The organism is Frigoribacterium sp. NPDC087798 (assembly GCF_044742985.1).
Lineage (GTDB): Bacteria > Actinomycetota > Actinomycetes > Actinomycetales > Microbacteriaceae > Frigoribacterium.
The window spans coordinates 112,086-169,407 of the sequence record NZ_JBIUVP010000002.1 but is presented as its reverse complement, the minus strand read 5'-3'; the positions used below and the strand labels follow the sequence as shown (position 1 = coordinate 169,407).

The window sequence follows — 57,322 nt, the reverse complement described above, 5'->3', positions numbered from 1 at the left end:
TGGCTGACCGGTCCGGCCGACCTCGTCGACCGCATCGTCGCCGTCAAGCAGTACCTGACCTTCGTGAACGGCTCGGTCTTCCAGCCCGCGATCGCCGTCGGACTCGGACTTCCCGACGCCTACTTCGACGGGATCGCTCGCACGCTGGCCCACAAGCGAGACGTGCTGTCGGACGGGCTGCGTCGGGCCGGCTTCGCGGTGCGCGCGAGCCGCGGCTCGTACTTCGTGGTCGCCGACGCCGCTCCGTTGGGGTTCGACGACGCGGCCGAGCTCTGCCGGCGCCTCCCGGAATCGGTCGGAGTCGTCGGGTTGCCGATCAGCGCCTTCTGCCACCCCGCGCTCGCCGTCGAGCAGTCGTCCCTCGTCCGCTTCGCCTTCTGCAAGCGCGTCGAGGTGCTCGAGCAGGCCGCGGCCCGACTCGCGTCACTCTCGGTCTGAGCGCTCCGAGGAGGTCTCGCCGGCCCCCACGCGGCGCGGGACCACGTCGTACCGACGCAGGGCCAGGGACGGGTTCAGGCGCCGCACGGCGGCGATCCGGTCGGCCGAGACCCTGGCCACTGCCATGACGTCGACCTCGTCCCCGACCGAGGCGACGGCCACGCCCGTCGGGTCGACGATCGTGCTGCAGCCCACGCCGATCGGCGGTGCGTGGTCCGCGGCGGCGACGTACACGGTGTTCTCGAGCGCACGAGCGGTCAGGAGGGTCGTCCAGTGGTGCTGCTTGAGCGGCCCGCGCACCCATTCGGCCGGCATCAGGACGACGTCGGCCCCGGCGTCGACGAGCGTCCGCGTGACCTCGGGGAACCGCAGGTCGTAGCAGGTCTGCAGACCGAAGACGAGCCCGCCGACCTCGAAGGTCGCGGCGACGGCCAACGGGCCCGGCACGATCCACCGGGACTCCTTCCCGCCGAACGCGTCGTAGAGGTGCTGCTTCGAGTAGCGGGCGACGACGCCCCGACCGGGCGCCACGGCCACGAGCAGGTTCTCGAACCGGGCCGGGTCGGGCGAGACGGCGACGAGGCCGGCGACGACCACGACGCCGAGCCGGTCGGCCAGCGCGGTCAGGTGGCGCACGAAGGGCCCGTCCGTGGGTTCCGCGGCCTCGAGGTACGCCGGGCCCAGGTCGGGGGAAAAATACGACGAGTACTCGGGGAAGACCACCACCTGTGCTCCGCGGCGGACCGCCTCCTCGGTGAGGTCCGTGATGGTCCGCCGGTTGCGCGCCGGGTCGTCGCCGGGCGCGGTCTGCACGACCGCGACGACGACCTCGGGCGTCCTGCCGGTGGTCATCGCGCCCACCGCCCCGCCACCTGGGCGGCGGCCTCGCCCACCCAGTAGGAGGCGCGGGTCGTGGACTCGGCGACGCCCCCGGCCATCTGCGTGGTCGAGACGACGTCGACGAAGCCGTCCGCAGGCGCGTCGACCGCACCGGCGACGAGGACGACCGGTACTCCGACGGCGTCGGCCATCCGACGCACGAGCGACACGGTCTTCCCGGCGGCGGTCTGACCGTCGAACGATCCTTCTCCCGTGACGACGACGTCACCGTGGGCCAGGGCCTCGGCGAGACGGACCGTCTCGGCGACGGCGACCGCTCCGGGTTGCAGACGGGCACCCCAGGCGAGCAGACCGAAACCCGTTCCTCCTGCGGCCCCGGCCCCGGGCGTCGTGGGATCGACGTCGACGAGGCTCGCGAAACGCTCGAGCCCCTGCTCGAGTGCGAGGACGTCGTCGACGGAGGCACCTTTCTGCGGCCCGAACACGGCCGCGGCACCGTCGGGACCGAGCAGGGGGCTGTCGACGTCGACCAACAGCGTGACGCCGTCGGGCGGGAGGGCGATGAGACCCGACAGATCGACTCGGGCGGCTGTCGTGAGGCCGTGGTTGCCCGAGGCGACGGGCTCCCCCAGGGAATCCACGATGCGGGCACCGAGGATCGTCAGAGCGCCCGCTCCCCCGTCCGTCGACGCGCTGCCTCCGAGGCCGACGACGAGCCGGGTGGCTCCGGCGTCGACGGCCGCACGGATGACGCCACCCAGGCCGCGGGTGTTCGCGTCGTGCGGCGCAGGCGAGCTCAGCAGGCCGAGCCCGCAGGACGAGGCGAGCTCGACGACGGCCGTGCCGTCGGGCAGCGTGAGCCAGGGGGCGTCGACCCGGCGGCCGTCAGGGCCCTCCACGACGCTCTCGTGGCGGACGCTCCCGGGGCACGCCCGCTCGAACGCGTCGAGGGTGCCCTCGCCACCGTCCGCCAAGGGCAGGGTGACGACGACGTCGTCCGGCCGTGATCGTGACCAGCCGGCGGCGAGTGCTGCCGCCACCTCTGGTGCGCCGAGGGTTCCCTTGAACGAATCGGGCGCGATGACCACCCGGAGTCTCGACATGCCTCAACCTTGGCATGATCGGCGGCCGGGGCACAGACCCGATCACGCGCACGGGGACATGAAGAAGGCCCCGGTCATTCGACCGGGGCCTTCTTCGTTCTTGTTGCGGGGGCAGGATTTGAACCTACGACCTCTGGGTTATGAGCCCAGCGAGCTACCGAACTGCTCCACCCCGCGGCACAAGAAATGACTCTAGCACGCCGTTCGGCCCCCGTCCAATCGGGCCACCGGAAGAGGCACCCACGACGCCTGATCGACGACGAACCCCCCTCCCGGCATGCCGGAAGGGGGGTCGACGTCACACCGGTCGGGCCTACTGACCGCTGGCGGCGACCGCGTCCTCGAGGGCGGTCTGGAGGCGCGTGTCGGCTTCCGCCGCCGCGACCAGGTCGTTGTCGGCGTAGGCCGCGGCACGGTCGGTCAGGGCCTGCTGAGCGTCGGCCAGGGCCTGGTCGAGCGCCGCGTTGTCGGTACCCGACCCGGTGCCGCCGGTGTCGGGGGTCGCCGTGCCACCGTCGGTCGCTCCGTCGCCGGTGCCGGTGCCGGTGCCGTCGGTCCCGTCACCCGTGGTCGGAACGCCGTTGTCTCCGGCGGTCGCACCCGAGTTGCCACCGAACAGCGAGTCGAGGGCGCCGTCGAGGGTGTCCTCGAAGGCGATCTTGTCTCCGAACGAGACCAGGATGCGCTGCAGGACCGGGTACGACGTCTCGGAGTTCGACTTCACGTAGATCGGCTGGACGTAGAGCAGACCACCGCCGACCGGCAGGGTCAGCAGGTTGCCTCGGACGACGCTCGTATCACCCCGGGTGAGGAGAGCGAGCTGGTTGGCCACGGCCGTGTCGGTGTTGAAGTTGTTCTGCACCTGTCCGGGACCGGGCAGCGTGTCGGTGCGCGGCAGGGCCAGGAGCGTCAGCTTGCCGTAGTCCGACGAGATCTCGCCCGGCGTCGAACCGGCATCGGCATTCGCCGCGAGATAGCCCGTCAGGACGTTCCGGGCGTTCTCACCCGACTGTTGCGGGATGTACGTCGAGTAGATCGAGAACGCAGGGTCTTGATCGGGCAGCTGCAGCGTCAGGTAGTACGGAGGCTGCAACGGCGGGTTCTGGGCGTTGCTCGTCGGCTCGTTGGGCGTGACCCACGCGTCGTCGCTCGAGTAGAACGAGTCGGCGTCCGTCACGTGGTACGTGCCGAGGATCGCCCGCTGCACCTTGAACATGTCCTGCGGGTAGCGGACGTGCTGGAGCAGTTCGGCCGACATGTCGCTCAGCGGCGACAGCGTGGAGGGGAAGATCTTGTCGTAGGTCTGCAGGATGGGGTCGCTGGTGTCCCACGCGTAGAGCTTGACCGAGCCGTCGTACGCGTCGACAGTGGCCTTCACCGAGTTGCGGATGTAGTTGATGTTGTTCGAGGCGTACACCGGGCGGTCGTTGTACGTGTCGGCGATCGCGTCGGACAACGCCTGCGGCTTCGAGTACGGGTACTCGTTGGTCGTGGTGTAGCCGTCGACGATCCAGACGACCTTGCCGTCGACGACGGAGGGGTACGGCGCGCTGTCGATGGTGAGGTAGGGAGCGACCTTCTGGACGCGCTCGGTGGGGTCACGGTCGTAGAGGATCTGCGACTGGTCGTTCACCGCGTCGGACAGGAAGATCTGCTCGGACTGGAACTTGATGGCGTAGATGAGCTTCTTGAAGACGTTGTCGAGCTTGGGCCCACCGTCGCCCTCGAAGGTCGTCGTCTCGTTGGTGCCGTTGTCGTTGCTGCCCGACGGGTAGTCGAGCTCGATGTCGTTGCCGCCGTCGCCACCCACGATCGAGTAGGTGGGCGACTCCTGGCCGAAGTAGATTCGCGGTTCGTAGTCGCCGGCGTCGCCCAGGGCGCCCGTCACCGGGATGCCGGACTCGAGGAAGACCGGCTGGCCGTCCGCCGACCGCTGGTTGCCGTAGGCCGCCACCACGCCGTAGCCGTGCGTGTAGACGAAGGTCGTGTTGTAGGGGGTCGCCGAGTTGCCGAGCTGGGAGGTGTTCAGCTCGCGCACGGCGATGACGGTGTCCTGCACGTTGCCGTCGATGGTGTACCGGTCGACCGCGAGCTGCTCGGGGAAGCTGTAGTACTGGCGGTACTGCTGCAGCTGGGCGAAGGCGTCGGTCACGAGTGCGGGGTCGATGATGCGGATGTTCGCGGTGGTGACGGCGTCACCGGCCAGGGCGCCGGCCTCGGCGTCGGACTTCGCATCGTAGGTCTGCTCTTCGACGTCGGCCACGCCGTACGCCTCACGCGTCGCCTGGATGTTGCGCTCGATGTACGGCGACTCGACCGTCCGCTCGCTGGGCTCGACCGTGAAGCGCTGGACGATCCAGGGGTAGATGCCCCCGACGATGATGCTGATGATGATGAGCGCGGCCGTACCGATGACCGGGAGGCGCCAGCGGCCGACGATCGCGGTCACGATGAACAGGACGGCCACGACCACCGCGATGCCGGCCAGGATCTGCTTGCCGGGGATGCCCGCGTTGACGTCGGTGTACGTGGCACCCGTGAGGAGCTTGTTCGTTCCGTCGGACAGGGTCGCGTACTGGTCGAGCCAGAGGCTCACGCCCTGGAGGAGCAGGTAGACGGCGGCCGTGACGGCCAACTGGATGCGCGCGACCTTCGAGATGCGCACCTCGCGACCGGTGAAGCGCAGGGCACCGTAGAGGTAGCTGGTCGCGACGGCGGCGATGCCGGCGATGAGCACGACGGCCGAGGCGAAGCCGACCACGGCCTGGTAGAGCGGCAGCTCGAAGACGTAGAACCCGATGTCGAGCCCGAACTGCGCGTCGGTCTGACCGAAGGGGGTGCGGTTGATCCACTCGAGGACGGTCTGCCACTGCGTCGACGTGGCGATGCCGGCGAAGAGGCCGAGGACGGCGGGGACGCCGATGACGACGGCCCGACGCAGGGGCTCGATGACCTGCTGGTAGCGGTCGAGCTGGGAGTTCAACTTGGCGTACACCGGCCGGAACCGGAAGGCCACCTCGATGCTGACGTACACCGGCACCGCCATGGCCACGAAGCCCACCGCGAACATCACGAGGCGGGAGATCCACTGTGTCGTGAGCACTCCCGTGAACCCGAGCTGCTGGTACCAGAGGTAGTCGGTCAGCAGCGACGAGAAGATGAAGAAGGCGATGACCAGGGCGGCGAGGACGGCCACCGTGACCAGGACGGGCAATCGGGGCGAGCGTCGTGCGGTTCGCGACGATGCGGGTGACGTCAAGGGTGGACTCCTGGCTGACGGGGACGTGGACGGCCATCCTACGTGTCGAGCCTGGCCGACTCAGCGTCCCCTTCTCAGCTTTGCGCGGGCTGCACGAACGCTATCGACCGGCCGTGCAGGTGGCCAGGGACGACGTGTCGCCGCCGTCCGCGACCGTCTCGAGCGCCGTGACCGCATCGTCCAACGTGGCGACCGAGTAGACGTCCAGCCCGGAGGGCACGTTCCCGACGACCTCGGAGCAGTTCGTGGACGGCGCCAGGAAGACGGTCGCCCCGGCGTCGCGAGCACCGTAGAGCTTCTGTCGGATGCCGCCGATGGCACCCACCTCGCCCGAGGCCGTGATCGTGCCCGTGCCGGCGACCTTCGCGCCGCCGGTGAGCTCCCCCGGTGTCGTCTTGTCGATGATGCCGAGCGCGAACATCATGCCGGCACTCGGTCCGCCGACCTGGTCGAGCTTGAGCGTGACGTCGAAGGGATACGTGTAGTCCACGCTGACCCCGACCCCGAGGAGCGGCGTGCCGTCGACTTCTTGCGGGGTCACCTGCTCGGTCATGCTCGTCCCCGCGCGTTCGAGGACCACCTCCGCCGGCGTCGACGCCCCGTTCGCCGCCACCAGGCCGCGGAGGACGTCCACGTCCGCATCGGTGGCGAGACTGGTGCCGTTGACGCTGACCAGGACGTCTCCCTCGCGCAGGACGCCCTCGGCAGGGCTCCCCTGGGAGACCTGGCTGACGGTCACGGCGCTGGGGACGGCGTACCCCTCGTGGATCAGCGCCGCGGCGATCGCGGACTTCTGGGAGTTCTGCATGTCGACGGCGTTCTGTTCGTCGACCTGGTCGTTCGACACCCCCGACGGGTACACGGCCTCGACCGGGATGACCGAACGGCTACGGTCCGCCCACGCGCGGACGACGTCGACCCAGCCCGGCCGGACGTCCTGGTTGCCCTGCACGCTCACGGTCAGCAGGTCGAGGGTGCCCGCGGTGGGGTAGGTCTCGTGGCCCGACACGGTGATCAGGGGTTGGGACGAACCCTCGTACTCGGCACTGCCCAGGGTGTCGAACACGGGGCCGGGCTGTTCGATCAGGTAGGGCCCCGGGAGGAGGCTCAGGACCACGGCCGAGACGACGGCGACACCCAGGAGGGGCCAGCCGAACCTGCTCGCTCGGCGTGCTGACGAGGGGGCGGTGCGCGGGGGCGTGAAGAAGGCCACGGAGGGTCCTTTCGGGATCGGCCGGGGAGGCGCGGGTCGCGTTCGCCACGAGCGGAGCGACGCCCCCGGAGCGGTGGCCGAATCCCAGGATCTTCGTGCGGCCAGCAGCTAGCGTAGTCAGCATGACCGATGATTCGCCGCGCGGGCCTGAGGACGAGTTCCGTGACATGTTGCGGCAGTTCCTGTCCGGCGGTTCCGAGATCGATCCGTCGCAGCTCGCCGGGGCCGCCGGGCTGCCCGACGACCCGGCCTTCGTGGCGCGACTCATGAGTCAGCTGCAGAACGCCGTCAACAGCAGCGGTGACGGCATCGACTGGTCGATCGCCACCGAACAGGCGACCGCCGTGGGCGCCCAGAGCGCCGTCGTGCCGACCGCGGCCGAGACCGCCGCCCTCGAGCAGGCGTTCCACGTCGCCGCACTGTGGCTCGACGACGTCACGTTCGTGGCCGAGCTCACCGCCACGCCGCGTCTCGTGACCCGCGCCGAGTGGGCCCGTCTCACCATGCCCGTGTGGAGCCAGCTCGCCGAGCCCGTGGCCACGTCGATCGCGGACTCCCTGACCGGCGTGCTCAGCGAGCAGGCTCCCGAAGAGATGCGCTCGATGCTCGCCGGGGCCAGCCAGGTCATGCGCAGCGTCGGTGGCACGCTCTTCGCCATGCAGCTCGGACAGGTCGTCGGCCAGCTCTCGACCGAGGTCGTGTCCGGCGGCGACGTCGGCATCCCGCTCCTCGACGAACAGCAGGCGGCGCTGCTCCCCCAGAACGTGGCCGCCTTCGGCGAGGGCCTCGACATCGAGGCCGACCAGGTCCAGCTCTACCTGGCGGTCCGCGAACTCGCGCACGCCCGCCTGTTCCGGCACGCCCGATGGCTGCGCCTGCACCTCATCTCGTCCATCCGCGAGTTCGCCCAGGGCATCCGCATCGACACCTCCCGGCTCGAAGAACTCGCGGTGGACTTCGATCCCTCGAACCCCGGCGACCTGCAGGAGGCCATGAAGAGCGGGGCCCTCATCCCCCCGAAGACCGACGAGCAGCTCGCCGCCCTCGCCCAGCTCGAGACCACCCTGGCCCTGATCGAGGGCTGGGTCGACGTGGTGACCGCCCACGCCACGGCGCGCCTCCCGAAGTCCGCGGCGATCGCCGAGACGGTCCGCCGCCGCCGGGCCGCCGGCGGGCCTGCCGAGTCGGCCTTCTCCACCCTGGTCGGCCTCGAACTGCGGCCGCGGCGCCTCCGCGAGGCGGCCATCCTCTGGCAGACCGTGACCGACGCCGTCGGTGCCGAGCGCCGAGACGACCTCTGGTCGCACCCGGACATCGTGCCCACCAGCGCCGACGTCGACGACCCGCAGGCCCTCGTGGCCCGCCTGACGTCGGACGAGCCCACCTTCGACGACGTCGACCAGGCGATCCAGGACCTGCTCGACGACACGACCGACGACCGCCCCCGCGAGGGGGACGACGGCTCGGCGACCGAGCCCGGCGAGTCCGGGCCCGACCAGGACGCCCCCCGATCCTGACGGACACCGTCACCGGGGCCCGGGCGGACCTGTGGACAACTCCTCATCCGCCCCGGCCCCACGACATGATCGGACGATGCCCCTCGTCCTCGATCCCCGCATCCCCGTCGTCTGGCGCGATCCGTCGACCCTCCAGGTCGGCGTCGACCGCCCCACGCTCGTCCTGCGTCCGGTCAGCAGGCTCGACGAGCGGGTGGTCGCGGCCCTCGCCGCGGGGCACGGCGCAGGGGGCCTGCCCACCCTCGTCGCCCACCTCGGCCTGGATCGCGCCGCGGTCGAAGCCTCCGTCGAGCGCCTGCGACCCGCGCTGGGCGGCGACACCCGGTCGGTCGTCCCGCCGACCGTCGTCGTCGGCGGGCCGGGCCCCGTCGCCGATGCCGTCGCGCGCCTCCTCGGCTCCTGCGGTGCCGACGTCCGACGGGCCGACGCCGACCTGGCTCCGCCGCGGCACGCCACGGGCGTCCTGGTCGGCGGGCACGTGCTCGACCCCCGGGTCGTCCGAGAGTGGGTGAGGTCCGATCTGACGCACCTCGTCGTACGAGTGGGCGATCGTCACACGCGGATCGGCCCCGTGACGGTGCCCGGTTCGACGGCCTGCGCCCGGTGTCTCGACCTCCACGCCGGCGAGGCCGACCGTGCCTGGCCCGCGATCGCCGGTCAGCTGAGCGCCCGTCCCCTCACCGCGCCTCCGCTGCTGTCCGTCCATGAGGTCGCCACGAGAGCCGCCCGCCGGCTGTGGTCCCGTCTGACCGGCGCGGACGGCGCCCCCGAGGACTCCGAGGTCGAGTCGATCTCGATCGCCGACGGGCTGGTCACTCGCGCGGACGTGCCGCCGCACCCGGAGTGCGGGTGCGCAGCTCTTCCACGAACCGGCTCACCCGCCGTTCGCCGCCGCGCCCCTGCCCCGAGCGACTCCACGACAACCGGAGCCGCTCACGCGCCCTCGTGACGCCGACGTACAAGAGGCGGCGCTCCTCGTCGATCGCCGCGTCGTCCTTCGCGTAGCTGATCGGGACGAGGCCCTCGCTGAGGCCGATCAGGTAGACGCTGCGCCATTCGAGGCCCTTCGCGGAGTGCAACGTCGCCAGGGTGACCGCGGCCATGGTCGGCTCGTGCTGACCGGCCTGGCGGGCGAAGAGCTCGTCGACGAACTGGCGGAGGGTCGTCCCGGGGGGTGATGCCTCGGCCAGGCCCATGATCGTGTTCAAGGACTCCCAGCGGTCGCGGATCGCGCCTCTCTGGTCGGGTGCGTCCTGGGTCCAGCCGAGCGACCGGAGGACGTCGCTGACGGTCTTGAAGAGCGGCTCGCCCACGATGCTCACCGCCGCGCCCTTCATCATCATCAGGGCCTCTTTCACCTCGCGGAGCTCGAAGAAGCGCGTCGCGCCGTGGATGCGGGTCGACACGCCGACGTCGGCGAGTGCGCGCTCGATCGCCGCCGCCTGGACGTTGACCCGGTACAGCACCGCGATCTCCTCCGGCGCGATTCCCGACCGGATCTCGTCGGCGATGGTCTCGGCGATGCCCCTGGCCTCGGCCGAATCGCTGGCGTACTCGGTCACGGGCGGCACCGGGCCCGTCGTCTCGACGGCCGGGTGGAGGTGCAGGGCACCCGGCCGGCCCCGCATGAGTTGGTTCGCCGTGTCGACGATCTGCCGCGACGAGCGGTAGTTCTGCTCGAGACGGACGACCGTGGCGTCGTCGTACCGTGAACCGAACCCGAGCAGGTAGTCCGAGGACGCACCCGCGAACGAGTAGATGGTCTGACTGGCGTCGCCGACCACGCAGAGGTCGTTCCGGCCGCCCAGCCACAGGTCGAGCAGGTCCTGCTGGAGGGGCGAGACGTCCTGGTACTCGTCGACGACGAAGAAGCGGTACTGCTCGTGCACCTGTTGGGCCACCCGCGGCTCGAGCTCGAGCATGCCGACCGTCGCGAGCAGGACGTCCTCGAAGTCGAGCTGTCGCCGTTCGTCCTTGACGGCTTCGTAGGCACGGTGCAGGTCGACGGCTTTCTCGACGCTGATGGCCGGCGGCAACGACCTGCTCGACAACGCCTCGGCGTAGTCCTCGAGGGTGAGCCGAGAGACCTTCCGCCACTCGATCTCGGCCGCGAGGTCGCGCAACGCCGCCGTGTCGATCTTGAGCCTCAGGGACTCGGCGGCGTGGGCGAGCGCCTTGGCCTTGCTGTCGAGGAGCCGCGGCATCTGACCACCCATGGTCTGCGGCCAGAAGTACGACAGCTGGGACAGGGCCGAGGCGTGGAAGGTCCGTGCAGAGACTCCCCCGGCGCCCAGGTGACGCAGACGGCCGCGCAGTTCGGCGGCCGCGCGTGAGGTGAAGGTGAGCGCCATGACGCGGTTGGGGGCGTACACGCCGGTGGCGACCCCGTAGGCGATGCGATGGGTGATGGCACGGGTCTTGCCCGTACCGGCACCCGCGAGGAGGCACACGGGGCCGAGCAGTTTCGACGCCGCACGGCGCTGCTGTTCGTCGAGCCCCGCGATCAGGTCGGCGGCCTCGGTCACTGGTCGATCTCGCCGCCGAACCAGTCCTCGATGATCGCCCGGGCGATGGACGTCCGTCCGGGCAGGACGATCTCGCCCAGGCCGGCGACCAGGTCGTCACGACTGAACCAGCGCAGGTCGAGGATCTCGGCCCCGTCAGGCGTGAGCGTCCCCGGGTCGTCGGCGTCGACCTCGGCCCGGAAGCCGAGCATGAGGCTCGCCGGGAACGGCCACGGTTGCGAGCCCACGTATCGAGGCGACACGACGTTGATGCCGGACTCCTCGAAGATCTCGCGCTGCACCGCGTGCTCGAGGGACTCGCCGGGCTCGACGAAGCCGGCGAGCAACGAGTACCGGTTCTGCTCCCACAGGGCGTTCGAGCCGAGCAGGAGTCGGTCGTCCGCGTCGGTGACGCCGACGATGATCGCAGGGTCGGTCCGGGGGAAGACCTCGTGGCCGTCGTCCGGGTCGCGACGGACCCAGCCCGCCTTGTCGGTGACCAGGCGGCGGCCGGTGCGCGGCGAGAACCGGTGCGAGTCGTGCCAGTTCGCCACGGCGACGGCCTCGACGGCGAGGCCCGCGTCCCGGTCACTCAACGCCGTTCCCGAGACGCGAGGACTGCCCCAGGCGGAGTCGTCGGACGAGAGCGACCGCGCGCGCTCGTCGTCGAGCAGCGCAGCGAGGAGGGGTGTGCCCACCGGCTCGACGGCGGAGGGGTCCTTCGAGACCCCGAGGTAGACGTAGTCGTCGGCGGCCGGCACCGCGGCAGCCGGCAGGAGCGCGAGGGAATCCGGGGAGGCCATCAACGTCCGCCCCCGCCAGACCGGGAGCACACGGGTCACCTCCGACGCGAGCAGTTCGTCGACGACTCCGTCACGCCCACGGGTGAGGTAGTCCCGGTCGACCTGGTGTCGGGACAGCGGGAGCCGGGACGTGAGAGGCGAAGACATCGGACGACCAATCATCGCGAGTTGACAGCGTGGCGCACGGCAGGGCATCGCGTGCGGCGGCCTACCCTGAGGGCATGGCCAGATCTCATCTCACTCTAGCCGCGCTGGCCACGGCCGCCGTCGCGGACCTGGACGTCACGCGCGCGTCACGCCACGGCAGCGAGACGGGTGGCGACTTCGACTCCGCACTCGTCGACGGCCGTGGCGGAGAGCACTGCATCGTCCGCGTCCCTCGCTCGCAACGGGCCGAGGCCGAGCAGTCGGCCGACCTCGTCGCCCTCCGTGCCCTGAGCGCAGGGGTCCGAGGGCGGCTCTCGTTCGACGTGCCGGCCTACCGGGGTCAGGCCCCGATCGGCCGCACTCGCGGCATCGTCTACGACGTGGTCCCCGGCGAGCACCTGTCGATCTCGCGACTGACCGCCACCAGCGACCTCCCGACGGCACTCGGCCGTGCCGTGGCGGCGATCCACTCGCTGCCGACGAGCTTCGTGACCGACGCCGGCCTGATCAGTCACACGCCGTTCGAGGCCATGCGCTCGTCGGCGGCCTTGGTCGATCGTGCGGCCTCGACCCGCCTCCTGCCGGCCGCGCTGCTCGAGCGCTGGGAAGCCGCGATCCAGGACTCGGTGCTGTGGCAGTTCCAGCCCACGGTCGTCAACGGCTCCCTCGACGCCGGTTCGGTGCTCGTCCTCGGCGACACGGTCAGCGGCGTGCTCGGCTGGCACGACCTCCAGGTCGGTGACCCCGCCCGTGACCTCGCCTGGTTGCTGGGTGCCCCGAGCTCGACGGCGGTCGACACGGCGTTCGACGCCTACAACACCGCACGCGGCACGAGCGACCACCAGCTGCGGCACCGGGCGACCCTCTACCGCGAACTCGACCTGGCGAAGTGGCTGCTGCACGGCACCGGCACCAAGAACACGTCGGTGGTCGACGACGCCGTCGAGATGATGACGAAGCTGGTCGACTCCTTGCCCGGTGACCGACGGGCCGGCATCGGCTCGGGCTCGACCGCGGCCTTGGACGTCGACGGGGTCGAGGACCTGCTCGAGGCCACCGAGCGCCGTCACGTCTGAGTCGACGCCTCTACCCGCTGCCAGAGTTCGACGAGCTCGTCGCGGTCGGCCACGTGCCGGGGCCGAAGCACCACGTCGTCGGCGACGAAGTAGAAGACCGCGTCGATCGTGTCCGCCGGGACATCCCTGAACCGGGCGTAGGCCTCGCGGTAGAGCGCCAGCTGGAGCTGCTTGAGCGCGAGGTCGGCGTCGTCGGTGGGCGCCTTGCCCGTCTTCCAGTCGACGACCTCGAACCGGCCGTCGCGTTCGAAGACGGCATCGATCTTGCAGATGACGGTGCGACTGCCGAGGGGGAGGTGGATCTCGAGCTCGACGTCCGTCGGTTCGAGAGATGCCCAGGCCGAGCGCTCGAAGGTCGTCACCAACTGCTCGAACCGCCTCGCGTCGTCGGGATCGATCGGCCCCGACCCGGGTGAGCCGACCCGCTCGTCGTCGAGGTCGCTCTCGTCGCCCCAGGCGTCGAGGGTCTCGGCACGACCCGTCGGCCGGAAGCGCTCTTCGACCCATTCGTGGAACAGCGTGCCGAGGCGGGTCGCCCGATAGGGCCGTTCGGGCAGGGGACGACGAAGCGCGGCGGCGACCGCGGCGGGGTCGTCGACGTAGTCCTTGAACCTCGAGGCCGGGATGCGCTGGGGAAGGGGGACCGCCCCGGCGCCCGCTCGCGCGGCGTCGCGCTCGAGCAGCAGCAGGTCGATGTCGGACGACCATCTCGACGCGGGGCCTGGCTGCTGCGTGCCGGCGGGCTCGTCTCGTGAGAGCCGGTCGACGGCCGTGGTGACCCGTGCAGCGGCGTCCTCGACCACCGCGCGGCGTTGCCCCAAGGGGTCGAGCGGCCAGCTGAGCTCTCGGGACGCGGCGGCCAGGGGGTTCTCGTCGTCGTCGGGTCGTTCGGGGAGGTCACCGGTCGGCACGAGCCCGCGCTCGGCCAATTCGACGACGAACCGGCTGGCAGGGCGGGGGCGGACGGCACTCGTCCAGAAGGAGCCGCTCACGAGCAGGGCGTCACGGGCCCGGGTGAGTGCGACGTAGGCCAGCCGCCGTTCCTCGGCCTGGTGCCGGACGACCAACTCGTCCTTGAACGCCTTCAGCGCTTGGTCGAACTCCTTCTGGTCGGCCACGCCCCGCCAGCCGAGCACGGGCAGCTCGGCGGCATCGCCGCGGAACTCGTACGGCAACTCGCCGAAACCGAGCCACCCCACGCCTTCGCGGGAGGTGCCGGGCAACTCGCCCTCGACGAGTCGTGGCACCGCGACGACGTCCCACTCGAGCCCCTTGGAGCCGTGGATGGTCAGGAGTTGGACGGTGCCCCGCTCGGCCTGCTCGGACCGCGGACCCATGTCGTCACGCCGCTCGGCTGCTGCCAGCCACGACAGGAAGCCCCCGAGGCCGGCGTTCTCGTCGGTCGCCACGTACCCCGCCAGTTCGTCCTCGAAGGCTTGCAGCCACGCGCCCCCCGACGGCGCGCCGGTGGCCGCCGCCACCTCGACGTCGAGCAGCATCTCGTGCTCGACCAGCGTGACCAGGTCGACGAGATCGAGACCGGTGCGGGCCCGGAGGAAGGCGAGCTGCGAGCCCAGCCGCCTCAGGCGGACGAGCCCCTCGTCACTGAACTCGGAGAGCTGCCGATGCGTGACGGGCGCCGTGGCCACGAAGTCGAGGGCGTCGACGATCGACCCGTGCTCACCCGCGGCGACCGACGCCCGGAACCCGGCGGCGACCTCGTCGTCGAGGCGCTGTTGGGCGTGGTCGTGCGAGAAGAGCCACGAGGCGACGTCGCGCAACCGGGCGATGTCTCGAACGCCGATCCGCCATCGGGCACCGGCCATCAGACGGATGGCCTCGGAACCGGCCGACGGGTCGTGCAGCACCCGAAGGCAGGACACGAGGTCGACGACCTCGGGCCGCTGCAGGAGACCGCCGACGCCGAGCACGTGGTACCTGACGCCGCGAGCCGCGAGGGCCTCGACGAAGACGGGCATGGTCTTCTTCGAGCGGAAGAGCAACGCCGCCGTTCGGCCGGCGGGCTCGCCGTCGACGATCGTGGGCACGGCCAGCTCGCTCTGCAGCCAGGCCGCGACCTGGTCGGCCTCGCCCGGCAGCGTCTGGTCGAAGAGCAGTTCGACGCGCCCCTCGGGCGCACCCGGCCGGGCTCGCAGCTCGCCCACGACCGCCCCGGAGGACCGCGCGAGTTCGGCCACGACGGTGTTCGCGGCGTCGAGCACTCGTGACGCGTTGCGCCAGCTGGTCGAGAGGCTGAACACCGCATCGGGCCGGGCTCCGAAATCCACCGGGAACCGTCCGAGGTTCGCGGCGCTGGCACCCCGGAACCCGTAGATGGACTGGTGGGGGTCCCCGACCGCCATCACCCCGGTGCCCTCGAAGAGGCGGGACAACAAGGTGGTCTGCACGACGCTGGTGTCCTGGTACTCGTCGAGCAACACGACGCGGTAGCGGTCGCGCAACTCGGCCACGACGTTCGGCGCCGTGTCGCACACCTCGAGGGCCAGGGCCACCTGGTCGGAGTACTCGACGAGGCCTCGACGGGCCTTCTCGTCGGCGAAGGCCACGGCGAGGTCGAGCAGCGGCGGGAGCGCCGACACCGCGCCGACGGCGTCGACGACCGACTTGTAGGCGCTGCCCTTGGTCGACGGAAGACTTGCGAGGTCGAGGAACCGGTCGGCCAGGTGTGCCACGGGCTCGGGCCCGGTGACGTTCTCGCTGAGGGCGTGGCTCAGGCGGAGGACGGCCTCGGTGATGCCGTCGACGCTTCGACCGAGCCCGGCGAGGCGCTCGTCGTGGCTGCCCACGACGAGTGAGCGTGCCAGCTGCCAGGCGGACGCATCGCCGAGCACCTGCGACTCGCTCTCTCGACCGACCCGCAGGGCGTTGTCGCGGAAGATCGCGTTGGCGAACGCGTTGTAGGTCGAGACGGTGGGCACGTCGAAGGGATCGGCCTCGTCGCCGAGCAGTCCGACGGCGGCGAGCTGGCCGATGCGCCGCTCGATCCGCTCACCGAGTTCGCCGGCGGCCTTGCGGGTGAAGGTCAGGCCGAGCACCTGCGAGACGCCGACGAGACGGTTGGCCAGCAGCCACACCACGCGGTTGGCCATGGTCTCGGTCTTGCCGCTGCCGGCGCCCGCGACGACCAGGGCGGGTTCGAGAGGGGCCTCGATGACGGCTTGCTGCTCGGGGGTCGGCGTGGGAAGCCCGAGCGCCTCGGAGATCTCGGCTGCTCTGAGCCGGGACGAGGAGGCGCGCGTCGTGCCGTCGACGCCACGACCGTCCACCCCGTCACGCGTGCCCGCGGCGCCACCCCCGTCGGCGGCGCGGCCTCCGGCCGTCACGAGCCGCTCACCTCGCCCACCACGTGGATGCGGCACGATCCGCCGTGCCGCCCTTCGCAGTGGTCGTCGAGGCGGGCCACGAACACCCGGCCCGCCATGTGCTCGGCCGCGTCGACGACCCGGGCACGGAAGGCCGCGAGTCGGTCGTCGTCGAACGCCCCCTGGGCGGGCTCCCGGTAGAGCTTGCCCCGGACGCCCGACGACACGATCACGAGCTTCGCCCCGCCGGGAGGTGTGCCCTCGGGCACGGCCTCGACGGCACCGTCGGCGAGGGCGACCTGGTAGCTGCCCAGCTGGGGGTGTTCGGCGACGGCCTGGGGCGACGTCGGGGCCGACCGGCCCGTCTTGAGGTCGACGATCACGGCGGCGCCCTCGCGGGTGCGCTCCACCCTGTCGATGGACCCGCGCAGACGTGCCGGCCCGATGTCGAGGCTGAAGGTGGACTCGGCGCCGAGCAGGCTCCCGCCCGACGCCTCGAAGTCCCGCAGGTAGGAGGAGAGGCTCTCGGTCATGTCGCGCGCCCGGCGTATCTCGGCCTCAGCGATCCAGGCCGACTCGAACTCGAGCTCGGGCCAGCGCCCCTCGACCGACTGCCAGAGCGAGTCGACGTCGGTGCCCTCGGCGTGCTCCATCACGTCGTGCAGCACCGTGCCGAGACCCATCGCCGCGTTGGGAGGGGACCCGCCGAACCGGTCGACGAACCAGTGCAGGGGGCACTCCTCGAACGACCCGAGTTGCGACGGCGAGACCGGCACGTGGGCCTCGGGAGCCTCCAGGTCGATGAGCGGCTCGACGGTGCTGGGGTCGAGCAACCCGTACCAGTCGTCCGGCGACGCCCCCGCCACGCCTTCGCCGGCGAGTCGGGCCAACGCCTCGACCGCGTCGTCGGCCCGTGGTCCGTGAGGCGCCGAGACGAGCACGTGACGGAGGTGCCCCACGAGTCCTCGAAGCGACAGGGGGTGCCCGGCGGGTGCCTCGGGGCAGCCGTCGGGCAGCAGCCGGAAGAACGGCGAGGGCCCCTCGTCGTCGTTCGAGGTGCAGGAGAGCACGACCTGTCGGGTGGCCCGCGACACGGTGAGGGCGAACATGCGTAGTTCGTCGGACAGAACCGTGGCCCGCGCGTCGGAGGGGACTGCCGGCTCGTCGTCGTGGTCGTGGTCGTGGTCGTCCATCGGACCGCCGCGGAGCAGGCCGCGCTCGGCGAGGTCGACCAGCTCGTCGGGGGCGAGCAGCCCGCCCCGGACCCGGAGGTTCGGCCACACGCCGTCCTGCAGCCGAGCGGCGACGACCACGTCGACCTCGATGCCCACGGCGTTCGACGGCGAGCACACCAACACGGTCTCGGCCGTCGCCTGCGGCGAGAGGGTGTCCTCGGGCACCTCGGCCCCGAGCAGCGAGTCGAGGAAGGCACCGGCGGGTGCCTCGGGGGTGCGTTCGACGAAGCGCTTGGCGGCCGTGAACAGGGCGACGACACCGTCGAGGTGACGGTCCGCCTCGGCGGCCACGATGCCGCGACCGTCGCTCTGGGCCGACCACTCGGCCGCGAGTCCGCTGCGCTCCCAGAGGCCCCAGAGCACCTCTTCGATGCTGGCGCCGGTCGCGGCTGCACGACGGGCCGCGTCGAGACTGGTCGAGAAACGCCCGGCTCGGGCCGCGAACCTCGAGTCGATCGTGACGAATCGACCGGCCCCCTCGAGCGCCTCGACGAGCAGGTCGTCGGCCGAGCGGACGCCGCCCGTGCCGAGCTCGTCGGCTCGCAGGGCGAGCCTCAGGCGTCGGAGCGACAACGCGTCGAAGCCGGCGAGCGGCCCCAGCAGCAGCTCGGTCGCGAGCTCGACGGTGAGCTCGTCGCGACCGACGGCGACGGCGGCGGCGAGCAACAGGTGGCGGGCCGCGTGTTCGTCGCGCACGGCGCGTCCGGCGACGGAGGTGCGGGTCGGGACCTCGGCGAGCTGCAGCCCCCGGGCGACTCCGGCCACCTGCCCACCGCTGCGGACGACCACCATCATGCGCGACCACGGCACCCTGCGGACCAGGTGGTGCTCGCGCAGCAGGCGGGCCACCGACGCCACTTCGTGGCTCGGGCTGTCGGCCCGGACGGTCACGATCGGGACCGCCACCGGGTCCGCCGCTCCCCCGGCCTCGGAGGGCTCGATCGCCGGAGCCGCCACCGCGGCGTGCTGGCGACCGGCGCCGGCCGTCCCGATGCGCGAGGTGACCCGCTGCACGAGATCGCGCAACGGAGGCTGGTGCCGGTGGGCCGTGGAGAGGTACAGGGTCTCGACGTCGGACAGGCCGAGCCGAGGGCCGAGACGACCGAGCACGTCGGGCGTGCCCCCGCGGAACGCGCTGGTGGACAGGTCGGGGTCGCCGAACGCGACCACGGCGACACCCCGCCGCGTCAGGGCGCGGAGCAGCGCCAGGGTCGACTCGGTCGCTTCTTGCGCGTCGTCGACGAGGACGACCCTCAGCCCCTCGACGACCGGGGAGGTCTCGCCGCGGTCGAGGGCGGCGACGGCGTAGTCGACCAGGTCCGCCGAGTCGAGGTGCCGCCCCCGTGCGGCGTCGAGGACGCTCAGGTACTCGTCGCGGAAGTCGGCCACCGCCGCCCATTCGGGCCGGTCGGCCCTCTCGGCGGCTCGTCGGAGCCCCTCGGACCCGATGCGGTGCTCGGTCGACCGCATGAGGACTTCGCGCAGTTCGGTGCGGAAGCCGCGGAGTCGACGAACGGTCGGGCCGAGCCCCTCGGGCCAGGACGGGCCCGTGCCGTCGACCTCGTGCCCCTCGAGGAGGGAACGGACGATGCTGTCCTGGTCGCCGCCCGTCAGCAGGGTCGGCGTGGGCAGGCCGACGAGCCGCGCCGCATGGCCGACCACGTCGAATGCCAGGGACGAGACGGTGCGGGCCAGGGGCCCCGGGGTCGGCACGGTGAGCCTCGACGCGATGACGTCACGGAGCGTCGTCGCCGTCGAGCGCGTCGGTGCGAGCACCATGACGGCGGCCGGACCCCAACCGCGCCTTTCGACGCGGTCGACCACGAACTCGACGAGCGTGCGGGTCTTGCCCGAGCCCGGGGCACCCAGGACCGCGGCCGACCGCCCGTCGGCCAGGTCGAGCACGGCCCGCTGCGAGTCGTCGAGCACCGGCGGCACCGAGGCTCGGGCCGGACTCGAGAGGGGCGGTGAGACGGTCGAGGCCATGTCCCGACGCTACCGGCTGGCACCGACATCGAGGTCGGTCGCGTGGACCGTCGACGGCCCGACGGGCCACCCCGTGTGCGCCGACAGAGAACGTGCAGAGCCGGGACGGCGAGGTCGGATATCGTGACCTCGTGGACATTCGCATCGGCATCACCAACAGCCCCCGTGAGATCAGCTTCGAGACGGCCCAGACCGCCGACGAGGTCGAGAAGGTCGTCGGCGACGCGCTCGACGGCGGCAAGTCGTACGTCACCCTCGCCGACTCCAAGGGCAAGACCTACCTGGTCCCCACCGCATCGCTCGCCTACGTCGAGGTCGGCAGCGAAGAGAGCCGCAAGGTCGGGTTCGTCAGCTAGTCGTGGAACTCCTCTTCGTCGTCCTGGGTGGCGCCATCCTCGGGTTCGTCCTCCACTACGCGCTGCCCGACGGCGACACCCGCGGCGTCCTGCTCGCGCCCGCGTCCGGCGCCGTCGTGGCAGCGATCGTGTGGGAGGTCCTGACCTGGGCCGGATGGCCCGCCGACGGCGGATGGATCTGGGTGGCAGCACTCGTCCTCCCCGCCGTCGTCGCGTTCGTGGTCTGCCGTGTCGCGGCGGCCCGCCGCCGGGCTCACGACAGCGAGCACTTCGCCCGCCTGGTGCGCTCCGCCTCCTGACGCCGCGCCTCCGCCAGGCCCTCCATGCATGGCCGGTCGCCCAGGGCGGCCACGCCAGTTCGCCCGAGACGCTCCCGCCAGCCGGAGGGCTACCAGCGGTGAGCGCTCAGGCGGTGAGTCCGAGCGCGTCCATGCGGCGCGTGTGGGCGGCGATGAGTTCCGTGAAGACGGGTTCGAGACGCTCGTCGTCGGCGGACACGTGCGACGCGGACACCGCGGCGCGAGCGACCAACAGGGTGTCTCCCACCAACCTGCGCCCCCAGAGGGCCAGCCGTGACGCGAGCCGCGGGTCGGCCTCGATGGCCGCGGAGAGTTCTCGCACCACGAGCGGTGCGTCGTCGTGGGCTTCGAGCACCGCCACGATCCGCTTGTGGTGGTCCGCCGGCAGTCCGGCCGCCAACCGCACGAAGACGTCGTTGAGCAGGCCGGCCGCGACGTAGTCCGCGACGATCGCCTCGTACCAGTCCGTGCCTCCGGTCCGGGCCCGGAACTCGTCGATGGCGGCGATGTGGGGCTCCATCGACTCGGTGGCGTCGTGGCCCGACCGTTCGATCTCGGCCACCAGGCCGCGGTGTCGGGCCAAGGTCGTCTCGGCGATGCGGCCGGTGGTTTCTTTCGCGCGGACGTCGGGGGCGAAGGCCGACGAGCGGCCCAGCGTCTCGAAGAGCGCGAGTTCGAGGTAGGCCGCGTGCCCCAGGAAGACCAACAAGTCGGGGGTGAACTGGTCGAGCTCGACCCGGGCCGCGGGGGTCGGCTTCGCCGCGGGCCGCGGCCACTGCAGGGACGGGACGCCGCGTTTCGCACCTCGACCGGGCCAGGACACCACGCCCACATCTTATGGGGTCCGAGGGGCCGCCCGTCGCGACGGGCTAAACTCGACGCATCCCCCTATATGAGACAGGGCAACACTTTGACATTCACTGACCTCGCGATCGACCCCGACATGGTCGACGCTCTGGCGTCGAAGGGGATCCTCGAACCTTTCCCCATCCAGACGCAGACCATCCCCCTCGCCCTCGCCGGGCAGGACATCATCGGCCAGGCCAAGACGGGCACCGGCAAGACCTTCGGCTTCGGCCTCCCGATCATCCAGCGCATCGGCCTCGACCCGGCCCCCGGCGTCAAGGTGCTCGTCGTCGTCCCGACCCGCGAACTCTGCGTCCAGGTGGCCGACGACCTCGAGCTCGCCACCTCGAACCGGGCGACCAAGATCGTCAGCATCTACGGCGGCAAGGCCTACGAGGGCCAGGTCGAGCAACTCAAGGCCGGCGCGCAGATCGTCGTGGGCACCCCCGGGCGCCTCCTCGACCTCGCCGGCCAGCGCCTCCTGAACCTCAAAGAGGTGCAAGAGGTCGTGCTGGACGAAGCCGACAAGATGCTCGACCTGGGCTTCCTCAGCGACATCGAGAAGATCTTCCAGCAGGTGCCGGCCACCCGTCACACCATGCTGTTCTCGGCGACCATGCCCGGCCCGATCGTGGCCTTGGCACGCCGGTTCATGTCGAAGCCGATCCACATCCGCGCGACCGACCCCGACGAGGGCCTCACGCAGGCGAACATCAAGCACGTCGTCTACCGGGCCCACTCGCTCGACAAGGACGAGGTGATCGCGCGCATCCTCCAGGCCGAGGGTCGTGGCAAGACCGTCGTCTTCACCCGGACCAAGCGCGCGGCCGCCAAGCTCGTCGAAGAGCTGAACGACCGCGGCTTCAACGCGGCGGCCGTCCACGGTGACCTCAACCAGGAGCAGCGCGAGCGCGCGATGGCCGCGTTCAAGGCGGGCAAGAAGGACATCCTGATCGCGACCGACGTCGCGGCCCGAGGCATCGACGTGAACGACGTCACGCACGTGATCAACCACACCGTGCCCGACGACCACGACACCTACCTGCACCGCGCCGGCCGTACCGGCCGCGCCGGCAAGACCGGCATCGCCGTGACGTTCGTCGACTGGGACGACCTGCACAAGTGGGCCCTGATCAACCGGGCCCTCGACATGGGCCAGCCCGAGCCGGTCGAGACCTACTCGTCGAGCCCGCACCTCTTCGCCGACCTCGACATCCCCGCCGGGACGAAGGGACGCCTGCGCGCGAGCTCCTTGTCGGCGGTCAAGGCGGGTTCGGTCGGCTCGCGCGAGCGCACCGGCGGCCCCCAGGGCGATCGTGACAGGGGTCGCGGTCGCGGTCGTGGCGACGCTCCCGTGCGGGCCTCCGGTGAGCCCTCGACCACGGGCCGCGGCGCCGCGCAGGCACCCGACGCGACGGCTCCGGCCGGCGAGGGCACGGGTGAGGCCCCGCGCAAGCGCAGCCGCAACCGTCGCCGTCGTCCCGCCGGCGACTCGTCGTCACAGCCGCAGGGCTGACGACCGATCCAGCACGAGACCCCCTCGACCGTCCGCGGCGAGGGGGTATCGTGCGTCCGGCACGTCATCGCCCGGCACGTCGCCGTCCGGCACGTCGCCGTGCGGACGAGGCGGCGCGGGCCGGTTCAGCCCCGGACGGGCACCCACCCGGTCGCCGCGTCGACGATCCGGTCGAGTTGTCCGGGAGCCGTGGTGTTCTCGCCCAACCGGTTGGGCTTGCCGTCGCCGTGGTAGTCGCTCGACCCGGTCACGATGAGGTCGTACCGTCGGGCGAGCTCGAGCAGTCGCGCCTTGCCGGCCGAGGTGTTCTCGCGGTGGTCGATCTCGACGCCGAGCAGCCCGGCGTCGACGAGGGCCTCGAAGCCCTCGCTGGAGACGTTCGGCTCGCGACCCCGCGTCGCCGGGTGGGCGATGACGGGGACGCCCCCGGCCTCCCGGATCAGGCGGACGCCGATCAGGGGGCTGGGTGCCTCGTGCGGCTCGTAGTACCCGGACCGCCAGTGCAGGATGCCCGCGAAGGCGGCGCTGCGGTCGGGCGCGTAGCCCTTGGCGACGAGGGCGTCGGCGATGTGCGGCCGTCCCAGGGTCGCCCCCGAGCTGGCCTGGGCGAGGACGTCACCCCAGGTCAGGTCGTAGTCGGCGGCGATGCGTTCGACGATGCGCTCGGCCCGGTGCAGACGGCTGTCGCGCAGGCGGGCCGTCTCGGCGACGAGGCCCGGGTGGGCGGGGTCGAAGAGGTAGCCGAGCATGTGGACGCTGTTCAGTCCGAGCCGGGTGCTGAGCTCCATGCCGGGGAGGAGGGTGAGACCGGTGCCGGCGACGGCGGCCGTGGCCTCGGACCACCCGGCCGTGCTGTCGTGGTCGGTCAGGGCGACGGTGTCGAGCCCCGCGCGCACGGCCGACGCGACCAGCGCGGCGGGCGCCTCGGTGCCGTCCGACACGCTCGAGTGAGTGTGCAGGTCGACCAGGCGCGTGGGCATCCCCCCATCGTAGGCGGCGCGCATCCGAGCCGTCCGTGCGGCGCCCGACGTGCGGTCGGGGGTTCCCCTAGGCTCCAGGGGCCATGATCCGTCGTCTCGTCGCCCTCGTCTTCGTCCTCGCCGTCGCCGCGGTGCTCCTGGCCGCCCTCTGGCCCCAGGCCGTCGGGCTGCAGCGCGTCTTCCCGGTCGGTCAGGTGGTGTCGTTCCGCCTCGTCGCCGGGGCCGTCGCGATCGTCCTGGTGGTGCTGCTGCTCGTGCTGGGCCTGGTCGCACGGCCGATCCGGTCGCTCACGGCGAGCGCGGCCGTGCTGCTGCTCGTGTTCGGCGTCCTCTCGGCGGGCGTCGTGACGGCTCGCGGCCTGGGCCGCACCGACTTCGTCGAGAAGACGCCCACCGACGTCACCGTGCTGTCGTGGAACACCCTCGGCGCGGCGACCGGGGCCGACGCCGTCGTCGCCCTCGCGACCGAGGTCGGTGCCGACGTGATCGCCCTGCCCGAGACCCGCCAGGAGGTCGGCGTGGCCGTCGCCGAGGCCATGGCCGCCGCCGGCAAGCCCATGTGGGTGCACACGGTGGCCTACGACCAGATCGCGAGCGGCCGCTCGACGACCCTCCTGATCAGTGCCGCGCTGGGCGACTACCAGGTCGCGATCGGTGACGACGGCACCACCGACGCACGGACGACGCCCGTCCTCCCGACGGTCGTCGCGACACCCGTGTCGGGCGAGGGCCCCACGATCGTCGCCGCCCATCCCGTGTCGCCGACGCCCGAGCACATGGGGCAGTGGCGTGCCGGCCTGGGGTACCTCGCCGACGTCTGCCGGTCGGGGAACGTGATCATGGCGGGTGACTTCAACGCCACCCTCGACCACATGGCCGGGCTCGGCACCGACGGTGGAGCGCTCGGCGCCTGCCGCGATGCCGCCGAGGCGACCGCGAACGCCGGCGTCGGGACCTGGCCGACCGACGTCCCTCCCCTCCTCGGTGCGCCGATCGACCACGTCATGGCCACCGAGCAGTGGCTGCCGACCGGCTTCCGGGTCGTGACCGAGCTCGACGACGCCGGCAGCGACCACCGGGCGGTCGTCGCCCAGCTCAGTCGCACGGGAGCCTGAGCCCGCCGACTGGGCGTCCGGCCCGTTTGGCGGGACAATGGTGGGCATGGCAGATCAGAAGGCGCCGCGCGCGACCACCAACCGCTCCACCACCCCCGGGTCGGACACGTTCAAGGACTACATCTCGTCGCAGTGGGCCGACCGCCCCGACGTCCTCCCCGAGCCGCGTGAGCAGGCGCCGTTCGCCGCCGACCGTCGCGAGCGGCTGTCCGCGCTGCACCCGGGCACCCGCCTGGTCGTGCCGGCCGGCTCCGCCAAGGTCCGGTCCAACGACTGCGACTACCCCTTCCGTGCGCACTCGGCGTTCTCGCACCTGACGGGCTGGGGTTCCGACACCGTGCCCGGCTCGGTGCTCGTGCTCGAGCCCACGGCCGAGGGCCACGACGCCACCCTGTACCTGCGGGCGAGCGCCGGGCGCGACTCGGACGAGTTCTACGCCAACCCCGAGATCGGCGAGTTCTGGATCGGCCCGCGCCCCTCGTTGACGCAGGTCGCCGCCGACCTGGGTCTCGCCACGCGTGACCTGGCCGACTTCGAGGCCGTGGTCGGCACCATCGACGCCGGCACCCTCGTCGTCCGCGAAGCCGACCCCGACCTGACCCGCCGTCTCGACGCCGTCGTCGAGGCCGCCGCCGAGCAGTCCCCCGTCTCGGCGGGGACGACGGCCGTCGTGACCTCCGACGACGACCGCCCCCGCGAGCGGGCGACCTCCGCCGACCTGGCCCGTGACCTGAGCGAGCTGCGTCTCGTCAAGGACGCGTACGAGGTCGCGCAGATGCGCCAGGCCGTGACGGTGACGGGCAAGGGGTTCACCGACGTGATCGCCGACTTCGACGACATCGTCGCGCACCCGCGCGGCGAGCGGCTCGTCGAGGGCACCTTCAACCGTCGGGCCCGCGCCGACGGCAACACGGTCGGCTACGACACGATCGCCGCGTCGGGCGACCACGCCTGCGTCCTGCACTGGACCCGCAACGACGGCGTCGTCCGCGACGGAGACCTCATCCTCATCGATGCGGGCATCGAACTCGACAGCCTCTACACGGCCGACATCACCCGCACGCTGCCCGTCTCGGGCCGGTTCACCGACGTGCAACGTCTCGTGTACGAAGCCGTGCTCGAGGCGGCCGACGCGGCGTTCGCGATCGTGCGTCCGGGCATCGCGTTCCGCGAGATCCACGCGACGGCCATGAAGGTCATCGCCGAACGGACGGCCGAATGGGGCTTCCTGCCGGTGTCCGCCGAGGAGTCGCTGCAGCCCGACCACCAGTACCACCGTCGCTACATGGTGCACGGCACGAGCCACCACCTCGGCATCGACGTGCACGACTGCGCCGCCGCCCGCCGCGACCTCTACCTCGACGGCGTGCTCGAGCCCGGCATGGTGTTCACCATCGAACCCGGCCTGTACTTCCAGCCCGACGACCTCACCGTGCCCGAGGAGTTCCGCGGCATCGGCGTGCGCATCGAGGACGACATCCTCGTGACCGCCGACGGGGCCGAGAACCTCTCGGTGGGCATCCCCCGCACGGTCGCCGACGTCGAGGCGTGGATCTCCCGCGACTGAGGTCCGACACCGAAGGGCCCCGGGTGCGTCGCACCCGGGGCCCTTCGCCCGTTCACACCCCGATCAGCGAGGCAGGGTCATCGACCGTCGGACGACGAGTCGCCGTCCGGGGCCGACGTGTCGTCGGTCTCGGACGGTGTCCCGTCACGTCGCCGGCCGGTGACGATGGCCACGACCACACCGGCGGCGGCCAGCACGACGATCGCGACCGCGATGCCGATGACGAGTCCGGCGTTCACCGAGCCCGACTCGGGCGCAGCCGACGGCGTCGCCACGGTGTCGTCACCCGGGGTCGCCATGGTCGTCATCTCGGGTTCGGACGAGGCCGAGGGCGAGGCCGCCTCGGTCTCGTCACCGGTGGGGGCGCCGGCACCGCCAGCCGCGCCTCCTGCGCTGCCGCAGCTCGGACGGGTCGGCGAGCCCGCCCCCTCCGCGGTGCCCGCGGCGGGGGCGTAGGTGAACGGGACGGCGTCCGAGACGGTGTGGCCGTCGGCCGAGACGGCCTGGTAGGTCATCGTGTAGGCGCCGGGCGACCCGAGCGCGACACCGGTCGTCAGCGTCGGTCCCGAGGTCGTCGAGCAGCCGTCCTCGTAGTGCAGACCGGCGGCGTCCGTCACCTCGAGCACGTTCGAGCTGCCGGTGCCCGAGAGGTCGAGGATCACGTCGTTGAACGTGATCGACACGGTCGCCGGGGACGAGTCGACGGTCGAGCCCGCGGCCGGCGTGCTGCTCACGACGTAGTCGTGGGCAGCGGCCGATCCCGCCGGTACGAGGGCGAGGGCACCGACCGCGGTACCCAGCCCGGCCGTCACGAGGACGCCGAGGAGGCGCGGTGTCCGCGAGCGTGCGGCCGTCACGCGTCCACCCCGCCGTTCGTCGAGGTGCGGGACGCGGTCGCCCGGGGCCGACGGGTCAGCGCGACGACCGAGACGACGAGCGCCAGCGCACCCAGGGCGAGACCGCCGATGCCCAGGCCGATCGAGAGCGGTCCGACCGCACCGTCGCCGGAGCCCGACGCCGAGTCGCCGGAGGTGCCGACACCCGCGGTCGTCGCGTCGTCGTCCGTCGCGTGGCCGGCGTGCTCGTCGGCCGGCGGCGCGTCGTTGACGTAGAGGGTCGGTGCGGGGTGCTCGGGCTCTTCTCCCGAGGCGGGAGTCGCGTCGGCCCAGTCGACCACCGTGCCGTCCGAGTAGCGCTGGTGGGCCGGCAGCGCGATCGACCCGGTGTCGGGCACCGCACCGGCCGAGATGACGAACTGCTGGAACTGTCCGGGTGCGATCTGCGTGTCGCCCTCGGCCGTCCAGGTCACCTGCGTCGGCGCCTCGGTGATCGTCGTGCCGTCGAGCTCGACCGGCTCGGGCAACGTGCTGGTGGTGACCTCGGTGGTCCACCCCGGGAGGGGCTCGTACGACACCGAGGTGAACGGGGTGTCGGTGGGCAGGTCGACGACGAGCCCGACGGTGCCCGCGGTCGCCGACTCGTTCGGCACCTTGAAGGTCAACGTCTCGTACGACCCGGCCTCGGCCTGACCGGGCTCGACGTGGACATGGGCCGAGGCCGCGAGGGGCGCGGCCAACGCGAGCAGGGCGGCGGCGCCGAGGGCCGCTGCCGAACGGGCGACGACGGCGGACGACCGGGGACGGCGGGACGCGACGGAAATGGGGTCGGTGCTGTGGTTCATGGATCTTGTCCTCTCGATCGCGAGCGCGATCGGTCTGCGGTGCATGACGATGGGGCCCGACGGCGCGACGGGCGCGTCCGACGGGGTTACCGACGACGGAGGTCGAGGGTGTGCGGGGTCAGGCAGGGCAGGGCGGACCGCGACGGGGTCGGGCCGTGAGGTGTCGTCGGCCGGGCGGGCGCGGACGGACGCCGACCGGAGTCGGCGGGCGCCGGACGACGGGCGCCTCGGGCCGGTGCCCGGCGGTCAGGAGGCGCGCGACGGCCAGACCGCGGACGGCCAGTCGGACGAGGGCCCACGCGGCGCCCTCACCACGCCGCAGGGCGGCGATCGTGACCACGGCCGCGAGCGCGTGGGCCAGCCACATGGCGGGGCCCCCCATGACCATGGCCTGGCCGACGCCACCACCGGACGCGGCGCCGTCGGCGATCGTCGAGATCACGAGTGCGGAGTGGTGCCCGCCCGTCGCCGAGGTGCCCCCGCCGTCCGAGGCTCCGAGGGAGAACAGCAGGTGGAACGCGACCTGGCTGAGCGCGACCGCGACGGCGAGCCGCACGGTCGAGAGGTGCACGCCCGCCAGGGCGATCGAGACGGGTACGGCCACGGCCAGGGCGAGGACGACGCCGAGCAGGCCGGGCTCCATGCCACCGCCGGCCACGTGGGAGAAGGCCGCGACCAGGGTCGAGGCACCGGCGGTCAGCCAACCACGCGCGAAGCGCTCGGCCCGGGTGGCCGTCGTGGAGGGGTCGCGGGGTGCCATGTCGACACCAGGGTACGTCAGCGGCGCGGGGTCTCGGGACGCGCGAGGATCTCGTGCGCCCGCCCGGAGACCTCGGGGTCGACCACGATCTGGTAGTTCGACGCGAGCACCTGGTGCGTCGAGGTGAAGTCACGGCGGCGGCGGGTGATCGCGAAGCTGACGATGCCGTAGAGCATGCCGAAACCGGCTCCGAGCAGGGCGGCCGCCCCGACGGTGGCCGCGGTGGCGGTCTCGGTCGCGAAGACGAGCATGACGAGCCCGAAGAAGACGCCGAGCCAGAGTCCGGTCACGGCCCCGGCCAGCGCGGCGCGCCCGTAGCTCAGGCGACCGGTGACCCGTTCGACGGTCTTGAGGTCGTTGCCGATGATCGCCAGCCGCTTGATCGGGAACTCGGCCTGTGACAGCCGGTCGACCACGCGCTGCGCCTCGGGATACGTGTCGTAGGTGCCGAGGACGTCGCCCCGCGGCAGGGTGGGCACCATCGGCGGGCGGCGGCCCACGGGGCCCGGGTTCGTCATCCCTGCATTAAACACGGTGCCCCTGCCGGGCACCCGTCGGCGGCGACCCCGCGAGCGACTAAATTGGACGCGTGAGTGCAACCAGAGTCTTCGTCGCCCGGCTGGCCGGTTGCTCCGTCTTCGACCCCGCGGGCGACAAGGTCGGCAAGGTGCGCGACGTGCTGGTGGTCTACCGCCGCACCGGGGCGCCGCGCGTGGTGGGCCTCGTCGTCGAGGTCCCCGGCAAGCGCCGGGTCTTCGTGGGGATCGGACGCGTCACGAGCATCGGCTCGGGCCAGATCATCACGAACGGCGTCATCACGCTCCGCCGCTTCGAGCAGCGTGGCGGCGAGACACGGGTCATCGCCGACCTGCTCGGTCGTCGCGTGTCGTTCCGGCACGGTGGCGGCCACGCCACCATCGAGGACGTGGCGATCGACGAGGTGAGCGAGGGCGACTGGGAGGTCGGCCAGCTCTTCCTGCGCAAGCCCAAGACGTCGCCGTCGCCGTTCGTCAAGGCGCCGACGGCGTTCGCGGCGTGGGACGACGTCGTCGAGGAGGCCGGACCGGGCGAGGCGCAGAGCGCCGAGCACCTGATCGCCGCGTACTCCGACCTCGTGCCCGCGGACCTCGCGAACACCCTGCTCGACCTCACGCCCGAGCGGCGGCTCGAGGTCGCCGGCGAACTGTCCGACGACCGCCTCGCTGACGTGCTCGAAGAGCTGCCCGAGGCCGAGCAGGTCGAGATCTTCACGGGCCTCGACGACCACCGTGCGGCGAGCGTCCTCGACCAGATGCAGCCCGACGACGCGGCCGACCTCATCGCCCAGCTGCCCGACGAACGCACCGAGCAGCTGCTCACGCTGATGGAGCCCGACGAGGCCGACGACGTGCGCATGCTGCTCAGCTACGACTCCGACACCGCCGGCGGACTGATGACGACCGAGCCCGTCATCGTCTCGGCCGACGCCACGGTCGCCGAGGGCCTCGCCCTGATCCGTCGTCACGAACTGGCCCCGGCGCTCGGCGCGGCGGTCTGCGTCGTCCTGCCACCCTACGAACCGCCCACCGGCCGGTTCCTCGGCATGGTGCACTTCCAGCGGATGCTCCGTTACCCGCCGAACGAGCGCCTGGGGACGATCCTCGACCAGACCACCGAACCGGTCCGCGTCGACGCCACGGCCCTCGAGGTCACGCGGGTCATGGCGACCTACAACCTCGTCTCGGTCCCCGTCGTCGACTCGGCGCACCGCCTCGTCGGCGTCGTCACCATCGACGACGTCCTCGACCACGTCCTGCCCGACGACTGGCGCAGTCAGGACCCCGACCAACCGCTGACCCCGAGCCGACCGCGCGGCCGCGCCCGTCGCCCCGCGATCGGCCAGAGCACGAGGAGCGACGATGGCCCGCGATAACCGCAACGACGTCCGCCTCGACGCCCCCAAGGGTCTGCGCCCCCGCGTGCTGCCCGGGCGCAAGCGGGTCAGCAGCGACCGCTTCGGTCGGGCGACCGAGTCCATCGCCCGGGGCATGGGCACGCCCTACTTCCTGATCGCCCTCACCCTGTTCTGCGTCGTCTGGATGATCTACAACACGGTCGCCCCGATCGACATCCGCTTCGACAGCGCCGCCATCGGCTTCACGGCCCTGACGCTGATCCTGTCGCTGCAGGCGTCGTACGCCGCTCCCCTCATCCTGCTCGCGCAGAACCGGCAGGACGACCGCGACCGCGTGCAGTTCGAACAGGACCGTCAGCGCGCCGAACGCAACCTGGCCGACACCGAGTACCTGGCCCGCGAGGTCGTCGCGCTCCGGATCGCGATCCGCGACATGGCCAGCAAGGACTTCATCCGGGCCGAGCTCCGTTCGCTGCTCGACGAGCTCGACCGGCGCGACGATGACGAGAGCCCCGCGGTCGAGCCGACCCGCACCTCCTCGTCGTCACGACGCGACGCCCGGCGCGACGGCCACCACCGTGGCTGAGCCGGTGGCCGCCACCCGCCCCGCGACGCCGGACGACGTCCGTCGCGCGCTCGCGCGGGTGCTCGACCCCGAGATCCGCAAGCCCGTCACCGAACTCGACATGATCGGTGACGTCGTCGTCGACGCAGGAGGTGCGGCGACGGTGGCCGTCAAGCTCACGATCGTGGGGTGCCCGGCAGCCGACACGATCGAACGCGACGTCCGCATGGCCACGGGCTCGGTGACCGGCGTCACCGACGTCACCGTCGACGTGACCGTCATGACCAAGGACGAACGACACGCCCTCACCGAGAAGCTGCGGGCGGGCCGGGCGGCGCGCGGCATGCAGTTCGGCCCCGACACGCTGACCCGCGTGTACGCCGTCACGAGCGGCAAGGGCGGGGTGGGGAAGTCCACCGTGACCGCCAACCTCGCGGTCGCCCTCGCGGCCCGGGGCCTCGCCGTCGGCATCGTCGACGCCGACGTGTACGGCTTCAGCATCCCCGGACTCCTCGGCCTCGTCGGCCCCGACGGCGCCTCGGTGAAGCCCACCCGCGTCGACGACATGATCCTGCCGCCCGTCGCCCACGGCGTGAAGGTCATCTCGATCGGCATGTTCGTCGACGACGCCTCGACCGCCGTCGCCTGGCGCGGGCCGATGCTGCACCGGACGATCCAGCAGTTCCTGACCGACGTGTACTTCGGCGACCTCGACGTGTTGTTGCTCGACCTGCCGCCCGGGACGGGCGACGTCGCCATCTCGGTGGGGCAGTTGCTGCCGCACGCCGAGGTGCTGGTCGTCACGACGCCTCAACCGGCCGCCGCCGACGTCGCGGAGCGCAGCGGGCTCGTGGCACGCCAGACGGGTCAGCGGTTGCTCGGGGTCGTCGAGAACATGGCGGGTCTGCCCCAGGCCGACGGCAGCGTCCTCGAGCTCTTCGGCTCCGGTGGTGGCGTCGAGACCGCCCGCCGGTTGTCGTCCGGTCAAGAGGCCGAGGTGCCGTTGCTCGCCAGCGTGCCGCTCAGTCTGGGCCTGCGCCAGGGGGGCGACGACGGCGTACCGGTCGTGCTCGCCGCTCCCGACGATCCTGCGGCCACGGCCATCGACGAGCTGGCGGGCCGACTGGCGGTGCGGGCCCGGGGGTTGGCCGGCCGGAAGCTCGGACTCAGCGTCACCTGACCGGGGTCGAGCACCCCGGACGTGCAGAAAGGGCACCTCGCGTGGCGAGGTGCCCTTTCGTCACAGCGTCTCGCCCGAGGGGCGGCGACGTGCTCGTGCCGCACCCCAGCACGGAGGCGGCACACGCGGTGACGGCACGCTCAGGAGGGAGACGCGCCGACCACCGCGAAGCGGACTAGGACCAGCGGTTGTAGGTCTTGGTCGGGATGGCGCGGAAACCGTCTCGGGCGACCGAGACGAGCGAGCCGGCGATTCCGACGACTGCGGCGATGGCGAGGACGATGATTCCGGTGAGCATGGGGGACTCTTTTCTGGCGCGGTTCGACGCGCGATTCTGCGTGGTGGGATGGATTCGCCACCGAGCCCGGGACCAGGTCGACCGGAGCTCGGGAGCGCTACGACGCGCTCCGGGGACTCCTCAATGATGCGCCCGGAGAAGCGGTAGATCAATCTCACGTTTCTACCGAAACAGCGTAGATTTGCTACATGGATGTCAAGCGTCTCGAACTGCTCCGCGAACTCGCCGAACGAGGCAGCGTGGCCGCCGTCGCCCGGGCCACCCACCGCACCCCGAGTGCCGTCTCGCAGCAGCTCAAGGTTCTCGAGCGCGAGGCCGGCGTGGCGTTGACCGAGCGGGTGGGACGCGGCATCGTGCTCACCGGCTCCGGGCGCGTGCTGGCCCAGACGGCCACCGACGTCGCCGTGGCACTGGAACGAGCCCAGGCGGTCTGGGACGACTTCGTCGCCACCCCCCAGGGCGAGGTCACGCTGGCCACCTTCCCCACGGGCGGACAGATGCTGCTGCCGGGGCTGCTGCGCACGGTGGCCGAGACCCCCGGCCTGGTGGTCGTCGCGAGCGACCACGACCCGTCGATCCGCGAGTTCCCCGAACTGGCCGCCGACCACGACGTCGTCGTCGCGCACTCGTCCGACGACAAGCCGTGGCCCGGTCGCGGACTCGTCACCGTCCCCCTGTTGACCGAGCCCCTCGACATCGCCCTGCCCGCCGACCACCGTCTCGCCGGTCGCGCCTCGCTCGCACCCGGCGACCTCGAGGGCGAGAACTGGATCGGCGTCCCGCACGACTTCCCGTTCGAGTGGGTCTACCGCGAGATCGAGCGCGTGACCGGCAGCCCCGTCCGCGTCGCCCAGCGCTTCAGCGACACCAAGGTGACCGAGTCGCTCGTCGGGGCCGGCCTCGGCATCGCCGTGCTGCCGCGCTTCACCGCCAAGGACGCCCGGGACGACATGGTGCTCGTGCCGCTCGAGAGCATCCGGGCCGTGCGCTGGGTGTCCGCCGTGATGCGGCGCGACCGGGCCGAGCGTCCCTCGGTGCGACGGGTCGTCGACGCGCTCAGGGCCGAGGCCTCACGCGTGGCGGCACTGCACGGAGGCGTCTGACCACCACGCCGCCCGCGGGCCGCGTGGCGACCGAGTGAGGGGCTGGGGGCGAGGAGCCACGGGACGGCAGACCACGAGGCGGGCGACGAGGTCAGGAGGCGCGGTGCCGCAGGCGGGTCAGGTCGCCTCGGAGTCGTACGGCGGCACCTCGCCCGTCGCGAGCGGCACCACCTGTGCGGGGGAACGACCCCCCGGCAACCCTGCGGACACAGCCGCGGCGGCGGCACCGGCCGTCGCCATGCTCGGCGCCGAGGGCTTGGGGGCGGCATCCGTGCCGTCGAGCAACGCGTCGCGGATGATGCGCCGCGGGTCGTACTGACGGGGGTCGAGCTTCTGCCACTCGACGTCGTCGAACTCGGGGCCCATCTCGTCGCGCATGCGCGTCTTCGCACCGTTGGCCATGTCACGCACCGTCCGCACGAGCTGGGCGAGCTTCGCCGCGTAGCCGGGCAGTCGTTCGGGACCGAGCAGGAAGACCGCGAGCACACCGATGATGAGCAGCTTGTCGAACGTCAGACCGAACATGGACACGCAAGCAGACTAACCGGTGACGACTCGGGGAACCCCCTAGAGTTGGCCTTTCGAGGAGTGGGTGTGTCGCAGATAGAGTCAAGTTGGAAGTTCGCGGAAGAACTCGTCACCGAGAGCGACGCGATCGCCGAGGCTCGACAGCATTCGCTGGAGGTCGGGGTCGAGGCCGTCTCGCCGGCGGTCGGCGCCCAGCTCGCGGTCGTCGCCGCCGCCTCGAACGCCTCGTCGATCATCGAGGTCGGGACGGGCCTGGGCGTCAGCGGTCTCTGGTTGCTCTCGGGCGCCCCCGCGGCCGTCCTGACGACCATCGACCGCGAGATCGAGCACCAGCAGGCCGCCCGGGACGCCTACCTGCAGGCGGGGGTCCCTGCCAGCCGCTTCCGCATGATCGCCGGCCGCGCCGCCGACGTGTTGCCCCGGATGAACGAGAACTCGTACGACATCGTCTTCGTCGACGCCGACCCCGGCTCGGTCATCGAGTACGTCGAGCACGGCCTGCGCCTCGCCCGCCCGGGCGGACTCGTCCTCGTCGCGCACGCACTCTGGCACGGACGGGTGGCCAATCCCGCCGTCCGCGACAGCACGACCACGGGCTTCCGCACCTTGCTGACCGAGGTGTCCACCTCACCGGCCGTGATCAGCTCGCTCTCGACGGCGGGCGACGGGCTGCTCTCGCTGATCAAGCGGTGACGCTCCCCCGCCGGGCTCCCTGCCCGTGCAGCAGGCAACCGGCGCGGTAGCCCGCGCACGGAGGCGGGCACGCGCACGGAGGCGGGCACGCGCACGGACGCCCCGCGCGCCGCAGGTGCGGCGGGCGGGGCGTCCGGGGTTATTAAGGAGGCGGCCGACTAGGCGCTGACGACGCCGGCGAGGGCGTCGTGCAACTCTTTGGCTTCGTCGTCGTTGACCGACACCACGAGGCGTCCCCCACCCTCGAGCGGAACACGCACGATGATGAGACGGCCCTCCTTAACGGCTTCCATAGGCCCGTCGCCGGTCCTCGGCTTCATGGCTGCCATCAGATAGTCCCCTTTCGCAAGTTGCTGGTCCCATTATCCGTGATTTCGGGCCCCCGACCTAAACGACGCCGTTCCCCGGCCGATCACGGCGGCGTCCAGTCGTACCCGTTCACCCACCAGCAGTAGTAGAGCCACACCCACTGTGCCGCCACGAACACGGCGACGAGCAGCGCCCGGTAGACCTTCGAGCGCGGCACCGCGAGGACGCCCAGCAGGGGGAAGAGCGGCATCAGGAGCCGGAAGGTGCTGGACTGCGGGAAGAACACCGCCAGCAGGTAGAGCCCGTAGGCGACGCCCCACAGCCTCAGGTCGGTGCTCGTCCGGCGTGCCCACGGCGACAGCAGCAGGGCTCCGAACGCCACGAGCGTGACCACGAGGAGGGCGATGCCGGAACCACCCGGAAACCACCAGTTCGCCCCGTCGACCCACGGGGTGAACGGCACGAGCGGTCCGTAGCCGATGTAGGGCGCCCGCCAGGCGAGTTCGGTCTCGGTGTACGCCCCCGGCACCCCCGTGACCGCGCCGGCGACGACGAGCCAGGCGACGCCGAACACGCCCGTGGCCGCCGTCGACACCGCCACCCGGACGCGCTCGCGCACCGGGAAGGGATCGTCGTGCCGGCGCCACCAGCGCAGCACCCCGTGGAGACCGATCGCCAGGGCGAGCGGAAGGGCTCCGGGCCGCGTGAAGGACATGATCAGCACGACCGGCAGCATCGCCAGGTACTGCCGCCGCACCAGCATGAGCAGGCTCGCGCAGAGCAGCAGCAGGAACATCGACTCGGCGTAGGCCACCTGCAGCAGCGGCGACAGGGGCGCCACGCAGAACAGGACGACCGCGAACAACGAGGTCGACTCGGGCAGCGCGTGCCGCATGAGGCGGTAGAACAACAGGGCCGTCCCCGCGGCACAGGCGACCGACACGACGACGGCCAGCGCCGCGAACGACAGGCCCGTCAGGCCCATCAGCCCACGGACGACGAACGGGTAGGCGGGCATGAACGCCCAGGCGTTCTCTCCGACGTGGCCGTCGCCGGTGATGGGGAGGTCGCGCGGGTACCCCACCACGGCGATGATGTTGTACCAGTGACCGTCCCAGATCGTGGCGAAGCTGCCGTAGTCCGGGCTCGCGAGGGTCCACGCGTTGGCCTGCTGGGCACCGGCGAAGGTGAGCAGCGCGATCGTGCTGACGGCGCGCGACAGGACGAACACCACGAGCACCCGGGCCCACCACGGCGTGAGCCGGTAGCGCAGCAAGAGGGGCCTCGACGCCGAGGTCGGTCGTCGGGGATCGTGCCGCGTCGACGGGGACGAGGAGGCGCGACTCGCGTCGTCGACGGTCAGGCCGTCAGCCACGCCCGCAGTCCGCGCTCGTTGTCGAGGATCTGCTGCACGGGCACCCGCTCGTCGTCGTGGTGGGCCAGCATCGGGTCACCGGGACCGTAGTTGACCGCGGGGACGCCGAGCGCGGAGAACCGCGCGACGTCCGTCCACCCGTACTTGGGCTTGGCCTCGCCGCCCACGGCACGCAGGAACTGCTGTGCCAGCGGGGCGTCCAGACCGGGCCGGGCCCCGGGGGCGAGGTCGACGATCGTGACGTCGAAGCCCTCGAAGAGCTCGCGGACGTGGGCGACGGCCTCGTCGCCGCTGCGGCTCGGGGCGAACCGGTAGTTGACGTGGACCATGCACTCGTCGGGGATGACGTTGCCGGCCACGCCGCCCGTGATCCCCACGGCGTTGAGGCCCTCGCGGTAGACGAGCCCGTCGACCTCGACCTCTCGCGCCTCGTAGGACGCCAGCACGTCGAGGATCGGTGCGGCCTTGTGGATGGCGTTGTCGCCGACCCACGAGCGGGCGCTGTGCGAGCGGGCGCCGAAGGTGCGGATCTCGGCGCGCAGGTTGCCGTTGCAGCCCCCTTCGACCCCGCTGTTGCTCGGTTCTCCCAGGACGGCGAAGTCGCCGGCCAACAGGTCGGGTCGGACGCGCGCGAGGCGGCCCAGGCCGTTCAGGGCGTCGGAGACCTCTTCGTGGTCGTACCAGACCCAGGTGACGTCGACGCCGGGCTCGGTCAACTCGACCGCGAGCCTGAGGTGGACGGCACAGCCGGCCTTCATGTCGACGGTGCCGCGACCCCAGAGGTAGTCGACCCCGTCCTCGGTCTCGTAGCGCGTGGGCACGTTGTCGTTGATCGGCACCGTGTCGATGTGACCGGCGATGACGACCCGCGAGGCCCGGCCGAGCCGGGTCCGGGCGACGATCGCGTCGCCGTCGCGGAACAACTCGAGGTGGTCGCAACCGTCGAGCGTGGCCCAGATCTCGTCGGCGACGAGGCGTTCGTCGCCCGACTCCGACCGGATGTCGCAGAGCTGCCTGGTGACGTCGACGGGCGAGACGGAGAGGTCGATCGGTGCCATGCGGGCGAGTTTACGGGGCCAGGGCACGGGTCACCTCCGAAGCGGTCCGTCGGCGGCTGCCGATACGCTCGGGTCCATGACTTCCGACGCCACCGCCACCGCCCCGACCCACGCCTACGGGTACGGCCTCGCGACCGTCTCGCACGACGGCACCACGCTCGACACCTGGTTCCCCTCCCCCCGGCTCGGCACCCTCCCGGCCGACCGCGACCCCGAGATCGTCCCGGCCGAGCTGGCCGACGCGGCCGGTCCCGACGAGCGCCGCGCGGTCGACCTCGTCCCGGTGACCGTCGAGATCGACCTGAGCGCGCCTCCTGCGTCCACGCCCGATGCGTACCTGCGACTGCACCTGCTGAGCCACCTCCTCGTCGAGCCCAACACGGTCAACCTCGACGGCGTGTTCGCGCACCTGCCCATCGTCACCTGGACGAACGCGGGGCCGGTCCACCCCGACGACTTCGCACGGCTCCGTCCGACGCTGCAGCGTGCCGGCATCGTCGCGACCGGCATCGACAAGTTCCCCCGCATGCTCGACTACGTCTCGCCCGACCGCGTCCGCATCGCCGACGCGTCGCGGGTGAGGCTCGGTGCCCACCTGGCCCCCGGCACCACGGTCATGCACGAGGGGTTCGTGAACTTCAACGCGGGCACGCTCGGGTCGTCGATGGTCGAGGGCCGCATCTCCCAGGGCGTCGTCGTGGGTGACGGGTCCGACATCGGCGGCGGAGCCTCGATCATGGGCACGCTGTCGGGCGGCGGCACCCAGCGGGTGACGATCGGCGCCCGCGCCCTGCTCGGCGCCAACGCCGGCATCGGCATCGCGATCGGCGACGACACCGTCGTCGAGGCCGGCCTCTACGTGACGGCGGGCACCAAGGTCGTCGTCGTGGGCGGCACCCCGACCAACGACGGTTCGCCGCAGACGGTCAAGGCCGTCGAGCTCTCGGGCCAGCCGGGCTTGCTCTTCCGCCGCAACTCGCTGACCGGCGCCGTCGAAGTGCTGCCCCGCAAGGGCCACGGCATCACGCTGAACTCGCAGCTCCACGCGTAGGTCTTCGATAAGCACCACGACCGAAAGGGGTGGGCACGAATCCAGGTCTGAACCCGGCGTCGTGCCCACCCCCTCGCGTCGTGCCGATCGTTCCGGCGGACTAGCGCTGCGGCCAATCGCGTTCGGTCGCGCCCAGGTACAACTGCTGGGGGCGGCCGATCTTGGTCGTCGGGTCGGTGTTCATCTCGCGCCAGTGGGCGATCCAGCCGGGGAGGCGACCGATGGCGAAGAGCACCGTGAACATGCGGGGCGGGAACCCCATCGCCTTGTAGATGACGCCCGTGTAGAAGTCGACGTTCGGGTAGAGCTTGCGCTCGACGAAGTAGTCGTCGGCCAGGGCGATGCCCTCGAGCTCCATCGCGATGTCGAGCAGGTCGTCCTTCACGCCGAGCGACTCGAGCACCTCGGTGGCGCTCTCCTTGACGAGCTTGGCGCGCGGGTCGTAGTTCTTGTAGACCCGGTGGCCGAAGCCCATCAGCTTGACGCCGGCCTCTTTGTTCTTGACCCGCTCGACGAAGCGCTCGACACCCTGCCCGCTGTCGCGGATCTCGGCGAGCATCTTGAGGACGGCCTCGTTGGCCCCGCCGTGCAGCGGCCCGTAGAGAGCGCTGATGCCCGCCGAGATCGACGAGAACATGTTGGCCTGCGTCGAGCCGACGAGACGCACGGTCGAGGTCGACGCGTTCTGTTCGTGGTCCTCGTGCAGGATGAGCAGGCGTTCGAGCGCCTTCGACAGGACGGGGTTCACCTCGTACGGCTCGGCCATCGTGCCGAAGTTCAGCTTGAGGAAGTTGTCGACGAAGCTGAGCGAGTTGTCGGGGTAGAGGAACGCCTGGCCGAGGCTCTTCTTGTGTGCGTACGCCGCGATGACCGGCAGCTTCGCCAGCAGTCGGACGGTCTGGAGCTCGACCTGCTCGGGATCGTGCACGCTCATGCTGTCTTCGTAGAACGTCGACAGTGCGCCGACGGCGCTCGACAGCACCGACATCGGGTGGGCGTTGTGCGGCAGGGCGTCGAAGAAGCGGCGCAGGTCTTCGTGCAGCAGCGTGTGCCGCCGGATGCGCGCGTCGAAGTCGGCGAGCTGGTCGGGGGTGGGCAGTTCGCCGTAGATCAACAGCCAGGCCGTCTCGAGGTAGGTCGAGTTCTCGGCGACTTGTTCGATCGGATAGCCCCGGTAGCGCAGGATGCCCTGATCACCGTCGATGTAGGTGATCGTGCTTCGGGCGTTGGAGGTGTTCACGAAACCCGTGTCGAGGGTCGTGTAACCGGTCTGCTTGGTGAACGTCGAGATGTCGATCGCCGAGGCACCCTCGGTGCTCGCGACGATCGGGAACTCGGCTGTTCCCCCCGGGAACTGCAGCGTGGCCTTCTGGGCGTCGTTGGCAGTGTCAGTCACCCGGTCAGCCTAGCGGTCAGCCGCCGAGTCGCCCCACGGCGGCGTCGATGCGCTCGTCGGTCGTCGTGAGTGCCACGCGGACGTGGCGATCACCGGCGGGCCCGTAGAACGACCCCGGGGCGACGAGCACGCCACGCTCGGCGAGCCAGGACACCGAGGCCCAGGCGTCCTCGTCCCGCGTGGCCCAGAGGTAGAGGCCGGCCTCGCTGCGGTCGATGCGGAACCCCGCGGCCTCGAGAGCGGGCAGGAGGCGCGCTCGGCGGACCGCGTACCGCGCCTTCTGCTCGACCACGTGGGCCTCGTCGGCCAAGGCGACGACCATGGCCTGCTGCACCGGGGCCGGCGGCATGAGGCCCGCGTGCTTGCGCACGGCGAGGAGCTGCCCGAGCACGTGGTCGCAGCCCGCGACGAAGCCCGCGCGGTACCCGGCGAGGTTCGACTGCTTGCTGAGCGAGTAGACCGAGACGACGCCGCGGAGGTCGTCGCCGACCACGCGTGGGTCGAGGATGCAGGGCGTGGGGCGGTCGGCCCACTCGCCCGTCCACCCGAGTTCGGCATAGCACTCGTCGCCGGCGATCACGGCACCGAGTTCACGCGCACGGGCAACGGCGGCGCGGAGAGCCTCGAAGCCCAGCACGGCCCCGTCGGGGTTGCCCGGGCTGTTCAACCAGACCAGCTTCGTCGAGACGGGCCACTCGGCCGGGTCGTCGGAGGCGAGGGCCGTCGCTCCGACGAGGGCGGCGCCTAGCGCGTAGGTCGGGTAGGCGTTCGTCGGGTAGACCACCGTGTCGCCCGGACCGATGCCCAGCCAGAGAGCCATGCCAGCGATGAGTTCTTTCGAGCCGATGGTCGGCAGGACGTTCGCGTCGCCGAGTCCGGTCACCCCTCGGCGGCGCGCGTACCACTCCGAGATGGCCGACCGCAGGGCCGGGGTGCCGGCGACCTGCGGGTACGAGTGGGCGTCGGTCGCGACCGCGAGGGCCTCACGGACGACCTCGGGCGTCGGATCGACGGGCGAACCGACGCTGAGGTCGACGATGCCTCCGGGGTGGCGCCGGGCGGTGGCCGCGTACGGCACCAGGGCGTCCCAGGGGAACTCGGGCAGGTCGAGCGCCACGGGGGCCGTCCTAGGCGCCGGCGCCCTGAGGGGGCAGCGCCGAGATCACGGGGTGGTCCTTGGCGATGACGCCGACCTTGGCCGCGCCACCGGGCGAGCCGATCTCGTCGAAGAACTCGACGTTGGCCTTGTAGTACTCGGCCCACTTGTCGGGCAGGTCGTCTTCGTAGTAGATGGCCTCGACCGGGCAGACGGGCTCGCACGCACCGCAGTCGACGCATTCGTCGGGGTGGATGTAGAGCGAGCGTTCGCCCTCGTAGATGCAGTCGACGGGGCACTCGTCGATGCAGGCGCGGTCTTTGACATCGACACAGGGAAGTGCGATCACGTACGTCACGTCTGGGGGGTTCCCTTCGCGTCGGGCAGGGCGTCCAGCTTATCGTCTGCCGGCTGTGCCTCGACCGAGGAGGCGCGGGCCGCGTCGCGGGGCGGCGTCGCTCCCCCGGCGGCCGGGCCCCGCAATCGCGGCCACCCGAGCACCACGAGGCAGATCAGGAACACTCCGCCGAGCCAGACCAGGGCGGGCGTGTTGTCGGGCACGAGGATCGACCCCCCGGGACTCGCCTGCCACAGGACGACGAGCGCCCCGATGAGACCGACGGCGGCGGCCCCGGCCATCGCCCGCGAGCCGAAGACCGAGCGGAGACCGGCGAGGAGCGTGAGGCTCATGAGCAACGAGAGCACGAGCCCGGACCAGAACGGCGAGCCGGCGACGGTGATCGTCGACTGGTGCATGACGGTGCCGATGGTGCCGAACACGGCCCCGGCGGCGAGCGCCAGGACGAGCGCGACGACGCGTCCGCCCGTCGTCATCCGGGCCATCTCGGAATCGCCCTCGTCCACCGTCGGCTCGGGCACGAAGCGGAACGACTCGCGGACCGTCACGGGCTCGACGGCGCCGTGGGGGAACCGGATGCCGGCCCGGCCACCCGGGAGGTCGACGACCTCGACCTGACTGCGGTGGTCGCGGAGTGCGGCGAGCTTGCGAGGAGCCACGTGACGCGTGTCGGTCGTCAGCACGGTGTCGTCGGTGGCGAGGGCCTCGGCCTCCGCCCCCACGGCCGACTCGGCACCGGCCACGATCGCGAAGAACGGCACGCCGACGAGGCGGGCGGCACGTACGGCGACCCGGTTGGCCCGGACGTGGTCGGGGTGGTGGTACCCGCCGTCCTCGTCGTAGCTGATGATCGCGGTCGGGCGCACGGACTGGACGACGGCCGACAGGTCGCTCACGACCTCGCCGAACTCGGCGGCGCAGAATGCGGCGGGGTGCAGGTCGGGCGTCGGCCCGGCCACGCCGTCCGACCGCCAGACCATGCCGCTGTCGCGATAGACCCGTTCGGGGAGCCCCGGCGTGCGGGCACCGGCCGAACCGAGGAACCGGTGGTCGTCGACGCCGAGGTCTCGCATGGCGGCGGCGATCTCGCCCTCGCGGTGGACGGCGAGGGCGGCCTGGTCGGCCCGGAGGGCGGCGAGGTCGTCGGGTATCACCTCGCCCAGTTCGCCCCGGGTGCAGGTCACGACGGTGACCGCGGCACCGGCCTCGACCATCGCGGCGATGGTGCCACCCGTGGTGATGGTCTCGTCGTCGGGGTGGGCGTGGACGAAGAGCACGCGCTCGAGCCGAGGGTCGCCGGCGGTCGAGGGCGACGCGGGCGTCGGCGAGGCGGAGGAGTTCATCACTGGACAGGATATGCCGCGCCGCACTACTGTCGGTCTGGCTCAGGGTGCCCTAAGTGAGGTTAGCCTAACCATACCAGCCCGTTCGGTCCCTTTGCGGTCCGACCGGTCGACCGCGTCCCTGATCCTCATCCTGCTCGACGACGAGCTCCACTCCCCCGAGAAAGCCGTCCCCGTGCTCGCCAACTACCTCATCGGACTCCGAGAGGGCCTCGAGGCCGCTCTCGTGGTCGGAATCCTCATCGCCTACGTGGTCAAGGTCGGCCGACGCGACGTCCTCCCCCGCCTCTGGCTGGGCGTGGGCGCCGCGGTCGTCCTCTCGCTCGGCCTCGGCGCCGTGCTCACCTTCGGCACCTACGGGCTGACCTTCCAGGCCCAGGAGATCATCGGTGGCGGTCTCTCGATCGTGGCCGTGGGCTTCGTGACCTGGATGGTCTTCTGGATGGCCCGCACCGCGCGCGGCCTGCGCGGCGAACTCGAGTCGGGCCTCGAGCGGGCCCTCGGCGGCGGCGCCTGGGCGGTCGTCGCACTGGCCTTCCTCTCGGTCGGTCGCGAGGGCATCGAGACCGCTCTCTTCGTCTGGGCCACCGTGCAGTCGACCGGTGGCGGCGCGACGCCGCTGGTGGGCGCGCTCCTCGGCATCGTCACGGCGGTCGCCGTCCAGGTGGCGATCTACCGTGGCGTGGTCCGCCTCGACGTCGCCCGGTTCTTCCGGGTGACCGGCTACTTCCTCGTCGTCGTCGCGGCGGGCGTCCTCGCCTACGGGGTGGGCGACCTCCAGGAGGCGTCCGTGCTGCCGGGCCGCTCCTCCCTGGCCTTCGACGTGAGCGCTGCCGTTCCGCCGACCAGCTGGTACGGCACCCTGCTCCAGGGGCTCGTCAACTTCACCCCGACGCCGAGCTGGCTGCAGGTCGTCGTCTGGCTCGCCTACCTCGCCGTCGTCGTCCCCCTCTTCGTGCGGGCGACCCGCCGACGTCGACCCGGTACCACGACCCCGTCCGGCTCGTCCGCGACCCTCGGCACGTCCGCCCCCTCGACCACCCCGTCACCCCGCACCGCAGGAGCATCACGATGATCGCCAGCCCCCTCCGCCCCCTCGCCGTCGCCTCGGGCGTCGCCGCCCTCGCGCTGGCCCTGACCGGCTGCGTCGCGAACGCTCCCGCCGGCTCCTCCGCGGCCACCGCCGTGACCGTCGACGGCTCCGACGACACGTGTTCGCTCTCGACCACCTCGGTCCCGAGCGGCCCCGTCACGTTCACCATGACGAACACCGGCAGCGACAACAGCGAGTTCGAGCTGCTCGCCGACGACGGTCTCCGCATCATCAGCGAGAAGGAGAACATCGGCCCCGGCACGACGGGCTCGATGACGGTCTCGGTGCCGGCCGGCGACTACTACACCGCCTGCGTCCCGGGACTCGTCGGAGAAGGCGTCCGCGCCTCCTTCACGGTGACCGACTCGGGCGCGGCCGTCGAGGCGACGGGCAGCGAGAAGCAGCAGATCGACGCCGCGGCGACGGCCTACGTGGGCTACGTGAAGGACCAGACCGGGCAGCTCGTCACGGCGACCGACGAGTTCCTCGCCGCGTACACCGCCGGCGACGACGAGAAGGCCCGGTCGCTCTACCCGTCGGCGCGGGCGCACTACGAGCGCATCGAGCCGGTGGCCGAGTCGTTCGGCGACCTCGACCCGAAGATCGACTTCCGCGAGGCCGACGTCGAAGCCGGCACCGAGTGGACCGGATGGCACCGCATCGAGAAGGACCTCTGGCAGCCCGCGGCGTCCGAGAACGGAGGCGCGGCGTACGTCCCCCTGACGGCCGACGAACGTGCCCACTACGCCGGCCTGCTGACGAGCGACACGAAGGACCTCTACGACGAGGTCACCGCGGACGACTTCACGGTCGGGATCGACGCGATCGCCAACGGCGCGGTCGGCCTGATGGACGAGGTGGCCACCGGCAAGATCACCGGCGAGGAAGAGATCTGGTCGCACACCGACCTCTACGACTTCCAGGGCAACCTCGAGGGCGCCCGGGTGGCGTTCGACGGCGTGCGCGACATCGTCGACCAGAAGGACCCCGAGCTGGCGACCTCCATCGACGACCGGCTGACGAAGGTCGAGACGCTGCTCGCGGGGTACGGCAGCCTCGACACGGGGTACCCGTCGTACACCGACCTGACCGACGCCGACAAGAAGAAGCTGTCGGATGCCGTCAACGCCCTCAGCGAGCCGCTCAGCGAGCTCACCTCCGCGCTGGTCGCCTGACGGTGACGGAGGGAGGCGGCCTCTCGCGCCGCGGTCTGCTGGGACTCGTCGGGACGGGCGTCGGAGCCGGCGTCCTCGGCCTCGGGGTCGGAATCGGCACGGACCGAGCCGTGCAGGCCCACGCCGACGGGTCCTCCGGGGCCTCGGCGTCGTACCCGTTCTTCGGTCGGCACCAGTCGGGCATCGTCACCGCCGCGCAGGACCGCCTGCACTTCGCCTCGTTCGACGTCGCGGACGGGGTCTCCCGCGCCGAACTCGTCGAGCTGCTGAAGGACTGGAGCTACGCCGCGTCGAGGCTGACGGCCGGCCTCGACGTCAGCCCGACGGGCGCCACGGGCGGCAGCCCCCTGGCGCCGCCGGACGACACGGGCGAGGCCACGGGTCTGCCCGCGGCCGGGCTGACCGTGACGATCGGGTTCGGTCCGTCGCTGTTCACCACGAGCGACGGCACCGACCGTTTCGGGCTCGCCTCGAAGCGGCCTCCGGCCCTCGTCGACCTGCCCCACTTCTCGGGCGACCAGCTCGTGGCGGCCGCGAGCGGCGGCGACCTGTGCGTACAGGCCTGCAGCGACGACCCGCAGGTCGCGGTGCACGCGATCCGCAACCTCTCGCGGATCGCCTTCGGCCGCGCCTCCTTGCGGTGGTCGCAGCTGGGATTCGGTCGGACCTCGTCGACGACCCGTGGCCAGACGACGCCCCGCAACCTCTTCGGCTTCAAGGACGGCACGGCCAACGTCAAGGCCGAGGACGTCACCGCGGTGGACGACGGCGTCTGGGCGACCGCGTCCGACGGCGCCGGGTGGATGAGCGGCGGCTCGTACCTCGTCGCGCGCAAGATCCGCATGACGATCGAGACGTGGGACCACGCCTCGCTGGCCGAGCAGCAGACGGTCGTGGGTCGGGACAAGGGCGAGGGGGCTCCGCTCTCGGGCGGCACCGAGTTCACGGCCCCCGACTTCGCCGCGTCCGCCCCGACCGGTGGCGGGCCGGCCATCGCACCCGACTCGCACGTCGCCCTGGCGCACCCCCAGAACAACGACGGGGCCACGCTGCTGCGCCGCGGCTACAACTTCGTCGACGGCAACGACGAACTCGGCCGCCTCAACGCCGGGCTGTTCTTCATCGCCTTCAACCGGGACCCGCGGCGGCAGTACGTGCCCATCCAGCAGGCGCTGTCGCGGAACGACCGGATGAACGAGTACGTGAAGCACGTCGGATCGGGCATCTTCGCCGTTCCACCGGGGGCGTCCCAGGACGGCTGGGTGGGCGAGACCCTCTTCGCCTGACGCGACCGTCGGGCCCCGGGACTCGCCGAGACCCGCGGGACCCGCACAGTCCGTCGGGATGCGCCGCGGTCGCTCAGACGGACGTGACGACGTAGGTGGCGATCGCCTGGCCCTCGCTGTCGGTCGAGACGGTGAGCACGACGCGGTATGCGGAACCCGTGAACGTGCCGAAGCCGCTCTCCGTGTCGGTGTCGACCCCGGAGGCCGTGAACCCGGCGGCCTCGAGCTGCTGCTGGGCGACGGTGAACTGGTCGGCACCCGAGACGGCGATCTGGGCGACCCAGCCGGTGCCGTCGGGACCGGCTCCCCCACCGCGGGTCGTCCCGGGGACGAGCGGGACCTCGGTCGGGAAACTCGGGGGCAGGGTGCCGTCGGTCGTGATGCCGGCACCGTTCAGCGCCTCCCCGGCGGCGTCCTCGACGGCCTTCTGCGCCGTGCCCTTGAGGCTCTCGATGCCGCTGTCGACCGCGCCACCCACGATGTTGTCGACGGGCGAGCCCGCGCCGCAGGCGGTGAGGCCGGTCACGAGGCCGGCCGCCAGCGCGAGCGTGGCGGCGGAGCGGGCGAGGGACGTTTTCTGGATCAGCACCTCGCGAGGCTAACCGGGGTCGCTGAGGGCGGGCGTGGAACGTGCCGACGATGCACGAAGGAGGCGGCCCGCAGTGGTGCGGACCGCCTCCTCGGCGGGTGGTGCGGTGGATCGGTGGAGCGGTGCTGCTTACGCGTTCTGCTTCTTCAGGCGAGCGGTGCTGCGCTGGCGGGCGCTGGCGTCGAGCTCGACCTTGCGGATGCGGATGGCGTCGGGGGTGACCTCGACGCACTCGTCGTCACCGGCGAACTCGAGGGCCTCTTCGAGCGAGAGCACCTTCGAGGGCGTCATCGACTCGAAGTTGTCGGCCGTCGACTGACGCATGTTGGTCAGCTTCTTCTCTTTGGTGATGTTGACGTCCATGTCGTCGGCGCGCGAGTTCTCGCCCACGACCATGCCCTCATAGACCTCTTCGGTCGGCTGCACGAAGAACGACATGCGCTCCTGCAGGTTGATGATCGCGAAGGGGGTGACGACGCCGGAGCGGTCGGCGATGATCGAGCCGTTGGTGCGGGTCGAGATCTCGCCGGCCCAGGGGCCGTAGCCGTGGCTGATGCCGTTGGCGATGCCGGTGCCGCGCGTGTCGGTGAGGAACTGCGTGCGGAAGCCGATCAGGCCGCGCGAGGGGACGATGAACTCCATGCGGACCCAGCCCGAGCCGTGGTTCGCCATGTTCTCCATGCGGCCCTTGCGGGCGGCCATGAGCTGCGTGACGGCGCCGAGGTACTCGTCGGGCACGTCGATGGTCATGTGCTCGAACGGCTCCTGGAGCTTGCCGTTCTCGTCACGACGCGTGACGACCTGCGGCTTGCCGACGGTGAGCTCGAAGCCCTCACGGCGCATCTGCTCGACGAGGATGGCCAGCGCGAGCTCGCCACGACCCTGGACCTCCCACGCGTCGGGACGACCGACGTCGAGGACCTTGAGCGAGACGTTGCCGACCAGTTCGCGGTCGAGGCGGTCCTTCACCATGCGGGCGGTCAGCTTGTGGCCCTTGACCTTGCCGATGATCGGCGAGGTGTTCGTGCCGATGGTCATCGAGATGGCCGGGTCGTCGACCGTGATGGTCGGCAGCGGGCGCACGTCGTCGGGGTCGGACAGCGTCTCGCCGATGGTGATGGTGTCGAAGCCGGCGACGGCGACGATGTCGCCGGGGCCCGCGCTCTCGGCGGGGTAGCGGCTGAGCGCCTTCGTGATCAGCAGCTCGGTGATGCGTGCGTTCTGGACGGAGCCGTCGGACTTGACCCAGGCGACCGTCTGGCCCTTCTGCAGCGTGCCGTGGAAGACGCGGAGGAGCGCGAGACGACCGAGGAACGGCGAGGCGTCGAGGTTGGTGACGTGCGCCTGCAGGGGGTGCTCGTCGTCGTAGCGCGGCGCCGGCACGTGCGTGAGGATCGCCTCGAAGAGGGGCTCGAGGTCGGGGTTGTCGGGGAGCGAGCCGTCGTCGGGCTTGTTCGTCGACGCGGCGCCGTTGCGACCCGAGGCGTAGACCACGGGGACGTTGAGGATGGCGTCGAGGTCGAGGTCGTCGACCTCTTCGCTCAGGTCGCTGGCGAGACCGAGGAGGAGGTCCTGGCTCTCGGCGACGACCTCGTCGATGCGCGCGTCGGGGCGGTCGGTCTTGTTGACCAGGAGGATGACGGGCAGCTTGGCCGCGAGGGCCTTGCGCAGCACGAAGCGCGTCTGGGGCAGAGGGCCCTCGGACGCGTCGACGAGCAGCACGACGCCGTCGACCATCGACAGGCCGCGCTCGACCTCGCCGCCGAAGTCGGCGTGGCCGGGGGTGTCGATGACGTTGATGGTGATGGGGCCGTCGGTCGCGTGGGCACCGTTGTAGAGCACCGAGGTGTTCTTCGCGAGGATCGTGATGCCCTTCTCGCGCTCGAGCTCGTTGCCGTCCATCATGCGGTCTTCGGTGTCGAAGTGCGCGTCGAACGAGTTGGTCTGCTTGAGCATGGCGTCGACGAGGGTCGTCTTGCCGTGGTCGACGTGGGCCACGATCGCCACGTTGCGCAGGTCGCTGCGGATGGCAGTCGCCATGGATGTATTCCTTACGAGAAGAGAGAGGGGGAAGTGGTCGGGTCGGAGCCCGGCCAGAACAGTCTACGGCACGTGGTAAAGGGGCCCCTCCGCCGTGCTCTCGGCACGGCGGAGGGGCCCCTTCGACACCAGGAGGCGCGGGTCGACTACCGGCCGAACTCGAAGTTCGCGCCGGGGATCGCCTCGAGCAGTTCACGGGTGTACTGCTGCGCCGGGTTCGCGAAGATGTCATCCGTGGTGCCGGCCTCGACGACGCGACCCTTCTGCATGACGCTGACGTTGTCCGCGATGAGGCGGACGACGGCGAGGTCGTGCGTGATGAAGAGGTAGGTCAGCCCGAGTTCGGTCTGCAGGTCGGTGAGCAGGTCGAGGATCTGCCCCTGGACGAGGACGTCCAGTGCCGAGACCGCCTCGTCGAGGACGATGACGTCGGGCTTGAGGGCGAGCGCCCGAGCGACGGCGATGCGCTGGCGCTGACCACCGGAGAGCTCGTTCGGGTACCGGTTGACCGTCGACGCGGGCAGGGACACCTGGTCGAGCAACTCGCGGACGCGGGCTTGACGGCTGGCCCGGTCGCCGATGCCGTGCGTGACGAGCGGTTCGGCGATGGTGTTGCCCACGCTGTACATCGGGTCGAGCGAACCGTAGGGGTCCTGGAAGACCGGCTGGACGCGACGACGGAAGTCGAAGAGCTCGCGGCCCTTCAGCGCCCCGACGCTCTGGCCGCCGACCGCGACGGTGCCCGAGGTGATCGACTCGAGCTGGAGCACGAGCTTGGCCACGGTCGACTTGCCCGAGCCGGACTCGCCCACGAGTGCCATGGTCGTGCCCCGCGGGATCGAGAAGGACACGTCGTCGACGGCCCGGAGTTCGGTCGTCTTGAAGCCGCCCTGGCGGATCTTGTAGACCTTGGACAGGTTCGTCACCGAGATGTACTCGGAGTCCTTCTTGCCGGCCTCCTCGCGCTGACGGGCGCGAGCGATGAGCTCGGCGTCGTCGGCGCCTTCGTCGGAGATCGCGAGCCCGTGGGAGTGCGTGGGTGCGATGCTCGACTGGATGCGCTGGCTGGCCAGCGAAGGAGCAGCGGCGACGAGTCGCTGCGTGTAGGGGTGCTGAGGATTGGCGAGGATCTCTTTGGACGGCCCCGACTCGACGACACGACCCTTGTACATGACGACGAGCTTCTCGGCCCGTTCGGCGGCGAGGCCGAGGTCGTGCGTGATGAAGAGCACCGAGGTGCCGTAGTCGCGGGTCAGGGTCTCGAGGTGGTCGAGGATGCGGCGCTGGACGGTCACGTCGAGGGCCGAGGTGGGCTCGTCGGCGATCAGGAGCTTGGGCCGCGACGACAGGCCGATGCCGATCAGAACACGCTGGCGCATGCCGCCCGAGAACTGGTGGGGGAACTGCTTGAGGCGGTCGCCCGCGTCGTTGAGCCCGGCCTCCTTCAGGACGTCGATGGCTCGCTGGCGCACGGCCTGCTTGCCGGTCGCGACGCCGTTCGCCCGGATGGCCTCCTCGACCTGGAAGCCGATGCTCCAGACGGGGTTGAGGTTCGACATGGGGTCCTGCGGCACGTAGCCGATGTCGCGACCACGGATGGCCTGCATCTCGGACGCGCTGACCTTCGTGAGGTCCTTGCCCTCGAAGAGGATCTGGCCGCCGGTGACCTCTCCCGTGCCGGGCAGCAGGTCGATGATCGACGTGGCGGTCGTCGACTTGCCCGAGCCGGACTCGCCCACGATCGCGAGGCTCTCGCCCTGGCGGATCGTCAGGTCGACCCCGCGCACGGCGTCGACGTACCCGGCCTGCGTCTTGAAGCCGATCTTCAGGCCCTTGATCTCGAGCAGGGGCGTCGAGGACGACGCGGTGCCCGCCGTCTCGGGTCGGGTTGAGGTGTCGGTCATCGACGTGCCCTCGCCTTCGGGTCGAGGGCGTCGCGCACGACGTCGCCCATGAGGAGGAACGACAGCACCGTCACGGACAACGCCGCTGCGGGCCAGAAGAGGGGCATCGGCGCGACGCGGAGCGAGTTGCGTGCGGCGTTGATGTCGTTGCCCCAGGACATGGTGCTCGGCGGCAGCCCGATGCCGAGGAACGACAGCGTCGCCTCGGCCACGATGAACGTGCCGAGTGAGACGGTCGCCACGACGATGACCGGGGTGATGGCGTTCGGCACGACGTGTCGGACCAGGATGCGGAAGCGGGACACGCCGAGCGCCGCGGAGGCCGTGACGTAGTCGGCGGCCCGGGCGCTGAGGACCGAACCACGCATGACGCGCGCGATCTGGGGCCAGGCGAACACCGACAGCACGAGGGCCACGGTGAGGGGCGTCCTGGTCGGCAGGATGGACATCAACACGATGGCACCGAGGACGGTGGGGATCGCGAAGAAGATGTCGCCCAGGCGCGAGACGATCGCGTCGAGCCATCCGCCGTAGAACCCGGCGAGCGACCCGATGACGATGCCGACGATCGTGACGATGATCGTCGCCAGCAGTCCGACGGTCAACGAGGCACGGGTGCCCCAGACGATGCGGGCGAACACGTCCGTTCCCTGGAAGGTGAAACCGAGCAGGTGCCCGGCCGACGGGCCCTCGTTGCTGCGGGGCAGGTCGGCGGCCGTCGGCGAGACGCTGGTGAACAGCCCGGGGAAGAGCGCCACCGTGATGACGACGACGATGAGGAACGCCGCGATCCAGAACGTCGGGCGACGCTTCATGGCGTCCCACGCGTCGTTCCAGCTGCTGCGGGGTTTCTCGGACTCGTCGATCGCGTCGACGGCCTTGACGGGCGTCTCGTCGAGATCGGCGACGAAGTGGTCGGCGGACAACGCCGACGAGTCGTTACTTGGCATAGCGGATCCTCGGGTCGAGAAGGGCGTACAGCAGGTCGACGAGGAGGTTGGCGATCATGAAGATGATCACCATCACGGCGACGAACGAGACGACGGTGGGGCCCTCGCCGAGCGTGATCGCTCGGTAGACGGTTCCGCCGACGCCCTGGATGTTGAAGATTCCCTCGGTGACGATGGCACCGACCATCAGCGAACCGATGTCGACGCCGAGGTAGGTGACCACGGGGACGAGCGAGTTGCGCAGGATGTGCACCGTGACGACGCGGCCACGGGTGAGGCCCTTCGCCGACGCGGTGCGCACGAAGTCCGCGCTCGAGTTCTCGGACACGGAGGCGCGGGTCAGGCGGACGATGTACGCGAACGACACCGAGGCGAGCACGATGGCCGGCAGGACGAGTTCGTCCCAGGGCGCCTGCGAGCTGACCGTCGTGCGGAACAGGCCGAGCTGGATGCCGAAGACGTACTGCAGCAGGAAGCCGATGACGAACGTCGGCACCGAGATGAGCAGCAGGCTGACGACGAGGGCGCTCGTGTCGAAGAGCTTGCCCTTGCGGAGCCCGGCGATCAGGCCCACGACGATGCCGGCGACGGCCTCGAAGAGCAGGGCGAGCATCGCGAGCCGGAACGTGATCGGGAACGCGCGGATCAGCTCGTCGACCACGGGGCGCCCGGAGAAGGTCGTGCCGAGGTCGCCGGTGAACAGGCCGCCGATGTACAGCAGGTACTGCACGATGAACGGTTGGTCGAGGTTGTACTCGGCGCGGATGGCCTCGATGACCGCCGGCGACGGGGTCTTGTCGCCGAACAGCGCCGCCACGGGGTCACCGGGCAGCGCGAAGACCATGAAGTAGATGAGGAACGTCGCCCCGAAGAAGACGGGGATCAGTTGGAGGAGCCGGCGTCCGGTGTACCAGAGCATCAGGCTTCCTCGGACGTCTGCGCGTGCATCGTTATCGCAATCGTGTGGAGGGAGAGGTGGGTGGGCCCGCCGAAGGGGTCCGGACAGTGCGAACACTGCCCGGACCCCGTCGAGCGTCGGTCGAGCGCGTGAGCGACGACCTTACTTGGTTACTTGGTGATGTTCTCGTAGATCGGCACGGAGTCCCAGCCGTACTCGACGTTGCTCACCGTGTCGGCCCAGACGCCGTTGACGTTCGCGTACCACAGCGGGATGATCGGCAGGTCCTTGAGCAGGACCTCCTGGGCCTTCTGGTACGAGGCGTTCGCGTCGTCCACGTCGCTCGCGGCGCTGCCCTCGGCGAGCAGGTCGTCGAACTCGGGGTTCGAGTACTTGCCGTCGTTCGAGCTGCCGTCGGTGGCCATCGTCGGGTACAGGAAGTTGTACAGCGACGGGTAGTCGGCCTGCCAACCCGAACGGAAGGCGCCGGTCATGGCACCACCCGAGGCGTCGGTGCGGAACTCGGCGAAGGTCGGGTAGGGCTTGCCCTCGGCCTTGATGCCCAGCGTCTTCGAGATGTTCGCGGTGACCGCGTCCACCCACTCCTGGTGTCCACCGTCGGAGTTGTAGCCGATGGTGAACGTGGTGTCGCCGTAGGGCGAGATCGCGTCGGCCTGGTCCCAGAGGTCCTTGGCCTTGTCGGCGTCGAACGAGAGGACGCTCTCACCCTCGAGCTCGTCGGTGTAACCGGGGATGACGGGCGAGGTGAAGTCCTTGGCCGGCGTCCGCGTGCCCTGGAAGATGACCTTCGTGACGTCGTCGCGGTTGATGGACATCGAGATGGCCTGACGACGCAGGTCGCCCTCTTCGTCGTCACCGAAGTGAGCGAGGTACTGCGGGATCGTCATGCCCTGGAAGACCGCGGCGGGCTGGTTGACGTTCGTGTCGGGGAAGTCGCTCTGGTACGTCTGGAACGCCGCCGGGCCGATCTGGTCGAGCACGTCGAGGTTGCCACCCTGCACGTCGGCGTAGGCCGAGTCGAGCGAGGTGTAGAAGTTGATGTCGAGCCCGCCGTTCTTCGGCTTGCGGTTGCCGTCGTAGTCGGGGTTCGTCTTGAGCTTGATGCCCTGGTTGTGCGTCCAGGCGCCTTCACCGTCGAGCATGTACGGGCCGTTGCCGACCGGGTTCTCGCCGAACGCGGCGGGGTCGGCGTAGAACGACTCGGGCAGCGGCGAGTAGGCCGAGTAGCCGAGGCGCAGCGGGAAGTCGGCCTCGGGGGTGTTGAGCGTCACCGTGAACTCGGTCGGGCTCTCGACGGTGAGGTCGAGGTCGCTCTGCTCGGTGTCGCTGTAGCCCTTGAAGTTCTCGAAGAACGAGCTGCCGGACGAGTTCGCGACGTTGTCGAAGCTCGCCGCCCAGTTCCAGGCCTTCGTGAACGACTCGCTCGTGACGTCGGTGCCGTCGGTGAACTTCCAGCCGTCCTTGAGCGTGACGGTCCACACGGTGGCGTCGTCGCTCTCGATGCTGTCGGCCACCTCGTTCTTGGTGGTGCCGTCGGCGTTGTAGCTGACGAGACCGGCGAAGATCGAGGTGACGATGCGGCCACCACCGGTCTCGGTGGTGTTCGACGGGACGAGCGGGTTCTCGGGCTCGGTGCCGTTCGTCTTGATGATCGCGGTAGCGTCACCGGACGACGTGTCGTCGTCCCCGCTGCCGCTGGCGCAACCGGTGAGGACGAGTGCTGCCGTCCCCACGACGGCGACGGCCGACAGGCCCATGCGCGTCTTCTTCAATGTTCCTCCTGATGCGGGAAAGGACGCAGCACTGTGCCCAGGGGCCGTGCCGCGTTGGATGGTGTGAGCCTAGGCACCCCGTTCGGGCATCACCAAACCCCGACGTCAACGGTTACACGACGGAAACCAACTCGCCGGATCGTTGCGTCGGCACCCGGTTCGTTGCGCGTGGGGCCTGAAGTTCGCATGAATCGGCTGCGAGAAATCCGCCACCTGGCAGGTATTGTTCTCCGCCACGGCAGGAGGCGCGGGTCGGCCCACCCACGCCGGTCCCGTACGATCGCCCCCGTGAGCCGCCCCCAGGACCCCGCCTCCGCCGTGACACCACGTGATGCCCTCGCACCGCGCCCGGCCCCGTTGACCCGAGCGCGCCTCCGGGTCGAGATCGCGATCGTCCTCGGCCTCTCGCTCGGCACGTCGGCCGTGTACTCGGTGCTCTCGATCGTCAACCGGCTCACCCAGCAGACCGCCCTCTCGCAGCAGACCGCCACGCTGAACTCACCACTGAGCAGTCGGGAGTTCTTCGACCTCGCCTACCAGGTGCTCGGCGTCGCGGTGGACCTCGTGCCGGTGTTGCTCGTGGCTTTCCTGTTGTGGCGCGAGGAACGACCCCACCTGGGACGTCTCGGCGTCGACTTCTCGCGTGCCGGACGGGACACCCTCGGCGGCGTCGGGCTGGCCCTCGCCATCGGCATCCCCGGCATCGGCCTCTACCTCGTGGGCAAGGCGCTCGACCTGACGGTCACCGTCGTGCCGACGAACCTCGGCGAGCACTGGTGGACCGTCCCCGTGCTGCTGCTCTCGGCGGTGCGTGCGGGAGTGACCGAGGAGGTGATCGTCGTCGCGTACCTCTTCGCGCGCCTCCGCGACCTCGGTTGGCGCATGTGGTCGATCATCGTGACGGCGGCCGTGCTCCGCGGCAGCTACCACCTCTACCAGGGGTTCGGCGCCTTCGTCGGCAACGTGGTCATGGGCGTCGCCTTCGGCTGGCTCTACGTACGATTCGGCCGGGTGCTGCCACTCGTCGTCGCGCACGTCCTGATGGACGCGGCCGTCTTCGTGGGCTACCCGTGGGCCGCCACGACCTTCCCCACCCTCTTCGGGCTCCCGTCCTGACGCACCGGGACGGAACGCCGGGGACGCTCGCGGGCGGAACTGGGTCTTGACACTCGTTCGGGGGGCGAGTCTGATGGACCCACGGGTCGGAGCACCCCGAGCTAGCCACACAGCGTGAGCTGTCCCCCGGGCGTCGATCGGGACGGTCGCCGCTACGTGAACGCCCTCCGCGACACTCGGCGGCCGACGCCCGAGGGACCCAGAGGGAACCGCCAGCACTCGACGGGATCGGGTGCTGGCGGTTTCCCGTCCGAGGCGCGGTCGGCGCCCGACGCCATCTAGGCGAACGCCTCGGCCGGCGGGCAGTTGCAGAACAGGTTGCGGTCACCGTAGGCCTGGTCGATGCGACGCACCGGCGGCCAGTACTTGCTGCGCACGAGCGAGCGGACCGGGTACACGGCCTCTTCGCGGCCGTACTCGGCGGTCCATTCGCCCACGACGACCGACTCGGCCGTGTGGGGCGCACCGCGCAACGGGCTCGACTCGGCGGTGTACCGACCAGCCGCCACGGCGTCGGCTTCGCCCTTGATCGCGATCATCGCGTCGACGAAGCGGTCGATCTCGGCGAGGTCCTCGCTCTCGGTCGGCTCGACCATGAGGGTTCCAGCGACGGGGAACGACATGGTCGGGGCGTGGAAGCCGTAGTCGATGAGGCGCTTGGCCACGTCGTCGACGGTGACCCCGGTCGCGTCGCGCAACGGCCGCAGGTCGAGGATGCACTCGTGCGCGACGAGGCCGTTCTCGCCCGCGTACAGCACGGGGAAGTGCTCGCGGAGGCGGGCGGCGACGTAGTTGGCCGCCAGGACGGCCGCCCCGGTCGCCCGGGTGAGGCCCTCGGTGCCCATCATGCGCACGTAGGCCCAGCTGATCGGCAGGATGCTCGGCGACCCGTACGGAGCACTCGAGACGGGCACGCCGGCGTGGGCGAGACGGTCCCCCTCGGCCGCGGGGGCCGAACCCGTGCGACGGTCGGCCTGCTGGGCCATCGGGTGACCGGGCAGGAAGGGCGCGAGGTGGGCCTTGGCCGCGACCGGACCCACGCCCGGACCGCCCCCACCGTGCGGGATGCAGAAGGTCTTGTGCAGGTTGAGGTGCGAGACGTCGCCGCCGAAGTCCCCGAAGCGCGCCACCCCGAGCAGGGCGTTGAGGTTCGCCCCGTCGACGTAGACCTGGCCTCCGGCCGCGTGCACGGCGTCGGTGAGGGCGACGATGTCGTGCTCGTACACGCCGTGCGTCGACGGGTAGGTGATCATGAGCGCCGCGAGCTGGGCCGCGTGCTGCTCGACCTTGGCGCGCAGGTCGTCGAGGTCGACGTTGCCGCCCTCGTCACAGGCCACCACGACGACGCGCATGCCCGCGAGCACCGCGCTGGCCGCGTTCGTGCCGTGCGCGCTCTGCGGGATCAGGCACACCGTCCGCTCGCCGTCGCCGTTCGACAGGTGGTAACCGCGGATCGCGAGGAGACCCGCGAGTTCGCCCTGGCTGCCGGCGTTGGGCTGCAGCGAGACCGTGTCGTAGCCCGTGACCTCGGCCAGCCATCCCTCGAGCTGACCGATCAGGTCGAGGTACCCCGCCACGTCGTCGGCCGGGGCGAACGGATGCACGCCGGCGAACTCGGGCCAGGTGACCGCGGCCATCTCGGTCGCCGCGTTGAGCTTCATCGTGCA

At 71.1% G+C, this 57,322-nt stretch carries 49 protein-coding genes and 1 tRNA gene (2 of these 50 only partly in view); 18 read left to right on the top strand and 32 right to left on the bottom strand.

Annotated elements, in window-relative coordinates:
• Nucleotides 1-438: the 3' end of an aminotransferase class I/II-fold pyridoxal phosphate-dependent enzyme gene (locus ACIOSR_RS07780; RefSeq protein ID WP_402752292.1), read on the top strand. It extends 762 nt beyond the left edge of the window; the window shows 438 of its 1,200 coding nt (coding positions 763-1,200); its start codon lies off the left edge, out of view; its stop codon occupies nt 436-438.
• Here the strand turns inward: ACIOSR_RS07780 and ACIOSR_RS07775 are convergent.
• The 5 genes from ACIOSR_RS07775 to ACIOSR_RS07755 all read right to left on the bottom strand — a co-directional run bounded on the left by ACIOSR_RS07775 (nt 424) and on the right by ACIOSR_RS07755 (nt 6,853).
• A complete protein-coding gene (locus ACIOSR_RS07775; protein ID WP_402752291.1) occupies nt 424-1,290 on the bottom strand; it encodes a carbon-nitrogen hydrolase family protein in 867 nt (288 codons plus the stop codon). The genes ACIOSR_RS07780 and ACIOSR_RS07775 overlap by 15 nt on opposite strands.
• Nucleotides 1,287-2,381 carry a glycerate kinase gene (locus tag ACIOSR_RS07770; RefSeq protein ID WP_402752290.1) on the bottom strand — a complete coding sequence of 365 codons (1,095 nt, stop codon included), beginning with the start codon at nt 2,379-2,381 and terminating at the stop codon, nt 1,287-1,289. Before ACIOSR_RS07770 ends, ACIOSR_RS07775 begins: the two co-directional genes overlap by 4 nt.
• 103 nt (nt 2,382-2,484) lie before the next feature.
• Nucleotides 2,485-2,558: transfer RNA gene (locus ACIOSR_RS07765), tRNA-Met, on the bottom strand.
• Between the two features lie 136 nt (nt 2,559-2,694).
• Nucleotides 2,695-5,586 carry a UPF0182 family protein gene (locus ACIOSR_RS07760; RefSeq protein ID WP_056049181.1) on the bottom strand — a complete coding sequence of 964 codons (2,892 nt, stop codon included), beginning with the start codon at nt 5,584-5,586 and terminating at the stop codon, nt 2,695-2,697.
• A gap of 154 nt (nt 5,587-5,740) precedes the next feature.
• On the bottom strand, nt 5,741-6,853 hold the full coding sequence (locus ACIOSR_RS07755; RefSeq protein ID WP_056048623.1) for a PDZ domain-containing protein: 1,113 nt from the start codon (nt 6,851-6,853) through the stop codon (nt 5,741-5,743).
• Between the two features lie 122 nt (nt 6,854-6,975).
• Here ACIOSR_RS07755 and ACIOSR_RS07750 point away from each other — a divergent pair, with 122 nt between their 5' ends.
• Nucleotides 6,976-8,370, top strand: coding sequence for a zinc-dependent metalloprotease (locus tag ACIOSR_RS07750; protein ID WP_402752289.1), 1,395 nt, complete (start codon nt 6,976-6,978; stop codon nt 8,368-8,370).
• A 43-nt stretch (nt 8,371-8,413) separates the two neighbouring features.
• Here the strand turns inward: ACIOSR_RS07750 and ACIOSR_RS07745 are convergent, their stop codons facing one another.
• From ACIOSR_RS07745 to nudC, 3 genes are all read right to left on the bottom strand, one after another.
• Nucleotides 8,414-8,926 carry a hypothetical protein gene (locus ACIOSR_RS07745; RefSeq protein WP_402752288.1) on the bottom strand — a complete coding sequence of 171 codons (513 nt, stop codon included), beginning with the start codon at nt 8,924-8,926 and terminating at the stop codon, nt 8,414-8,416.
• A gap of 256 nt (nt 8,927-9,182) precedes the next feature.
• On the bottom strand, nt 9,183-10,895 hold the full coding sequence (locus ACIOSR_RS07740) for an ATP-dependent helicase (protein WP_402752287.1): 1,713 nt from the start codon (nt 10,893-10,895) through the stop codon (nt 9,183-9,185).
• Nucleotides 10,892-11,824, bottom strand: coding sequence for an NAD(+) diphosphatase (nudC, locus tag ACIOSR_RS07735; protein WP_402752286.1), 933 nt, complete (start codon nt 11,822-11,824; stop codon nt 10,892-10,894). Before nudC ends, ACIOSR_RS07740 begins: the two co-directional genes overlap by 4 nt.
• A 74-nt stretch (nt 11,825-11,898) precedes the next feature.
• Between nudC and ACIOSR_RS07730 the strand changes: the two genes are divergently transcribed.
• A complete protein-coding gene (locus ACIOSR_RS07730) occupies nt 11,899-12,900 on the top strand; it encodes a phosphotransferase (protein WP_402752285.1) in 1,002 nt (333 codons plus the stop codon).
• On the opposite strand, the gene ACIOSR_RS07725 is transcribed toward ACIOSR_RS07730, so the two are convergent.
• Both ACIOSR_RS07725 and ACIOSR_RS07720 read right to left on the bottom strand, forming a co-directional pair.
• Nucleotides 12,891-16,244, bottom strand: a complete 3,354-nt coding sequence (locus ACIOSR_RS07725) for a UvrD-helicase domain-containing protein (protein ID WP_402752284.1) — start codon at nt 16,242-16,244, stop codon at nt 12,891-12,893. The genes ACIOSR_RS07730 and ACIOSR_RS07725 overlap by 10 nt on opposite strands.
• Nucleotides 16,241-19,444: a PD-(D/E)XK nuclease family protein gene (locus ACIOSR_RS07720; protein ID WP_402752283.1), complete on the bottom strand. Its 3,204-nt coding sequence runs from the start codon at nt 19,442-19,444 to the stop codon at nt 16,241-16,243. Before ACIOSR_RS07720 ends, ACIOSR_RS07725 begins: the two co-directional genes overlap by 4 nt.
• 131 nt (nt 19,445-19,575) lie before the next feature.
• On the opposite strand from ACIOSR_RS07720, the gene ACIOSR_RS07715 reads away from it, so the two are divergent.
• Nucleotides 19,576-19,800: a DUF3107 domain-containing protein gene (locus tag ACIOSR_RS07715; protein WP_043595511.1), complete on the top strand. Its 225-nt coding sequence runs from the start codon at nt 19,576-19,578 to the stop codon at nt 19,798-19,800.
• A 2-nt stretch (nt 19,801-19,802) separates the two neighbouring features.
• Entirely contained in the window at nt 19,803-20,099 is a 297-nt protein-coding gene (locus tag ACIOSR_RS07710) for a hypothetical protein (protein ID WP_056048642.1), read from the top strand.
• 106 nt (nt 20,100-20,205) lie between these two features.
• Here ACIOSR_RS07710 and ACIOSR_RS07705 read toward each other — a convergent pair whose 3' ends face one another.
• On the bottom strand, nt 20,206-20,925 hold the full coding sequence (locus ACIOSR_RS07705; protein ID WP_082460613.1) for a ferritin-like fold-containing protein: 720 nt from the start codon (nt 20,923-20,925) through the stop codon (nt 20,206-20,208).
• Nucleotides 20,926-21,009: 84 nt separating this feature from the next.
• Between ACIOSR_RS07705 and ACIOSR_RS07700 the strand changes: the two genes are divergently transcribed.
• Nucleotides 21,010-22,461: a DEAD/DEAH box helicase gene (locus tag ACIOSR_RS07700; RefSeq protein WP_402752282.1), complete on the top strand. Its 1,452-nt coding sequence runs from the start codon at nt 21,010-21,012 to the stop codon at nt 22,459-22,461.
• 125 nt (nt 22,462-22,586) lie between these two features.
• Here the strand turns inward: ACIOSR_RS07700 and ACIOSR_RS07695 are convergent, their stop codons facing one another.
• Nucleotides 22,587-23,441, bottom strand: a complete 855-nt coding sequence (locus ACIOSR_RS07695; protein ID WP_192122736.1) for a PHP domain-containing protein — start codon at nt 23,439-23,441, stop codon at nt 22,587-22,589.
• A gap of 83 nt (nt 23,442-23,524) precedes the next feature.
• Here ACIOSR_RS07695 and ACIOSR_RS07690 point away from each other — a divergent pair, with 83 nt between their 5' ends.
• Both ACIOSR_RS07690 and ACIOSR_RS07685 read left to right on the top strand, forming a co-directional pair.
• Nucleotides 23,525-24,556 (top strand): endonuclease/exonuclease/phosphatase family protein, encoded by a 1,032-nt coding sequence (locus tag ACIOSR_RS07690; RefSeq protein WP_173152734.1) that lies wholly within the window; start codon nt 23,525-23,527, stop codon nt 24,554-24,556.
• Nucleotides 24,557-24,602: 46 nt separating this feature from the next.
• Nucleotides 24,603-26,123, top strand: coding sequence for an aminopeptidase P family protein (locus ACIOSR_RS07685; protein ID WP_402752281.1), 1,521 nt, complete (start codon nt 24,603-24,605; stop codon nt 26,121-26,123).
• A 77-nt stretch (nt 26,124-26,200) separates the two neighbouring features.
• Here ACIOSR_RS07685 and ACIOSR_RS07680 read toward each other — a convergent pair whose 3' ends face one another.
• From ACIOSR_RS07680 to ACIOSR_RS07665, 4 genes are all read right to left on the bottom strand, one after another.
• Complete coding sequence (locus ACIOSR_RS07680; RefSeq protein WP_233568484.1) at nt 26,201-26,980, bottom strand: copper resistance CopC family protein; 780 nt, start codon at nt 26,978-26,980, stop codon at nt 26,201-26,203.
• A complete protein-coding gene (locus ACIOSR_RS07675; RefSeq protein ID WP_402752280.1) occupies nt 26,977-27,804 on the bottom strand; it encodes a YcnI family protein in 828 nt (275 codons plus the stop codon). The genes ACIOSR_RS07680 and ACIOSR_RS07675 overlap by 4 nt, the downstream gene beginning before the upstream one ends.
• Nucleotides 27,805-27,922: 118 nt before the next feature.
• A complete protein-coding gene (locus ACIOSR_RS07670; protein WP_402752279.1) occupies nt 27,923-28,564 on the bottom strand; it encodes a hypothetical protein in 642 nt (213 codons plus the stop codon).
• A 17-nt stretch (nt 28,565-28,581) separates the two neighbouring features.
• Nucleotides 28,582-29,082: a general stress protein gene (locus tag ACIOSR_RS07665; RefSeq protein WP_056048662.1), complete on the bottom strand. Its 501-nt coding sequence runs from the start codon at nt 29,080-29,082 to the stop codon at nt 28,582-28,584.
• A 71-nt stretch (nt 29,083-29,153) separates the two neighbouring features.
• Between ACIOSR_RS07665 and ACIOSR_RS07660 the strand changes: the two genes are divergently transcribed.
• The 3 genes from ACIOSR_RS07660 to ACIOSR_RS07650 are packed head-to-tail and all read left to right on the top strand — an operon-like array spanning nt 29,154 to nt 32,203.
• Nucleotides 29,154-30,476, top strand: a complete 1,323-nt coding sequence (locus ACIOSR_RS07660) for a magnesium transporter MgtE N-terminal domain-containing protein (protein WP_056048665.1) — start codon at nt 29,154-29,156, stop codon at nt 30,474-30,476.
• A complete protein-coding gene (locus ACIOSR_RS07655; protein ID WP_056048668.1) occupies nt 30,463-31,044 on the top strand; it encodes a DUF1003 domain-containing protein in 582 nt (193 codons plus the stop codon). The genes ACIOSR_RS07660 and ACIOSR_RS07655 overlap by 14 nt, the downstream gene beginning before the upstream one ends.
• On the top strand, nt 31,037-32,203 hold the full coding sequence (locus ACIOSR_RS07650; protein WP_402752278.1) for an Mrp/NBP35 family ATP-binding protein: 1,167 nt from the start codon (nt 31,037-31,039) through the stop codon (nt 32,201-32,203). The genes ACIOSR_RS07655 and ACIOSR_RS07650 overlap by 8 nt, the downstream gene beginning before the upstream one ends.
• Before the next feature lie 175 nt (nt 32,204-32,378).
• Here the strand turns inward: ACIOSR_RS07650 and ACIOSR_RS07645 are convergent, their stop codons facing one another.
• Nucleotides 32,379-32,501, bottom strand: coding sequence for a hypothetical protein (locus tag ACIOSR_RS07645; RefSeq protein ID WP_255350805.1), 123 nt, complete (start codon nt 32,499-32,501; stop codon nt 32,379-32,381).
• A 188-nt stretch (nt 32,502-32,689) separates the two neighbouring features.
• Here ACIOSR_RS07645 and ACIOSR_RS07640 point away from each other — a divergent pair, with 188 nt between their 5' ends.
• Nucleotides 32,690-33,604 carry a LysR family transcriptional regulator gene (locus ACIOSR_RS07640; protein WP_056048675.1) on the top strand — a complete coding sequence of 305 codons (915 nt, stop codon included), beginning with the start codon at nt 32,690-32,692 and terminating at the stop codon, nt 33,602-33,604.
• A 117-nt stretch (nt 33,605-33,721) separates the two neighbouring features.
• Here ACIOSR_RS07640 and ACIOSR_RS07635 read toward each other — a convergent pair whose 3' ends face one another.
• Complete coding sequence (locus ACIOSR_RS07635) at nt 33,722-34,129, bottom strand: Sec-independent protein translocase TatB (RefSeq protein ID WP_402752488.1); 408 nt, start codon at nt 34,127-34,129, stop codon at nt 33,722-33,724.
• 69 nt (nt 34,130-34,198) lie between these two features.
• Here ACIOSR_RS07635 and ACIOSR_RS07630 point away from each other — a divergent pair, with 69 nt between their 5' ends.
• Nucleotides 34,199-34,825, top strand: coding sequence for an O-methyltransferase (locus tag ACIOSR_RS07630; RefSeq protein WP_402752277.1), 627 nt, complete (start codon nt 34,199-34,201; stop codon nt 34,823-34,825).
• A 158-nt stretch (nt 34,826-34,983) separates the two neighbouring features.
• On the opposite strand, the gene ACIOSR_RS07625 is transcribed toward ACIOSR_RS07630, so the two are convergent.
• From ACIOSR_RS07625 to dapE, 3 genes are all read right to left on the bottom strand, one after another.
• A complete protein-coding gene (locus tag ACIOSR_RS07625; protein ID WP_071256769.1) occupies nt 34,984-35,154 on the bottom strand; it encodes a DUF3117 domain-containing protein in 171 nt (56 codons plus the stop codon).
• An 83-nt stretch (nt 35,155-35,237) separates the two neighbouring features.
• On the bottom strand, nt 35,238-36,509 hold the full coding sequence (locus tag ACIOSR_RS07620) for a hypothetical protein (RefSeq protein ID WP_402752276.1): 1,272 nt from the start codon (nt 36,507-36,509) through the stop codon (nt 35,238-35,240).
• Entirely contained in the window at nt 36,494-37,567 is a 1,074-nt protein-coding gene (dapE, locus tag ACIOSR_RS07615) for a succinyl-diaminopimelate desuccinylase (RefSeq protein ID WP_402752275.1), read from the bottom strand. The genes ACIOSR_RS07620 and dapE overlap by 16 nt, the downstream gene beginning before the upstream one ends.
• A gap of 76 nt (nt 37,568-37,643) precedes the next feature.
• Between dapE and dapD the strand changes: the two genes are divergently transcribed.
• Nucleotides 37,644-38,618, top strand: a complete 975-nt coding sequence (gene dapD / locus ACIOSR_RS07610) for a 2,3,4,5-tetrahydropyridine-2,6-dicarboxylate N-succinyltransferase (RefSeq protein WP_159827114.1) — start codon at nt 37,644-37,646, stop codon at nt 38,616-38,618.
• 100 nt (nt 38,619-38,718) lie between these two features.
• On the opposite strand, the gene ACIOSR_RS07605 is transcribed toward dapD, so the two are convergent.
• The 4 genes from ACIOSR_RS07605 to ACIOSR_RS07590 are packed head-to-tail and all read right to left on the bottom strand — an operon-like array spanning nt 38,719 to nt 42,811.
• A complete protein-coding gene (locus tag ACIOSR_RS07605; protein ID WP_082460573.1) occupies nt 38,719-40,014 on the bottom strand; it encodes a citrate synthase in 1,296 nt (431 codons plus the stop codon).
• Between the two features lie 16 nt (nt 40,015-40,030).
• Nucleotides 40,031-41,131 carry a succinyldiaminopimelate transaminase gene (gene dapC / locus ACIOSR_RS07600; RefSeq protein ID WP_402752274.1) on the bottom strand — a complete coding sequence of 367 codons (1,101 nt, stop codon included), beginning with the start codon at nt 41,129-41,131 and terminating at the stop codon, nt 40,031-40,033.
• 10 nt (nt 41,132-41,141) lie between these two features.
• The gene (fdxA, locus tag ACIOSR_RS07595; protein WP_043595461.1) at nt 41,142-41,468 is read right to left on the bottom strand and encodes a ferredoxin; all 327 of its coding nucleotides are present in this window, start codon (nt 41,466-41,468) and stop codon (nt 41,142-41,144) included.
• Nucleotides 41,465-42,811 (bottom strand): PIG-L family deacetylase, encoded by a 1,347-nt coding sequence (locus ACIOSR_RS07590; protein ID WP_402752273.1) that lies wholly within the window; start codon nt 42,809-42,811, stop codon nt 41,465-41,467. The genes fdxA and ACIOSR_RS07590 overlap by 4 nt, the downstream gene beginning before the upstream one ends.
• A 175-nt stretch (nt 42,812-42,986) precedes the next feature.
• Between ACIOSR_RS07590 and efeU the strand changes: the two genes are divergently transcribed.
• The 3 genes from efeU to efeB are packed head-to-tail and all read left to right on the top strand — an operon-like array spanning nt 42,987 to nt 46,365.
• Nucleotides 42,987-43,886 carry an iron uptake transporter permease EfeU gene (gene efeU, locus ACIOSR_RS07585; protein ID WP_192122742.1) on the top strand — a complete coding sequence of 300 codons (900 nt, stop codon included), beginning with the start codon at nt 42,987-42,989 and terminating at the stop codon, nt 43,884-43,886.
• Nucleotides 43,883-45,079 carry an iron uptake system protein EfeO gene (efeO, locus tag ACIOSR_RS07580; protein ID WP_056048703.1) on the top strand — a complete coding sequence of 399 codons (1,197 nt, stop codon included), beginning with the start codon at nt 43,883-43,885 and terminating at the stop codon, nt 45,077-45,079. The genes efeU and efeO overlap by 4 nt, the downstream gene beginning before the upstream one ends.
• Nucleotides 45,076-46,365: an iron uptake transporter deferrochelatase/peroxidase subunit gene (efeB, locus tag ACIOSR_RS07575; protein WP_402752487.1), complete on the top strand. Its 1,290-nt coding sequence runs from the start codon at nt 45,076-45,078 to the stop codon at nt 46,363-46,365. The genes efeO and efeB overlap by 4 nt, the downstream gene beginning before the upstream one ends.
• 73 nt (nt 46,366-46,438) lie before the next feature.
• On the opposite strand, the gene ACIOSR_RS07570 is transcribed toward efeB, so the two are convergent.
• The 6 genes from ACIOSR_RS07570 to ACIOSR_RS07545 all read right to left on the bottom strand — a co-directional run bounded on the left by ACIOSR_RS07570 (nt 46,439) and on the right by ACIOSR_RS07545 (nt 54,539).
• On the bottom strand, nt 46,439-46,954 hold the full coding sequence (locus tag ACIOSR_RS07570) for a hypothetical protein (RefSeq protein ID WP_402752272.1): 516 nt from the start codon (nt 46,952-46,954) through the stop codon (nt 46,439-46,441).
• A 129-nt stretch (nt 46,955-47,083) separates the two neighbouring features.
• Nucleotides 47,084-48,994, bottom strand: a complete 1,911-nt coding sequence (gene typA, locus ACIOSR_RS07565; RefSeq protein WP_043595466.1) for a translational GTPase TypA — start codon at nt 48,992-48,994, stop codon at nt 47,084-47,086.
• A gap of 146 nt (nt 48,995-49,140) precedes the next feature.
• Entirely contained in the window at nt 49,141-50,898 is a 1,758-nt protein-coding gene (locus ACIOSR_RS07560; RefSeq protein WP_123571558.1) for an ABC transporter ATP-binding protein, read from the bottom strand.
• Nucleotides 50,895-51,848, bottom strand: coding sequence for an ABC transporter permease (locus ACIOSR_RS07555; protein ID WP_159827126.1), 954 nt, complete (start codon nt 51,846-51,848; stop codon nt 50,895-50,897). The genes ACIOSR_RS07560 and ACIOSR_RS07555 overlap by 4 nt, the downstream gene beginning before the upstream one ends.
• Complete coding sequence (locus tag ACIOSR_RS07550) at nt 51,838-52,767, bottom strand: ABC transporter permease (protein WP_043595472.1); 930 nt, start codon at nt 52,765-52,767, stop codon at nt 51,838-51,840. Before ACIOSR_RS07550 ends, ACIOSR_RS07555 begins: the two co-directional genes overlap by 11 nt.
• Nucleotides 52,768-52,916: 149 nt before the next feature.
• The gene (locus tag ACIOSR_RS07545) at nt 52,917-54,539 is read right to left on the bottom strand and encodes an ABC transporter substrate-binding protein (protein WP_056048711.1); all 1,623 of its coding nucleotides are present in this window, start codon (nt 54,537-54,539) and stop codon (nt 52,917-52,919) included.
• A gap of 288 nt (nt 54,540-54,827) precedes the next feature.
• Between ACIOSR_RS07545 and ACIOSR_RS07540 the strand changes: the two genes are divergently transcribed.
• Nucleotides 54,828-55,655 (top strand): CPBP family intramembrane glutamic endopeptidase, encoded by an 828-nt coding sequence (locus tag ACIOSR_RS07540; RefSeq protein ID WP_402752271.1) that lies wholly within the window; start codon nt 54,828-54,830, stop codon nt 55,653-55,655.
• Between the two features lie 278 nt (nt 55,656-55,933).
• Here the strand turns inward: ACIOSR_RS07540 and gcvP are convergent, their stop codons facing one another.
• A protein-coding gene (gene gcvP / locus ACIOSR_RS07535) for an aminomethyl-transferring glycine dehydrogenase (RefSeq protein ID WP_402752486.1) crosses the window boundary here: on the bottom strand, nt 55,934-57,322 show its end. The gene runs 1,431 nt beyond the window's last position; 1,389 of the gene's 2,820 nt are visible here — the last part of the coding sequence; the start codon falls outside the window, past its right edge — the gene reads right to left on this strand; its stop codon occupies nt 55,934-55,936.

Bases quoted from the DNA above. Each gene is read 5' to 3' on its own strand.
- ACIOSR_RS07675 (WP_402752280.1), bottom strand. From the start codon at position 27,804: ATGAACCACAGCACCGACCCCATTTCCGTCGCGTCCCGCCGTCCCCGG.
- ACIOSR_RS07750 (WP_402752289.1), top strand. From the start codon at position 6,976: ATGACCGATGATTCGCCGCGCGGGCCTGAGGACGAGTTCCGTGACATG.
- ACIOSR_RS07685 (WP_402752281.1), top strand. From the start codon at position 24,603: ATGGCAGATCAGAAGGCGCCGCGCGCGACCACCAACCGCTCCACCACC.
- ACIOSR_RS07670 (WP_402752279.1), bottom strand. From the start codon at position 28,564: ATGGCACCCCGCGACCCCTCCACGACGGCCACCCGGGCCGAGCGCTTC.
- ACIOSR_RS07695 (WP_192122736.1), bottom strand. From the start codon at position 23,441: ATGCCCACGCGCCTGGTCGACCTGCACACTCACTCGAGCGTGTCGGAC.
- dapD (WP_159827114.1), top strand. From the start codon at position 37,644: ATGACTTCCGACGCCACCGCCACCGCCCCGACCCACGCCTACGGGTAC.
- ACIOSR_RS07645 (WP_255350805.1), bottom strand. From the start codon at position 32,501: ATGCTCACCGGAATCATCGTCCTCGCCATCGCCGCAGTCGTCGGAATC.
- dapE (WP_402752275.1), bottom strand. From the start codon at position 37,567: ATGGCACCGATCGACCTCTCCGTCTCGCCCGTCGACGTCACCAGGCAG.
- ACIOSR_RS07625 (WP_071256769.1), bottom strand. From the start codon at position 35,154: ATGGCAGCCATGAAGCCGAGGACCGGCGACGGGCCTATGGAAGCCGTT.
- efeO (WP_056048703.1), top strand. From the start codon at position 43,883: ATGATCGCCAGCCCCCTCCGCCCCCTCGCCGTCGCCTCGGGCGTCGCC.
- ACIOSR_RS07720 (WP_402752283.1), bottom strand. From the start codon at position 19,444: ATGGCCTCGACCGTCTCACCGCCCCTCTCGAGTCCGGCCCGAGCCTCG.
- ACIOSR_RS07640 (WP_056048675.1), top strand. From the start codon at position 32,690: ATGGATGTCAAGCGTCTCGAACTGCTCCGCGAACTCGCCGAACGAGGC.
- ACIOSR_RS07635 (WP_402752488.1), bottom strand. From the start codon at position 34,129: ATGTTCGGTCTGACGTTCGACAAGCTGCTCATCATCGGTGTGCTCGCG.
- ACIOSR_RS07590 (WP_402752273.1), bottom strand. From the start codon at position 42,811: ATGAACTCCTCCGCCTCGCCGACGCCCGCGTCGCCCTCGACCGCCGGC.
- ACIOSR_RS07560 (WP_123571558.1), bottom strand. From the start codon at position 50,898: ATGACCGACACCTCAACCCGACCCGAGACGGCGGGCACCGCGTCGTCC.
- ACIOSR_RS07730 (WP_402752285.1), top strand. From the start codon at position 11,899: ATGGCCAGATCTCATCTCACTCTAGCCGCGCTGGCCACGGCCGCCGTC.
- ACIOSR_RS07665 (WP_056048662.1), bottom strand. From the start codon at position 29,082: ATGACGAACCCGGGCCCCGTGGGCCGCCGCCCGCCGATGGTGCCCACC.
- ACIOSR_RS07775 (WP_402752291.1), bottom strand. From the start codon at position 1,290: ATGACCACCGGCAGGACGCCCGAGGTCGTCGTCGCGGTCGTGCAGACC.
- ACIOSR_RS07770 (WP_402752290.1), bottom strand. From the start codon at position 2,381: ATGTCGAGACTCCGGGTGGTCATCGCGCCCGATTCGTTCAAGGGAACC.
- ACIOSR_RS07690 (WP_173152734.1), top strand. From the start codon at position 23,525: ATGATCCGTCGTCTCGTCGCCCTCGTCTTCGTCCTCGCCGTCGCCGCG.
- nudC (WP_402752286.1), bottom strand. From the start codon at position 11,824: ATGTCTTCGCCTCTCACGTCCCGGCTCCCGCTGTCCCGACACCAGGTC.
- ACIOSR_RS07555 (WP_159827126.1), bottom strand. From the start codon at position 51,848: ATGCCAAGTAACGACTCGTCGGCGTTGTCCGCCGACCACTTCGTCGCC.
- ACIOSR_RS07655 (WP_056048668.1), top strand. From the start codon at position 30,463: ATGGCCCGCGATAACCGCAACGACGTCCGCCTCGACGCCCCCAAGGGT.
- typA (WP_043595466.1), bottom strand. From the start codon at position 48,994: ATGGCGACTGCCATCCGCAGCGACCTGCGCAACGTGGCGATCGTGGCC.
- ACIOSR_RS07550 (WP_043595472.1), bottom strand. From the start codon at position 52,767: ATGCTCTGGTACACCGGACGCCGGCTCCTCCAACTGATCCCCGTCTTC.